The sequence below is a fragment of the Leptolyngbya iicbica LK genome (assembly GCF_004212215.1).
Classification (GTDB): domain Bacteria; phylum Cyanobacteriota; class Cyanobacteriia; order Phormidesmidales; family Phormidesmidaceae; genus Halomicronema; species Halomicronema iicbica.
On record NZ_QVFV01000003.1, the window covers coordinates 115,343 to 173,013 of the forward strand.

Sequence of the window (57,671 nt, forward strand, 5' to 3'; positions counted from 1 at the left end):
AAAGCGGGTCACTCGGGTCACCGAACGGTTCGTGCGGCCTCGGCTGACTCACCTGGCGGCTAGTTCCCGCGCCTGGCAAATCAACGGCGCTTGCATTAGCTGGTTAACCGTTCTGCTGATGCTGCCGATTCCCATGACCAACCCTATCCCCACCCTCGGGATTTTGCTGATCGCGATCGCCACCCTCGAAGCCGATGGCCTGATGCTCTGCCTGGGTTATGTGACGACGGGCTTAATTACGGGACTGTTTGGCATCTTGGGATACGGTTTGCTGCGATCTTCCGACGTGATCATGCAATGGTTGCAGTGATGCGTCAGGAGCCTCTGCCAGTCGGTGCAACGGAGTCCATATGAACGGACGCTCTAAGTGGCCCATTCGCTGCTCAACTAACGCTGTAAGTACTCCACAGGTTTCTAAATGAATCAACAAAAGACGGCAAGGCCTCACTAGAGGACGCGGGTTTTGGCCGTTTTGCTTGAAAGCTGGTGACAGGACTCGAACCTGCGACCGGCTGATTACAAATCAGCTGCACGAGTTCTGAAGCCCTTTCCCTGAAAGGAATTGGGGCTCTCTAAAGAATGATGTACTAAATTCTGTGCTATTTTTCCGCTTAGTCTTGCCTGCTTTTGCGTAGCTATGAGAGCAGATGAGTAGCGCTCAGCGGGTCGATCATGCTCGTATGGTAAGCGCTTTTCTTCCCTTTATGGCGCGGCTTAAATCTCTTACGGCACGATGAGCAATTCATCCCAGCGAGTGGTGTAGCGAGGAGACCGCATCTCTGCTTTTGTCCGCCAGGATTGCTCGAAGCCTTGTGCAGCACATCGCACCGTGCCAGCCCCAAACTGGCTGTTAAGAGCGTCCATTACCTCCATTAATTTGCGGCCTTTTTCGCAGCTTTTGTGATTAATGAATAAGTCCTGCTGGATTTCATGGGCTGGGGTAAGTTCAGTCAGCCACACCCCAGCCTTTTGGTAATGATCACCTACTCGGTAGAGGGGACCGAGCGCCTTTAGGGCTGCTTTGGTCAGGGTGATGGTGTGGTTCGTTGGGGCCGAAAGGCCCACCGTTCCGCTATTTCGGTAGTAGGGCAGATCAGCATTAAAGCGATTGGTGGCGATAAAGACGGCGAGGAGTGAGGCCGAGAGGTTATCCCGGCGCAGTTTATGGGCGGCTCTTGCGGTATGAGTTGCGATCGCTTCTCTTAGATCTTCTAGGTCAGTGACTGGATGCCCAAAGGAGCGAGAGACGCAGCATGATTTTCGTGGTTGGGGGATAAGCTCTAGCGGGAGGCAGCTGGTACCACGAAGCTCTTTTACAATGCGGACACCAACGATGCCCATCTGTCTTTTGATCCAGGCAAGGTCAGCCTGCTTAAGCTTTAGCGCAGTAGTAATGCCATAGGCTGTAAGCTTTTTGGTTGACTGCCTGCCGATGCCCCAGACCTCTCCCACCGGGAGGTTTTCTAAGACTTGGTCGGGGTCGCGCAGGATATAAGTCCCCTCCCCTCTCTTAGCGATTCGGTTTGCAATTTTGGCTAAGGTTTTTGTCGGTGCAAGCCCGATTGAGACAGGTATTCCAGTCCAGCGCTTCACCGTCGTTCGCATTATCGAGAGAGCATGGTCGGACACCTCCCCTGTGAGCCCGACAAACGCCTCGTCGATTGAGTACACCTCAACCTCAGGGGTAAAGTTTTGGAGTGTCTGCATGACACGGTTTGAGAGGTCACCGTAGAGGGCGTAGTTCGATGAGAAGATCTGGATCTGATGCTTCTCTATGAGGTCTCTCATCTGAAAAGCAGGGGTGCCCATTTTGATGCCCAAAGCCTTTGCCTCATTGGACCGGGCGACTGCGCACCCGTCGTTGCTACTAAGCACGATCACCGGGCGACCTTCAAGCTTTGGGTTAAATACCCGTTCACAAGAGACGTAAAAATTGTTGCTATCGACTAAGGCTATTAAGCGGCTCATCACGTCAGGAAATGAATGGCTTTTGTGACCACACCCCAGACGTCAAAGGACATGGCGGGATCTATGTGAATGGGTAGATATGCTGGGTTTTCTGGAAGGAGCGACACCTTTCCATGACTTATGTCGAGGCGCTTTATAGTGAGGTCACCGTTGACCACTGCGATGACGATATGGCCAGTGGTTGGGGTAATCGCACGATCGACGATTAGGAGGTCATTGGGGTAGATCCCCGCACCGACCATAGAGTCGCCACTGACGCGAACGAAGAAGGTTGCGGCGGGGTGATGAACAAGATAGCGATTGAGGTCGAGAGGGCCTTCGACATAATCCTCACCCGGAGACGGGAAACCAGCAGGAACAGTGATAATGAACAAGAAAGGTGCGTCCAAACAGGGCAGTGGTAGTTGCAGCCTGTTATCCGTAGAACTCGCCTGTGCACCTAGTGGACATTCCATATAGTACAAGCGTTCTTACTTGATTCATCGCTTTAATTTAGATGTGGGCAAACCTTTACGTCGGGATGAAGATTGAATTTGATGGTCAAGAGTGGATGGTGACTGAGGTCGACTTCATCTTTGAAAAAGTCACGGTGAGGCCAGTCAATGAGGAGCCTCCACGGATCGACTATTACGGGGTTTCAAAGATTGTGCCGTTTAACGAGCTTCCTTTCGCGAAGTGATGGGCAGGATGCAAAGAAGGGGGCCTTTTACAGCTCTCTTCTATTTCTCCCACTGCTTTAATTTCAGCAATTTGGCACCCAAATTCCCTAGGGAACACGTTTTTGTTGTAAAGCTGTTTGTGCGGTACCCACTTCTCTACAAGCAGACTTGTTGAGGTATGGCCGAACGGCACAACGTTACTCCTTTTCACTCGCCTGGCACCCTCCCCTCATTGGATACAGTTGCCTTTGAGGCTTCTCCCTCGGGTGAAGTGCTTATTGAGTACGCGGCGGCGGACCTTTCGCAAGCTGGGTATTCAATTCGTCTCAAAGATCTTCCAGACGGGGAACGTCCTCGGGAGAGACTCTTTGCGCTTGGTCCCAAGTCACTCTCTACTGCTGAACTTCTTGCTGTCGTCCTTGGCCCCGGACAAGGCTCTCCAGGACTTTCCTCAGTTGGCCTTGCCCAGCATGTTCTTTCAGTATTACGGGACAGTAATGCCGACGCATTGGTGAAGCTGCAACATATTGAGTCTGGAGAACTCCTCGATATCCAGGGGATTGGGCCAGCAAAGGCAGCAACGCTCATTGCTGCGCTTGAGCTTGGAAAGCGTGTTTTTCAACGGCGGCCTTTACCGGGAACGGTACTTGATGATCCTCGGGTGGCGGCAGACGCCCTGGCACCGCAACTTATGTGGGAGACGCAAGAGCATTTTGCCGTGGTGTGTCTCAACATTAAGCATCAGCTACTGTCTACGAAGGTGCTCACCAAGGGCACGTCGAGCGAGACACTTGCTCATCCAAAGGATGTGTTTGTTGCTGCACTTCGCGGGAACGCAGCGCGTATTATCGTGGCCCACAACCATCCTTCGGGATCTCTTTCGCCAAGCAGAGATGACATCACGCTGACGCGGCAGCTTCTTCAGGCCGCAAACATTATGGGCATTCCACTTCTTGATCACCTCATTCTTGGTGGGGGCGATTTTCGAAGCCTAAGGCAGACCACCATGCTTTGGCAGGAGGAGCCTCAGGATGAGGCGATGCAAAAAAGCCCTACAGTTAATCGTGACGAGTAGCGTAGTCCCCTACCCTGCTCGTTACTTACGCGTGTTGTCTTTCTCGAATGCGGCTGCCACTGACTCTAACTCCCGCTGCAGTTCCTTTGGCGAAGGAAGACCTTTTGCCGCCACCGCTTCAGGAAGAGAGTCGGTGAGCTGATAGGTGGAGACACCAATTGGTTGGGAGAATCCTTGGAGGGCATACTGGACGACTGCTTCATTATGAGAGCGGCAAAGGACGATGCCTATTGTGGGTTGGTCATCGGGGTGGCGGCACCTGTCGTTAATCACATTGATGTAGAAGTTTAATTGGCCTGTGTACTCAGGGCGAAACTCAGTGGTTTTAAGCTCAATCACCACGTAGCATCGCAGGCGCACATGATAGAAGAGCAGATCGATAAAGAACTCACTATCACCTACCTCAAGTCGGTATTGACGCCCCATAAAGGAGAAGCCAACACCAAGTTCAAGGAGGAATTTTTGGATGTGGGTGACCAGGGCATCTTCTAGTTCTCGTTCATGCGCTTTCTCTTTGAGTTCGAGAAATTCGAGGTTGTACTCGGATTTTAGGAGCCCCTGCGCAAGGTCAGATTGGGCGGGGGGAAGCGTTTCTTTGAAGTTGGTGATTGCGCCACCCTGGCGCTCATAGAGGTTACTTTCGATCTGAAAGGCTAGCACGTTTCTGCTCCAGCCATGCTCGATAGTCTTTTGCATGTACCATTGGCGCTGCTCTGGTGACTTGACCTTATCGATGATGGTGCAGGTGTGTTTCCAGGGGATTTGTGCATTAAGCTGGTGCACAATTGCAGTTTCCGGAAATTCTCGCGCAAATGCTTGCATATACTTAAGATTTCTCGCTGAGAAGCCTCTTATCTCTGGAAATTCGAGTTTGAGATCACGGGCTAAACGATCAATGACTTTTGTGCCCCATCCCTCCTCATGCTGCCGCTTGAGGATGTCATTACCTATCTGCCAGTAGAGCAGGATAAGCTCACGGTTAACCGAGAGCGCCGCTTTGAGTTGAGATTCGCGGATCCGGGATTTGAGATCAGTCAAAAACTGAGCGTAATTGGCTGGTTGCAGCTGCTCGGCCAAGGGCGGTCCTTAGAGAAAAAAAGTCTTAGGTAAGAAAGAGCGGTAGCAGCTAAGGGGCTGAAATTCAACAGGTTGCGCGGCACCGGGCGGCTCTCAACTTCCCTACGCCCCGATTTCTTCGAGTAATGACTCCATAAGTGATTGAATTTTTGAAAGTTTCTTTGTCTGCTGGGCGTTTAGCTCGGTTTTTTTCTGGGCTTTCTTTAAGCGTTTGAACGCCTCCCCTACCCCGTGAATGGGTGAAGTCTCTGAGGTGTGTTGAGGTGTTTTACGCGCGGTGCTTTCTTGTACCCGTTCTTGCACAAGCCGCAGCGAGAGCTTATCGGTCAATGTCTCTTTGAGGAGTCTCTTTCTGGTGACCTCATCTTTTATTTTCCCAAGCGCTAACGCTGCATGAAACGAGAGCTTTCCTTCCATGTGGGCAGTCTTTAACTCCTGAGGGAGCTTTAGGGCTTTTAAGTATTTCGCGCGAAAGGTTTCTACGGCGATGCCGAAGTGGTCGAGAATCGCTTCGATTTTATGGAATTCGTCACTGGGGGAAGCGCTTCCCCCGCTTCGTTTTCGGTGGTGCCCTTCAGATTGAATGAGCCAGATCGCCTTCTCCTGGGGAATGTGGTGCTCTAGTTCAATGAGTTCAAGGATGCCTTCAATTTCTTCTAACTTACTTAGGTCTTCGCGGAGGAGATTTTCTGCCAGGGCAAAGCGGAGCGCTTCTTCATCGGTGTAGTCATCGATTAAGCAGCGTACTTCAGTGAGTCCTGCTATGGAGGCGGCGCGGTAGCGGCGCTCACCAGCGATAAGCTCATACGTGTCTTCTCCTAAAGGCCGGACATTAATAGCGCCCTTAAAGCCTTGCACCTTAAAGGAGTCGGCCAATTCTTGTAACTTTCCTTGGTCAAAGAAGCGGCGCGGTTGGTGGCGTGTCTTAATGTGCTGCAGCGGTATCCATTTGGCGTCACCACTGCCCTGCCCTTCTTGTGGCTCGTTTTCTGCGTCGATCGCAGGCGCACTAAGCAGGAGATCAAAGGCACCTCTATCTTTAGGCTGAGGTTTTGCGTTTCGTGCTCCCATTACATTCGCTCCAGATTAGTCGCAAGCTGCCGTAGGTTCTCCACTGCAGGGTGCTTCTGATAGAAGATGCCAAGTGGTTGCCGTGCACGCCAGGCATTATCGAAGTCAGTGGCATTGGGGATTGCGGGGTGAACGGTGTAGCTTCCAAAGAGCTTTTTGATTTCGTCTAGCGTGAGGCGATCGTGGACACGCCGTGCGTCATACATCATTGGCACCGCACCTGCGATCCGGAGTCTGGGGTTTGCCCGTTGGAGCACTACGCTGATGGTTTCTCGTAAGTCGTCAGCCCCCTCTAATCCTTTCTCATTGGTCTTAATCGGAATAAGCACGTGGTTTGCAGCGATGAGGCTCATGAGACTTAGGAGCCCTAGATTTGGTGGGCAGTCGATCAAGATAAAGTCATACGAGTTTCGCAGCGTCGTGAGCGCATCGCGGAGGCGGTATTCACGTCCTTCAACCGCAGCAAGTTTGCCGTCAATGGTGACTAAGTTTCGGTTTGCAGGAGCCAGCGCCAGTTTGTGGATATCGGTATGAATTGGGAGGTCATCACCGAAGGCGATCGCATCAAAAGTAGTTTTATCAAGCTGTTTTGGATCTATGTCGAAGTACTTTGTAAGCGAGGCCTGCGAATCCATATCGACTAGGAGCACACGGTGCCCTTTTTCAGCGAGGTGATAGCCCGTATTGACGACAAGAGTCGTTTTGCCAACACCGCCTGACTGATTCACAAAGGCAATGATGCGTGACATGGGCATTAGATATTTAGGCACTTTGTTGCTGGTGTCAGCGCTGACACCAGCTTTTTCGAGACTACTCTTTTAGTCGAAAAGGAAGAAGTTTCATCAATAACTTTGCTCCCTTTGGGTCGAGAGTACCCTGTGTTTTTCTTTTCTGCCACTGGAATCAACGGTTAATTTCTTTCGCACTTCTTTTCTTTGTAATCAACGAAGAAACTGGTGCGTGGTGTCAGCGCTGACACCACTTTTATTTGGCTCATTCTTTCTGACTAGAGGCGCGTAAAGTTTCTCGATTGAATTTTTGCTGAGGAATTCATCCGTTGATAAGAGGGGCTTTGGGGAGTTCGTACTATTACCCGCAAATCACCTTCTCTTGTGTCTACTAAGTGAGCCTCTTATTGAGGGATTGATGATGAGTCACACTGCCAAAAAGAGTGTGGTGTAAGCGCTGACACCACATGAAATGACACGCTTTCATTTGCTTTAAGATGAGTGAATATCTTCGTACTATTACCCGCATTCTGAAGTCTGATTTAGGTTGAAACTCGACAAGTTGTGGTTAGAAGGTGACCTGGTTTTACAGCTCTTGGTGTAAGCGCTGACACCACGTAAAAAACATTACTGACTCCCTGCTACGAAGTGCCCTTTTGCGAATAGAAAAGACTCTCACTAACGACTTCTGTGTGACAGCAAGCTCTTCTTTTCACTTCGTACTATCACCCGCAGAGCGGCGGGATTCCCTTTGAGAATAAGGAGACTTGATGGGTGATTTTTTGGGCAGGAGCCACTCTAAATCAATAGTGGTGTCAGCGCTGACACCACTAAACGGCAAACACCACTTCTTCACGTATTGCGATCTATTTTGTCTTTTCCTCGGGTGTGTTGTGAGCTTGCGGAAATAATCGAGGGGGAGGGGAAAAGGAAGTTAAATGAAGGATTCATCGAGTGACTTATGTAGTCCCTAGTTGGTTGGTGTCAGCGCTGACACCAGGACAAAACGTTTACTCGATTGCGCCATTCATTCTTTGTACTATCACCCGCAGCGCGGCACTATTTCCTGAGATGGAGAGTGTTTTCTGTAATGCCTGGGCCGAGGATTCTGTAGCGAAAAATTAAGTGGTGTCAGCGCTGACACCACTTCAATCAAGAGTTGTCTACCCGGAGAACTAATTCTTGAGGAAAGCGTTGAGGTAGGCTATTTGATTGGCCTATGAGCATACGAACCCCGCCTCCTAATGACGCGCAGCTTGACCTCTTCTCAGCGGTCTTCACTGACATCTCTACCCGTGATGCGCAAGACACTATGGAGGTGCCTTTTCTTAGTCTCTCAAAGAAGCCACGCCTTACCCCAATACTCTATAAGTCAGAGGCAGCAGAGATTACCGTCACTGGTGGAGCGCCGTATGGAATAGCCACTATCTGGGATTGGGATCTGATGATGTGGCTTTTATCCCAAGTCAGAGAAGCCTTAGACCGGGGGGATGATGCCTCACGCAAGATTCGTTTTCACCCTCATGCGTTCCTTAAGGCGGCCCGTCGGGGGCTCGGAGGGGTTCAGTATAAGCGCCTTGATGAGGCGATTAAACGGCTAAAGAACACGACAGTGGTGACCTCGATTCGGGCGAAGAAGGGGAAGACGGTCATGTTTAGCTGGCTTGAGTACGGTGAGCTTGAGCGGGATGAGAAGGGGAGGATTCAGTACGCCACCGTGGTGATACCAGAGTGGCTCTTTGATGCGGTCAGTGACAATCGGTTTGTATTGTCGATGCACCGAGATTATTTCCTGCTTACTGGTGGCATTGAGCGGTGGCTCTACCGGTTTGTGCGAAAGCAAGCAGGGAGTAATCGAAGCGGGTGGGGGTGGTATTTTCGGACGCTCTATGAGCGATCGGGGAGCACCCAACGATTTTCTGATTTTGCGATCGCGCTTCGAGGTATTGCTGAGAAAAAACGGCTTTTAGAGTACGAACTGACTATTCAGCAGAAGTCAGGGAAAGAGTTTCTCCATGCCAAGCGGATGATGGGGCAGGGGAAACCGAACGTTGAAGTGATGCCAGAGGAGACGCGATCGCAGTTTCTCCATCTACGCACTACGACCTACGAAAAAGCAAAGCAGGTTGCTTCTGGTTTTGACATCTATGCCCTTGAGGCTGATTGGCGGGAGGCCACAAGAAAGAATGGGGTGACGCTTAAAGATCCCGATAGTGCCTTTCTTGCGTGGTGCCGGAAGGTCAAGCAGCGGCAGGTGGCCTAGGGCCTGTGGATAACTCGAAATCACGCACGTACTATTACCCGCATCTTCTTCGGTCTATTACCCGCAGCAGTTTGTACTATTACCCGCAGGTGGTTTGGTCTATCACCCGCAGAGAGGGTCTTATTCGGTAGCAGTTTTAGGGGGTTAGCGGTCCTAAACTCTCTCTTAAACCTTATTAAACGATCTTCTTAACGGGGCGGCCCTTGTGGATAACTCCGGAGGGAAGTGGCCCTATGAATCAACGGATCTTTTTTGAGTTTTTGAGAAGTAAGAGGGAGATTTAGATTACCGATGGAGGAGGTGATTGCGTGGGAAGAGGGCGGAAGGGCTCATTTCGCCTTAGATTGAATGTTCTTTGGCGGTTAGCACAGAGGGGTAGGGGAAGCCACTTTTTTGCCATAGCGGCCATTCTGGGGCTTCTGATGCGATTCTTAGCAGTTGTGGGGGGAGCGTGTCTCAAGGGGAGTGGCTGGAATTGCTCGGTATTGGTTCGCAATATTTGTACTATTACCCGCACGCGATTTGGTCTATTACCCGCAGGCGGAAAGGGCCTAAACCCTCAAAAATTCTTATGTTTAGCTATTGACTTTGGAGAGAGTAACTCTGGAATCACTCAGGCCACGGTTTTCTATGCTCTCATTTGGTCTATTACCCGCAATTGGTGGGGAGGCATCCTCGCAAGACAGGCAGCGCTATGAGTCTTTTAGGTGGTGCTTTTTGTAGGACTCTAAGACTTCGTGCATAAGCGTCTGCGTGGGGACCTTTAGCTTTTGCGCACGCTGCTCAAACCACTGGTAGAGGTCAGGATCAAACGTCATCGATTTAAGTTCTTTCGCTCTTCGCTTCGGGGTGATGACATCAGCATCTGCCCAGAAGGCTCGATCTGTACGCGGCGCATCGTCGTCGTACTGAATGTCTTCATCAGACATCGCTCTAAGACTCTTCAGTCGCTTTTGAGGTTCTTTCGCCATGATGAAGGGTGTCGATGAAGGTGCATGACTGAAACAACGAGAATCGTTTCATCTTCGAGGATGGTGTAGATGATGCCGTAGGGAAACCTCCTTAGTCGGCAGCGGCGAATCTCATCTTCTAGTACTTTCCACGCTCTTGGATTAGCGAGGATCCGCTGAACGGTTTCATCTACTTCATCAAGAAATTCAACACCAAGTTCAGGTCGGTTTGACTCGTAGAACTGCGATGCCTCCTCAACCTCAAGGAGCGCGGGGGTAAGAAAGCGGTATTTCTTCACTGAGAGAGCTTTTCCCTAAGCTCAGTCAGTGCGATTTCGCCGTCAACCGCGTCGATGTCTCCAGCGTGGAAGGCTTTTAATCGGTCTTTTGATTCTTCCAGCCAGGCGCGATCAATTTCCTCCTGTGCCGCCGGGTCAAGGCTTTCAAGAAGGGCATCAATGAGCTGGGCTCTCTCAAACGGTGAGAGCTTTAGGGCTTCTTCTTTGAGGAGAATGCTATCCATACCGCTATGGTACTCCGTACCTTGATAGTGAAGCTACTCTTTTGACCTTCTCAGAATGCTTGGTCTCTCAGAGGCTGGAAGTCTTATCTGCGGAGATGAGCATTGATTCCTGGCAGTTACGTACTGTTCCTTGGATGGGGTAAGGAGTGTGACGCGAGGAAGTCCTGCCCGTTTTCTACGTCTATTTACCTGGCACAGAAGCTTTCGTTTTTGCGCCACCACCCCAGGGAAGTTGTAGAAGGGGAGGGTCTGAATCCGTCGTTCAACTTCTTCATGGGGACGTAGCTCTTTGCGTCTTATCAGTCGTTTTACACGACGCCAGACTCGGCGAGTCACCTGGATGTGTACTGTCTTCCCGCGAAGGCCTACTGAGTAGGCGCCAAGGTGGAGCGGAGTATCGCGGATGTCGTAGCTCCTCAGTTTCTCGAAAGTCTCGTGGTGACCCTCGGTGACGAGCAGGACGAAGGTGTGGTGCCAGCGAAGGTATTGCGCGATCGCTTGGCCTTGTCTTCTACGTCTTGTCCGCGTTGTTCGGCACGAGGTGATTGAGTAAGTGCGGCGAAGCTTCTCATCGATCGCGAGTAAGTCTTTGCCTTCAGGAATTTCTCGCACCGCGTAGCGGTAGTAGCCGTAGCGAACGTAGTCAAAGGCGATTCGTCGCAGGAAGTCACCAAACGATCGCGGGATAGGGGAGACCATGGGAGAACTCCTATTTGTTTTTCCTCAGAGTCAAAAAGGGACTGGTTGATAGGCTCAACCAGTCGAAAGCCGTTTTTCGATCCATCAGCACCGAGCTTTGACAGGAGCCGCACGCAGAACGCTCATCCTGCGGGCTACGCAGAAAGCGTTGGCGCGAGCTGTCTCCGTGCTCACGTTGCCGCCGGAACCACTCTCCAATAAGCTGCAACGTTCGTTGTCGTTTTAGAGGGTTACTTAAACCCTAAAACTTCGACTGTTATATGAAGAACCGGTTCGCGGCCTCGGATGCTGTCTTTCGTTGGTTGTTAGTGAGCTGTCTTATCGTTTGGTTTCGTCATCGAAACTCCTCCACGCTTACTAGATGTTGTTAGTGTTCAAAGACTGTGCTGATTTACGAATGCCCCGTGTTTCAGAGGCATTCGTAAACCCATGACAATGAAGGGATGACTACGTCATCGGTGTGAATTCCGTCGGAGCTTTCCTTGTCGGTTTGAGATGTACCGGTTACCAGCCGGTACCCGAATATGGATTGGACTGCCCAGCCCGCTCCACACGGCTTCTTCGAGTAGAAGCCCTTGTAGTTGCTCCACGCTCCCAGACCACCGCGTTTTGATCACCTCGTCATTACCCGACAAGGCACCGGCTTACCACGTCCGGCGGCGATGGTCCTTCCCCGATTAGTCGTCACGGTTGGAATTGAAAGTCTTGTCGCTAGGTGATTGCTATCACCAGGAGCTGCAGGCCGAGGGGTATCCCCTTTTCAATTTTCAGATTTCAGAAGGCAGAGAGCAGGAGCTCCTTCTTACTGACTTGCAGTCTTTTCGCACTCAGGCACAACTCTTTCACTCCTTACCAGCAAGCGGTTTCCCGCCGTTCATCGTTGAGCTTTTCGCGTTGGCTGTATTGCAGCCATACCCGAGGATGTCATACCCCGGTCGCCACGGTTACCCGTGTGCGAACTCCCGACGCTGGCAGAGGTTACACGCCATGGATGGCTCTTTAGGCTATGTCCCCTCTGACGGATTTTCACCGTTTCCGTGATGACGGCCAGGTCTCTTACTTTCAAAGAGACTTTTGGTCTGTCTCGGTCGCCCACTCTCTAGTGCGCTTTCGAGGTTACTGCTATGGGATAGAAGTAAGGGATTACTCTTTATCGGCTTATTTTCTAGGAAAATCGGCCAAAATAAAGGATTACGTCTTACAGCCTCCCTCGTGCTGGACAAACGACTCTCATCGTATCCAGCGCTACGGATAACAGCACAATGCGTTCATGGTAATTTGAACGCGCCCCTTAGCCAGGATGGTAAGTCGCTGGTTTACCGGGGTGTGCCGTCACACCAATTACGTAGCGGTCACCTTCGCCATGTTGGACGATTGGGGTGACACAGCCTTATGGAGGGAAGGGTAATCTCAAGCTTTAAGTTGGTTGAAGTAAGAATCTGTGTTGGTTGTTGAAGTTACGGGAATTTCAATCGGTAGGGGAAATTTCTGTGCGTCAGGCAGCCGCGATCGGTGAGGTTGAAAAGGGCGGGAATACCCGTGATGGAAAAAGACAGCTCACAGGTATTCCCTGTGAAACCATTAGTAACTAACCGAGCAAAGCGTAGCAGGGAGAGTTACTGCTGCCAATAAGGAAATTTGTTTCGCTCTAGAAGCTTCGCCACAATTAACTGCTTGTAGATTCTCTAAGAAGCACCACAAAGAGTAGCTATAGAGATTTTTTTGAAGGTGATTTTTTTAGGTAGTTGAGGGAGGATAAAGAGTCTTTTGCATGAGTCTTCTCACCACAAAAAACTATACCCCGGGCGCGTGCAAAAGCAGAGGCGGCACCGGGGCTTACACTAATAAGATACAGCGACAGAATTAGGTGTTCAAGAAATTTTTATACTCACCTGAAATCCTTAGTTCTTTAGAAAAGACCCTGTCGACTCCTCGTCTCTCTACTTATAGAGGTGTTGTCGGTGGCGATGACGGTAAGGCGTTAGCGCTTTATGGTTGGAATACGGCAGTTTCGGCAGCACTTTATGTGCCGCTACAGGGGTTAGAGGTATCGCTTCGAAACACAGTAGCGGAGCAACTTACCGTGTTCAAAGGGGCAAATTGGTTTAATCAATTACCGCTCCGATCCGTAGAACACCAACAGATAGCTGCTGCCCAGGCTGAACTTGCTAATCGAGGTCGTCCTTGTACGGCCTCTCGGCTCATTGCGGAGTTGTCCTTTGGGTTTTGGGTGGCACTGCTAGGAAAGTCGTACACACATTCACTCTGGATTCCCGCACTTAGAAAAGGTTTTGAGGCAAAGCTTGATAGACGACGCCTCTACGAGAAGCTTGACCATCTGCGGCGGCTTCGTAATCGCATTGCCCATCATGAGCCGATATTTCGAAGAGACTTACACGCTGACCATGCGAGTATTCTCACAGTCGTGGGGTGGATATGTTGCGATACGAGACGGTGGCTTGAGCACCAGAGTGAGGTACTCGCTCTCCTTTCTGAGAAGCCTTGTTAGGAGCAGCTACTTGGTAGCCTTTTTGTAGAAGGGAACACCCGCCAGTTCTTCTTTCCGTTTTGCATAATCTACTTGTCGAAAGTGCGCGTCCTTTTTTTCGTGGAAGGTGGCGAGATTGTCGATGCGAAGGAGTTCTTTAAGTGTTGGGATGTCATGAGCAGTGAGCAGATTTATATCAGCCATCTCAAGCGTCCGAAGAATTTCAAGAGAGACTGACTCTTCATCTCCTTCCGTCCAGTCGTCGATAAACGTCTGCCACGTGTCGGTATCAAGGATCTCTTCTGCCCACGCCTTGATGGAGGCGACGTCAATTTCTCCCTTCTCCCACTTGGTGAGTTGCTGATGAATTGTTGTTCTCGATTTACTCTGTTTCATCTTGCCTTATGGAGAACTATTTCTGTTTTATGAGACTGCGTTTGCTATTGGCGGTATGGCTCAACACCGCACTGGTACAACCCGTGTTCTTTGATGAGAGATAGAGCTCGTTCTGAGACTATCAGTAGGTGGTCCTTAGAGATTCCAAAGTCGTCGACTCCCGTCTTTCCCTTAACTTTGAGCCAGGTAAATTCTGAGATATGCCTTCCCGCAGGATAGAACTGGTTGAAGGTTTCAGATTTGGTGACCTTCGCAGGAGCGAACGAACAGCCTGAAAACTTCATTGCTTCGATCGCCTCTCTAAGCTCTCTGGTGACGCAGTAGCATGGAAAAACCTCAATGAGAGCGCTCTCCATCCATGTATTGAACTCAATGTGTAGCGTCTCACTCTCAACTAAAGGAGGGTGTACCGAAGTATCGAGGTCTACATCGTCGGCGAGAGAGCCTGGGCATTCAGGGTCTAGAGAAAAGTACTTCATGGTTGTTACCTTATGGGTGGGTTAAACAGATGCCCAAACAGGTCGTCAATTTGAGCCGCTTGCTGGATAAGGTCCTCCCGTGTGGGAGTTGGGTGACTCTTATAGAACCTCTTCCATATCTTTTGAATTTCACTAAGGTGCAGACTGTTATTAAGCTCCTTTGGAATGCCTCGTAGGTTCTGAAGTGAATGCATCTCTAGCTCGTCGATAAGGCCGGGATAGTTCTTTAGGACATTTCGCTCGATGGCATGATGTACCACTACCTTCCCCTCAAGATGAGGGAAAGCCTTAAAGAAGGTCTTCCGGTGGTCAAGCCTGAAAGCTACGCCAAGAGTTTCGTTGGTAAAGTCCTTGACTCCCTTTAGAGTCCGTCGAAATGAGAGGTGCTCGGCTTTACGGATGGTTTGGCTTGCCGATACCGCAAGGTTTGAAATGCCGTTCCAGATCCGTCCGGCTTTTTTGATGCCGCTTTTGACGAGCCCACCAAGGGAAATAAGTCCAAGGGCTGTATCGACTGACTCGCCTGTCTTGAAGAATTCGGACTCTTTATCAACCCGGTTGATGAGCCCCAGCTTGTCGAGAGCCCAGCCGCCAATCCCTAAGGTGGCAGCATTGATGAGGAGGTATCCTGCTTCATCAGCTTGGTTATTGAATTCATCGAGCCAAGAGGGCTTAGGCTCCTCTGGTCGGGCCGATAGTTGGTAATGCGGACTCGCATCTAGTCCTGTATTGAAGCGTTCAGCGACAGGGGAGGGATGCCTTACTCCGTTCACTCTGACATCGGTCACGTTGTAGTTCCTTCGTTACCCAAGTGCGATCGCGACTTCTGGCACGTTGTCGCTATCGCATGAATCGTGTTGAAGGTTTCAAGAGTTTCCTGATCAGTGAAGGATTTGTCGGCGAAAAGGTTAAGGGTCTGATTTTTCGCGAGTCTTTCTTGCTAGTCAGGGGTAGCAGGGACTGCAATCGCTGCCTTGTCTAAAATCTCGAAGCGAAGAGCAGTGACGGTAGAATTGTTGCGAATTGTCACTGACTGACCAAGATCACTTGTTCAGAGAGGTGGATGCTATATCTGTAAGTAGTACATCCTGGAGATTTTCACATGTCAGCAAAGCAGCCGTCCTCTCAAAGTATTAGATTTGAAAATTCACAAGTTTCCAATCTTCAGTTAGGTGGAGTCGCCGGACGTGACCTCAATGTCACTCAGTATCAGGAAGTTGGTAACGATCATTCCGGTGACGAGGTGACTTCAGAGCAGGTTCTCACTTCTCTAAAGGAGATCGGCGAAATAATTGGCAGCTCTACTCTTTCAGAAGAATTGAAGAGCAAAGCCATTAGAAATATTGAAACGGCGCAAGACGAAGTGAGTTCTCAGAAACCTGACAAGGAATTTGCTGTCAAGAATTTGCAAAAAATGACTCAGGTTTTGCAGAGTGCTGAGGGAACCGTGGAGGCTGGCACTAGTCTATGGGAAAAAGTAGTTCCACTTCTAAAAAACGCATTGCCATGGTTTGGAGTGGCGGCAGCAAGAATCTTTCTTTAGGCTCCGTCATAGATTTTCTGCTGCTTAAAAGCCTAGCCAATACGAACTTTATTCTGTCAGTCCACAATCCCTTGTCTTGAGACTCAGCGGTGAACGCCCGTGGCACATTTACCTGACTTGCCAGAAGATGCTGATGAGAACGTCTCTGTCGATCAAAGTTTTACAGTCGAAAAAAGCGATATTTCTCATTCGATATTACCTGGCCAAGCCGGTAAGGATTTCAATCAAGTTGCTGGCAATAAAGTAGAGAGGGATTTAAATCAATTCATTTACAATCTTGGAACTCTGGAGACTAGTAGTTCTAATTGGCAACAGCTGCGAGTTTCCCTGGAAAAAGCAAGTATTGAAAAAGCGCAGTTCGAAGAAAGTCTGAACCACGCACGCGAGTTGATCCGCAGAGCCAGAGCCAGACTTAACGAACTCTTGGAGATTGTAGACACAAGAAAGGACAAGAAGGAGATCCTTCAATTAGTCCATGAAATACAAGATTTTCTCTCGGAGGAAGAAACTCTCGAAGACATCATCAGGGATGGAGTCTATGATGCAGAAGCAGCTAGCTGGCTGTTCAGTAATCTAGAACGACTGAAGATATCTGCGACGGCAGCTATATTTTCGAGCAAAGTGCTCCCAGCTTTTAGAAGTGAGCAGGAAAGCCAACTTTCACTAGAAGTTCTTCAAGCCCGGTTCATGAAGACTATAGAAACCTATATAGGGTGGATATCCATCCATATAGATGCAGGAACTGACGCTCTAGAGATAGATCGGCCATTAAGGTCACAAATTCATTTGGACTTCGTAAATCAAGCTTATATTGATGCTTTCACATATGTGCTGTGTAATGAAGTAAATCCAAACAAAGTTCAGTTATCATTAGAGGCTGCAAAGAGCATTCACAGCTACTTTAACCAATTTTTGATGTGCAGGAATTTTGAGAGAGACATCTAGGCTAGAGTTAGTTTTGCTGAACTTCCTGGACTTGAGTTTGCTCAGTAAAGAAAGGAATTTTTTCGATCAAGATCTGACGAAACGGATAAATGAGAAAAATCACCAATCCAATAATAAAACACAAGAGCAATCTTCTCCAGTTGAGAATTATCAAGATCCTTGAGAGGAAGTTTCTCTTCCAGCACTTACAGTGAATTCGCTTTACAGTCCACACTGTATCGCAAGGAACCCTTCGGATTAACATTCCAGTTAACAGTGGCACTTCAAAACATGCTGTTGACGAGTTTTTGCCTCCTTGATCAATTCTTGACTCAAGGTTTTTTACGAAATTTTTTAATCTCTTACTCCGTGTAGGCTGTGTATATCCTTGTGGGATTGGGTTGTCCCATTTGTCTCGATCCATACTCTTAAGGTCAGTCAATAAGGGTGTATGACTGTTTTTTCGGATATTGAACGAAACATCCGGAAATTTAACGATTGGATTAACAAAAATAGGGTATTGAAAATGGACTGAGTTCTGCCTCAGTCCACTAAGTTAGTCTGCAGGTGCTCGGACTAGAAACGCTTGCTCCTCCTGGTTATTCTTCTCACCCGTTCTTGGCGAGTGGGCTGAGTGTAGCCTGGCGGGATTGGATTTTCGTCTCTAGGTCGAATCACGCTACGTAACCATCGAAAAAAACCGGCAATTCGTCTCATTGATTCCTCTTTCCAGCTTGGTTTATAGGTCAGAGGTAGACACCCTGCCAGGTCAAGATATCAGTTCACGTGTACTATACAACTTCAAAGAGTCTCTTGGTTGTTTTTCTGAAATCGTTACATCTTCATCAAGCTGCCTGGCGGTCGAATGAATTGTCTCGATAGCGCATCTGCTATGGAATCTGCGCAAATAGCACTTTTGTTCTGACGTGTAGATTGCTCTAGATCACGTCACATTTTTATGGCGGTGCCCCCGCAACGCGGGGTCGGGCTCTTTTAAGGGCGTCGCTCCGCTTTGGTCCCACCAAGAGCGGGACGCCTTACGGCCCCTTACGGATCCGCGAGAATGACTTCAGGCTTGTGAGCCCTTCGGCTGCTTGCCACTGGCCTATTTTTCTTAAGGGGGCCATGCCCCCATCGGAGTCAAGGGACTCCACCATGAAATTTGGCTCCCCCCACTGCTACGCAGCGGGTACCCCCCAAATTTCATGGCGGAGCCTCCCCTGTGACACCGATTCCCCCGCCAACGCTCCCCTTGGGAGCGCTCGCCAGGAAAGCGAGCGCTCCGCATTCCAGTTTTTTTAACTGGAGGCAAAAAACGAAAGTCGCCTTCGCGCTCACCGGATTAAGGGCGGCTTCCTACAAGGGAAAATGAGCGATGACAAATCTAGCGACCCAATTAAACGGGCAAGGAGACGAAGTTCCTGCAATCTATGTGGCGGATTTAGCGGACTACAACGGGGGGATTTTGCGCGGCAAGTGGATCGAGATTGACGAAGACACCACTGTTGAAGAACTCGAAGAGGAGATCGCCGAAATGCTCGCGGTGAAGGGGCATGAGGAATACGCGATTCATGACTACAGCAATTTCCCTGGAACCGGTGAGCTTGGAGAGTATCCGAACCTAGGCACGGTAATTGAGGTGGCAGAGGCCGTTCATGAGCACGGGTATTCCTTGGTATCAGCGTTTCTTAGCTACTTCATGATCGATGAGTTGCCACGCCTTGAGGAGCGATTCCTAGGGATTCACGACAGCGTTGAAGATTACGCTCGGGAATATATTGACGACGGGGTTGATCTTGGGCCGTCGGTGGGGCTTCTCGCAAGCTACTTCGACTATGCCGCGTATGGACGAGATTTAGAGATTAACGGCGATATTGTGGCCCTCGACCTACTGAACAGTGGCGGTCAAGTCGCTATCTTTCGCCCTGACTAATTCACCGAAATTTTGACGCCTCAGACCGAGGCAATTTCAGACATAAAAAAGGCCGCCCCCCACGCTACCAACGACAAGGGGCGGCCCTTCCTACAAGGAATACGATGAGCAATACCGCAGAAAAGAAACTTGTTCAACAACTACCACTTCAATTCAGGAATGGAGCAGGGGAGACGCCGCAGGAACCGGTCACCCTGTTTCGGATACGAGAGACAGTGGTGAGGTATCGGACGCTGGCGAAGGTAAAAGAGCCGATCAAGACTGCCGAGGATATCGCCGCCCTGTTTCGCAAGCTTGCCCCAAATAACGTCCAAGAGCATGTGTGCTTATTCTGCCTTGATGGCAGTCACGCCGTCGTGAACTGCTCACGGGTATTTACCGGCACTGCGAATACCGCCACGTTACACCCACGCGAGATCTTCCAAATCGCGCATATCACTGGTGCGGTAGCCATCATCATTGCTCACAACCACCCTTCCGGAAATCTTATTGAGAGTTCCCAGGACAGAGCAATCACGAGGCGACTCAAAGAAGCTGGCGAGATTATGGGGATCCCGTTGCTTGATCACGTGATTGTGAGTGACCACAGCTTTCAGTCTGCTGCTGCGAAAGGGTGGCTGTAAAGCTTTAGGAATTGCGATCGCACTTTCTAGGTTGCCTATTGAGGTGAGCCTAGGTGGTGCGATCGCGTTCATTTTGCTTTGAAAATGAAGCGTCCTAATCCTGTTTAGGCGGGGCGGGTACGACTATGAGCTCTCCTCTGCCAATCTTTTCAAGCAGTCCGCCAATCCACGGTTTACTGCCCCATAGGCAGCCATATTGCGCGGCGATGCGCTCAATTTCAGCTTTTACCTCGTTATCAAGCCGTAAGTTGTAGGGCTTACTTCCGGGCTTTTTAGGCTTCTTCCCTCGACCTTTTTCGAGGTTTTTTAGTGATGGGTTAGAGTTTCCCATGCCGTACTTTGCTCTCTAATAGTAAAGAGCTTCGGGGATTTTATATCCAAAAACACTTTACTTTACCAGCTAAAAATTTCAATCTATCTCTACATTAAAGAACCCCCTGACTGACAATGAGGTCAGCCAGGGGGCAAAAAACCAGACCGCTTCGGTACCGACTGGAAATCAATAACCGAAACGGCTTTTTGGCAGAGTAATTATGACAACTGAATATGAAAAACCAACCCTAAAAGAGGAAGACTTAGGCCATTTTCGCGGTACTTCGCAGTATTACCGCTATCCGGTGCCCTGGGTGCCGTTTCTCTACACTGACGGCGTTCAGTACGTCGTGAGTAAGGGGGATGCTTATTGGATTCTTGACCTCATCGGGTCGTGGCAGGGTGAAAAGGAGGTGAAAGGGGATTCGATGCTCCAGCAGATTCAGTTCTGGACACTTACGGTAAATGAGGATAGGACGGCTGAGATGAAATGTGAGCGCGATTCAGGCGATGTTGCCGTGGTGCAAAAGATTAAGCTCACCGATTTTCCGCTTCCAAGGATTCGGTTTTATCTATGCCATATGTTTTGCTACTGGGAGTTTTCAGGGGAAGGGCCTCGCAGGAATGAAAATTACGGGGTGCTGACTCTCCCGAGTGAGAGATAAGCGAACGCGCTTAGGTAGTTTCGGAGGTCACCAGATCGCTGGTGGCCTCCTTGTAGATGGCGATTATCAGATTTGCGATCGCGTCCTCCCTTATCTTCTCTCCTTTAGTTGTGTTCTAACAGCGTTTCTCTGACTGCATCTTTCAAGATGATCCACCAGCTCATCTATATATATGAGCTTTTTTGCCATCTATTTATCCAGTGCTCCCCCCTGGTTACTCAGTTGGGTACCCACTGGTACTTCCCAGTGCACCACTGGACATTTACCCACCTTTACTCAATTTACGGGCTGGGTCGGGACCCAGCGAAGAGGACTACACCTAGGCACTAAAGTGCAAAGTGGTACTTAACTTAGCGGCTGGGGTTTACGTCACCTTGCTTCATCTGTTGGATGGGTTGGATTTATTACTTCAGGAAAGGCCTCAAAAAATGAGGGGAACTCTGCGAGAAATTCTTGAGACGACTCACTTCTGAGGAACGCATGTAGGGTTTGCGCCTTCTCCCATTCATCATGAAGACCTTCAAAGTAGGTGTGGACAAGGCCACCAGGGGTATTTTGACAGAGTAGCTGTGGAAGTTCTTTCGATATCTTTTGATTCACCGAAGGGATGAGATAGCTTTTCTCGTTCGGGTTGCGTGGATCAACTATGTAGGCTCTCATCCGTAGCGCATTGGTGGTGATGCGGACTTGAAACTGCTCTGGAACAAACTGTCGCTCACCCTCTTGATGAAGGTACTTCATTAGCTGCAAGAGGCTGTAGATGGTGTCCTCGGTCTTCCGTTTCGCTTTTCTGATGTTGGTCCCTAGCTCCTGGGCGAGAAGTTCAAGACGTTCATCGGCTGTCGTGTCTAATACCAGGAACCTAAGGCTGACTCCATTGCAGAGGGCTTCGAAGAACTTCGTTTTTGGTGCGTCTAGGGACTCATCCAGTGTGTTGCCAAAGAACCAGACTTCATTTTCGGCACTACCAAGAACTCGAAACACCGTCTGATGCGAAGATTGTGGCACCATAAATGCGTCAGTAAATCCGTGATCCTGCACAGCTAGAGGATGTCTTGTATTTCTCGGCTTATCCTGATCAGGTAACTTTGAAACCCATTCAACGTAGGTGCAGTTGAGAAATAGTCGGCAAATTAGTTCCATTGTGGGTACCTCAACGCACAATGAACTCGAATCTAGAAACTTCTTGAGGCCGTCGTTGGAGTTGGGAAGTGTAGATGGATCAAAGCCTGAAATATTTTCAGCTTTTTTCTTGAGTGCAGCCATCTTGATTTGGTAACCACCTCGAACAGATACGTCTGGGTGACATATAATTGGATCCGCTGTGAACGCATTTCGTAGCTGGAGATAGGCGTTGCGGGTTAGATAGAATCGCGCTTTCGACTTACGCCGATTAGTGGGCGTCACATCACTTTTGTTATTTTTCTTTACTTTCCTTTCGGGCATTTCCAAGTTGGGTCTAAGTTGACCCTTGTGTTTTCTAGGCTAACTGCCTCGGAACCTAGATTTTGTAGGGAATTCAAGAACTCTTCAAAAATTATTTACTCAATGTAAAAGCATTGTATAGAGAGTGTATGCAAGTTGGCGGTCCGCGTGGTCTGAGCAGTTCTACCTACTAGAAATTACGTAGAAAGATCGGTTATGGTTCGTTCTTAAGCGGAGTAAGTCATCCCCGACAGCGGGAGGGTGACGCTCCGAGAAGAGGTCTTGCTAACAGCGAGGCAAGTAGTTGTTTCTGTCGGTCCACTTGATTCACTGCGTAGTAAGAAAGGAGGGTTACTGCTATGACTATTCGCAATCAGTCTAGTTATCAGCCGATGCCTTCCGTCGTGTGGGAGAGTGTATGTTGGTGTTCTGCTTTAGAGACTAAGCAGCACGCCATGGGGGCTGCGCAGCGATGGGCTGGAGACAATCTAACTTGAAATGAGAGAGGGGGCCACGTGTGTGCCCCCTCTCTGCGTTAGTAGGGCTTTGGTAGATAGGAAACACGCGGTGACCCTCTATTCAAAGGGTTGCCCATTGAAACACTTGAAGCTGAGCAGGGCTTGATTCGTAAAGCCTTATTGATGCTCAGCACCTGTCCACTTATCTCCAGGTCGCATCATGAAAATACCTAAAAGCGAGGGACCGCCCAGGCGCGGTTCACGGAGTCGTTTATCTCAATTCCCGAGGAAAGGCACTAATACCGCCGTCAAAACCTCCATCCGTATCCTCAGAAGAGCTTGGCGTTTATGCCAATTCTCACTGTTGGTTGCATTCGGCATTGGATGCTTTCGGGCAGGATTTGAAGCGCACAGCAATGATTTCACCCGCCCCGTATTCGAACTCGTCTTTGGAATCGAAGACAGCCCCAAGTCAACCATCTTGAGGCTGCTCTTTAGCGACCGCGAGGGGGAATCTGACGAAGACAAAGAATCACCGAAGAAGGGAGGGCGATGACATGAAACTGCCACCAAAGAAGGTTCCGAATCCCTTTGCAATTGAGAAAGTCGGACCGGTTTACCCATATTTAGACCCTGGTAAATACGATATCTCGGAGGTACGTCAGGCACGCTGTGGAGCACAACGGTTCTACAACGTCACAGAGCATTGGACGAAGCAGACATACTCGATTTTGGCCTATGACTGTAAGGAGATGTGTGCTGAAGAGCGTGAGCAGCTTAGACGGCAGATTGAGGCGCTCAAGCGTCTCTCACATCTCAATCTTCCCAAACTCATCGCAGTTCAGGAGCACCGGGGTAACTTTTACCTGGTGATGGAGCGCATCCTCGGGGAGCCCTTGTCAGCAGTGCAGCAGGCTCGCAGGATTCAAGTGGAGGAAGCCGTGCAAATTATCAAGGAAGCAGCGAAAGCGGTTAGCTACATGCACCTTGAAGGCAATCTCGGTCATGGCAACCTAAATCCTTGCAATATTTTTCTTATCCACAAAGGAGGAAGACTGCGCGTTAAGGTGGTGGGTCTTGATCACAGTCGTCTTGACGCTACTGCAGTCAAGTTCGCTTCGTCAGTGACGGGGAAACTTGGCTTTCTACCTAAGAGGCAGATTTGCGAACCTGACTTTCAATTTGCCTCAGATATTTTTGGGCTTGGGGTAACCGCGCTCAGCATGTTGGGCCAGATTCCACCTGATGATATCTACACGCACATTGATCTTGGTTCGGGAAAGGTTCGTTTCCCGAAATCGCTGAATTCCCATTGGGAGATTCGACGATGGATCAGGAAAACCGTTTCCCTAAGCCAACCCTATTCCTCAGTAGGCGATGCCATTAAAGGGCTTGAGAGAAATAGAGACCTCAAGGTGAACATCTGGAAGTACCGATTCATCTACGGGACAGTCATTTTTGCTATGGCGGGGGGGATGTTTTGGTGGGCGAAGTCTCACCAAGCGAGTTGGATTGCAGAGCTTGAAGAGAAAAACGAAGCTTTGGCGGCCCATGCTGAGGCTGTCTATGAAGCTGCACTTGAGCGGAAGAAGGAGCAAGAAGAGCAGGCTCGCATTAATGCCGATTATCAAAAGTTGATTCGGACCGGAAGTTGTGTTGGCTGCGATTTTGCTGGCCTTGACTTAAGAGGATTGGACTTCTCTGGGTATAACCTGCGAGGGGCTGACCTAAGTGGCTCATGGCTTACCGGTACCAGTTTTGAAGGGGCTGACCTCACCGGGGCAAACCTGAGCGAGGCGAGATTGGATAATGCCAATCTCAGACGCGCCAATTTGACTGATGCCGACCTTTCATCTGCAGACCTCAGAGGGGCGAGTGCGGTGCAAGCGTGCTTTGTGTCTGCGGATCTATCGGGCACGGACTTCCGCGCGGCGGATCTGGAGAATGCCTCGTTTGAGCGAGCCAATCCTGGGGATGCAAAGTTTGGCTGGAGCTCGGTTCGTAGGGGTGCAATCGATGCCACTGGTGAAGTGTGGTACGGCAAACATACAGCCCCTCCAGCATGTGACTAGGTAAGCACTTTTTGAACGTTCAATGCTTTTAGACCCGGAGCATCATCCTCCGGGTCCTATTCCACATATCGAATTTGTCGAGTTTGGTCTATCGATGATGGTCGAATCAATCGATCACTACGCATCTAACACAGGAAGTGGGAGCGCGGCGAAGACTCTTACGCTTTCGCTCAAACTGCTCTCGCCATATGCCGATCGCCTTCAGCAGGCAGCAGAGTTGGCTGATATTTCAAATACCAAAATGGCGCAGAGGCTAGTGGTGCATGGGCTAGAGCATCCTGACCAAGAAGCGCTCCTGCAAAATATTGATTCTCTGACAGCAGAAATTATTGATTTGCGCCATGAGTATCAAAAACTCCAGGTTGAAATAGAAGGGCTAAGAGTCGCCACCTATCTCACGACCGAGTTGCTGCTCGTGTTAATTGGTGATCTAAGCCCAGAAGAAGCCCACCAGGTCATGCAAGAAGTGCTTGCTGAAGGGGATGGGGAGTGATGATTGAAGCCTGGTTTCTATTTGGTTCTGGAAATAATCCTTTCATCGCGTTCTTTCTGGTCGGCATCGCCAGTATGAGAGTCATCGGGGATGGGAGTGGATACATGGCGTATCTGACGAACGCTCCGGAGCATTACTACACCTTGGGAGCTGAAGAAGGTGAGGATGCGATCCTAGATGCGAGGAAAGTTGGCACCTGGCTGGGTCTAGGGGCAAAGCGGCTTGGCATCGAGCGCCAAGCGATCGTCAGAGGAGACGTCACTGCTGAAGCGCTTTTTCACGGCGCTCATCCAGTAACTGGCGAGCTATTACGAAAAGGGGCACACACCACCGTTGAGTATCGCGATCCTCGCACGGGGGAGATGAAGATACGAAAATCGCGGGCAGGCTTCGATATTGTCCTTTCAGGTGACAAAAGCATCGATGTGTTGTTTGCGCTGGGGCCGACCTCGGTAAGGCGCAAAATTATCATTGCCTATGACCGAGCGACAGACGAGATCGTCAAATATCTCAACCGGGAGATTGGCTACACCCGAACTGGTGCTGGCGGCAAGGGGCCAACGGAGAAGATGGACCTGATCTATGGCAAGTTCCTCCATTTCACCAACAGGCTGTCTGAGCCCAAGGTTCACGTCCATCTATTTACCTTTAATACGGGACTACGAGAGGACGGTAGTGGTGGCACGCTCGATTCTGAACGAGTTCTCAAGGGCAACTTCAAATTTGAGATTGGGCAGCGGTTTCGTAACGCCTTAGCACGCCATTTTTGTCAGGAGTTTAGAGAGTACGGCCTTACCCTGGACCCATACCAAATTAAGAATGGCACAGGCTACCGGGTAAGAGGGGTGCCTCAAGCGCTGTGTGATGACTTTAGTACGCGCCACTTTGATATTCAAAAACGGATTGAGGGAAAAGACTTAACCTCAGGTCGGCGACACGCCGAAGTCCTTAAATCACGCCCCGAGAAGCCAAAATTCATCAATCTACGTGACCTGCACCAGGAGTGGGCCAAAGTTGGCCAGAAGCATGAGTTTGATGCCAAGGCATTTTTCGAGGAATCACGTAAACAGCACCAAACGCGAATTAACTACGAAGTGCTGGTTTCAATCATTCAGGACCAGGCATCGGGTGATACGGTATGGGGCGCTACGTTTGCTGCATTGGAAGCGGAAACCCTACCTGAGGTCAACGCAGCTCGGGAAGTCCGAAAGTTAGTTCGTATTGGTGACAATCCCTTCAAGCACGAGGAGCCTGATTCCAAGAAAGTCAGGAGAGACTATTTCGCTGGGAGAGCGGATTCTGGCGCGGTCGAGACAGCACGCGAGCTGAAGGTGAAGCAGTGGTGGCGACAAGGTTGGCAGCGACGATCGCCAGAGGAGCACATTGCAGCATTAAGCGACCAGCTCGCCTCTGCGATCGAGCAATCGAAAAAGCGAAACCAGTGGTTTAAGGTCAAATTCGTTGGCCTCTACCTGACTGGGGCAATCAGCTTTAAGACCTACAGCAAGTACATGCACGGAAAGGGGTTGCCGAGAACGCTCTTGGGGATTGAGTGGCAGTACTGGACTGGCGGGATCAAGCAGAGCCAACGGATCGTGCTTCGGGTTGCGCACGGCTATGAGGCCCCAACGTTTGGGGTTCCAAAGTCACGTCTTGCCATTAATTTCGCGAGAGCGATCAACCAAATTACTGAGACGCAACGGCTGTTGCTGCTGAAGAAGGTTGAACAGCGTAAACAGCATCAACGCAAGCAGAGTATTGCGCGGATACGGAAGCGTCTTGAGCGGGGTCGGTTCTTTACGAGGGAACAGGGTCATGAAAGGTAGAAAGAATCGCAGTCTGCCGGTTGGAGTGCAGGCTGTCTTAACAGTGATGCATTGGTTGTGGAGGGCTTTTCAGATCCTCGATGCAGTGGTGGTTCGCCTGTTGCGGGGGGTAATCAGGACTGTCTACTTACCGTTAGCGATCGCCGTGTGTTCGGTGGGAGCCTATTTGTTTGCCGATAGGCTTGCCCCATACCTGGTGGATCTTACGATCGGCAGTTTTCTTGAAGGGGTCAGTCTCAGCGTTTGGGAGCGAGTTTGCCGCTGGTCACTGGCGATTACCTTCGCTGGGGTGGGGTGGATTGGCTACAAGCGACATCAAGAACTCTCAAAGCTTCGATCGCAGCACGAATTTACCTTTGGCCGATATCGAGAACTCTTTGCCACGCCAGGCAGCCGCATCACCGATTTTCTGTGGGCCTACTTGGTGGCCACCTTACAGGTGAATGTCCCAGTGGGCCTAATGATCTTCATCATCTTTGTCGCGCCGTTTCTGATTACTGAGAACTGGCTATTTCGTTTCTTCCTGGTCTTTTTTCTGATGAGCGGTATGGGGACTTTTCTCAACGCAGGAGCAGCGGTGTTGATGGAGACGTTTCGGCCACGGCGATTGGAAGCAGAGGTACAGGGTGCAGGCCAAATAAAAGATGAGCTTGAAAAGCAGTATCAGCAGTATCTCGCTGAGAAGGAGACGCGCGAAAGAGCTAATGATTCGGAGCTTAGAAACAATGATTGGTAGATTCCGACCGACACCGGGAGAGGCGGCGAGGCGATCGCTGCATCAAAGGCGTGAGATATCAGAAAGCGATCACAGGGTGGGCTCATATGGGAGAGGACCGCTAATCTCTCTGGCTGGGCATCGAGTCGGGCTCGATAGCTTAGACCACACCATGTATATGGCGACTAGTGGATCGGGGAAAAACCTGCTTGCAGGGCCGATGATCCGATCGATGGTGGAAACGTGTACTGATGACCCGACCCGGCGGATGCTGATTGTTGAAGCGAAGGGGCAGATCACTCAGGCTCTTGAGGGAATGGGGGCGAAGTATGACCTAATTACCCTGTCATCGAAACATGGGTACTCACCTGATTTTGCCAAGGATTTTGATACCTACACACGACAGGTGCAGCTTGCCTACAACTTGGTGCCAAGGCTAGACGGCAATAACGCCTTTTTTAGGAATGGTGCGAGGGGACTTCTGGTTGCCGGGGCGGTATCGATTCACCAGATTACTGGTGGGGAGTGGGGAGTTGATGACCTCGTTAATTTCTCGACAGAAGGGCAAAAGATTGTTCAGGCCATTCTGAAACGAACAAAGATTGGGCGGCGATTTCTTAGAATCCTTGACAGCACCCGTGATGCAACGACGCTCTATAAGCTCCGTACTGAGCTGTTTACCCATATGGAGCCATTGATGACGGCTGCTGCTAAGTATCAGGTGTCAGATGCGCTTAGTGTGATCGATTTTTGGGAGGGAAAAACTGAAGCGCCAATTCTAGTTATTAAGGTCAATCCTGAACATCTTGATGCGGAGCGGGCAGCCGTCTCGGCACTGTTACAGCGGTCGTTTGAGCACATTATGTCGCTCACTCCGCCGGTAGACCCGAGAGATCTGCGGAAAGATAAGCTAATCCTGCTCGATGACGCGGGCTTCTACCGCCGTATCCCCAAGTTCCTTGAGGCGACAGAGCTTATCAGAGGCAACGGTGGGCTGCTGATAGCGCTTAACCAGAGTGTGGAGAGTTTGCGCAGTCGGACTTCATATGGAGATGAGGCCGATGGATTGCTCGCGAACTTCCCCAACCTAGTGATGTTGCTCAGTGCCTCACCGATCACGGCGAAGTGGTTTTCGAGCCGGTTCGGGCAGATCGAACGGGTGAGGCTGTCGTTAAGTAGGAGTTTCGGCAAAGAGGGGGTGCAGTGGAGAGCGGATGAGCGCCGGTCGGTTGAGAATCTGGTCTTCGATCGAGAGTTCCTCAATATGACGCCACCTTCTCCAGAGAGTGGGGTGACCTGTTATCTCAAAACCCAAGCCTTTGGGGAAGAACTGAAGAAAGTCATCCCATGGGAGCAGATTATCGAGCGCACTCCTCCGACAGCGTATGTCGATTTTTCACCGTTACCGTCATCACTCCAGGAGCCTGCTGACTGGGATATGGCGCGGCTTGAGTTTCTCTGTCTTGGGAAGCGGCTAGAAGATGAGGTTGAAAGTCAAGTGAGCAGTTCGTTTGGGAGCTCTTTAGATGAGTTTGAAACAGCGCTTCGGCGCATTGTGTTTGACATTGGCTTCGACATGATTGAGCGCCTGGTGGACCCCGAAACGGGGCAAGTGTCAGGCACGAGCGGAAGTAAGTCCTAAGCAGTAGCGAGGCCGCTACAAGATTCAAGCAACCAAAAAGTTCACGAATAAAGAGTTTCCGAAGCTTATCGGGGTGCCGAGGAACGTGATTTTGCCTTATCCATTGGCAAGGAGAAAACAGTGATGCAGAAGAAGCCGCGTAATTACCACTTTGATCCGACCCACCAGTACACAAAGAAAGCCATAGAGGAGCTTACAGGACTTTCAAAAAACGTAGTCTCAGCTGGATTAGAAGCTGCTGGGCTTTCGACGAGTCGACGCAGTTATTTAGGCCAGGAGCTGCTGGAACGATTTGTCCCGGTTCGGCGGTTGATTGAGAACGGCATGACGTATGAGCAAATTCAGGAGATGCAGCGGATGCGTCATGCGGCAAGTCGAGATGAGGAAGGCACATCTGATTCGATGTATGACGAGAATGGCGATTTGGGCGATTTTGACCAGGCCGTTGGTCGTGGGATGGCGCAGATGGTGTATGGCGTTGCAGAAGCGGCTGCTGATGATCTCGTTGAAGTGATGCCGCAGCTTGTGGGATTAGCACTTAGCAAGGTTGCACGTGACGGCAAGCTTGATGCGGCGTTTAAGCGAGGGCTACGGGAGCATTTCGCCAACCGGCGAAAGATTGACCTGGGGTTAGGGGGAGCTGTTGAGGTACCAGCACGATCTTTGGGGGCCAGTGATGGTGAACAAGCTAATCGGGCTCAAGCTTCACCACATTCACCTGAGCATGATGGGAACGCGAGTCAAGAAAGCGTTGAAGTGACTGAGGAGGAAGGGGAAGGGTGACCCCTTGGTGATTGTTTGTATCTCCGAGTGGGTTGCACTGCAATAAAGAGCACAGCGCAGTGCCTTGTAGAGAGGCCTTTGTTGCGAGAGACCACAGTGTGGGTGAGGGGGAAATCAAAGTGGTTTGTACTAGGCAGATAGCTTGCAGGGTGAGTCGATGGAACACAAAACCCAAAAGCGCCGCAGGAAGGCGTATTCAACGGATAGATTTTTACCGGTTTCCGAGGCTACTCCGGTGTTGACAGAGCAGCTTGGGCGAGGCTGGAGTCGAGATTCCATTAAACGGAAGATTGCAGAAGGTGCGCCCTTCCAGTGGATTGCTGGGATTCACTATATCCGTCTGCACGGGCAACTTCGGGCAATTAATGTCGATGCCGTGTTGCGCGAGATCGTAACGTACTCCGGTTAGCCCTGGTGTTGAGAAAAGGGGTTTTTGAAGCGCAAGGGTGGCAGCAAATCCAGTTCTTTGATGTGATCAGGACTCGCGAGTGTTGTCTGATCGCAAGTCGTATTTTCCAAGTAGTGCAATTAGGTCAGGGGCAGAAGTGAGCTTTGCGTGAAGCGGCAGAGCTCAGAAGGAGAGACCGTTTCGACGGTTTCTAGGTTTGGCGTACACAGTTTTAGTTGAGTTGAGGTTTTTTAGTCATGACTGAGATGCGTTGCATTGAAATCGTGCCGCCATCAGTTGGTGCTGGCAAAGTGGGAGTCATTATCCACGGGGAGTTTAGCCGGACTCCACTGTGGTTTGGCGAGGCGACCTATTCTGAAGTGTTTGAGGCTTCGGGAAGGCAGCTTCTTCATCGAGACGATGAAGATGGTGTCTATGAGGCGATGTATGGTCCGATCGATGGCTTTCCGCTTTGGGCGTTGCATGGTGAAGCAGACTGTACCTCTCACATCTACTACTTCGATGATGAGCGGGTACTCCAGGGGGTCGCTTTGGAGCCTGTCAGGGGCATTTCGGTAAAGGTCGGGGATCTCGTGATGGAGCCCTATTACCTTGAGCGGCGAAATGATGGGTATCAGTACCCTATCTTTGACACGTTAGTGGTCAAGGCTCGCAGTTATCTTGACCAGTGTTTGGAAGGAGATCGTCTGCTGCTTAAGTATCGTGGGCTCTACCGGCAAGCGGGGATCTTCTTTGCTGGCGGGGCTGAGAATGCAGACCTGCTCTACAGTTTGGGATGTTTCTCGCAGGAGTGGCTTAGCGTACCTCTTGAAGCGCTGGGGTGGACGAATTATCTGCGGGAGCGAGAGGAGCGACGGTTGGTCGGGGTGGGCTGGGAAGCACAGCCGTTTTGAGGGTTGGTTTCAGGGAGGGTGCCAGAGGTGCTCTCCCTTGGGGACCAGGATTTACGAAGGGTTGCGGTCTTTTCCTTCTGTGTTGTGTTTTCGGCCATGGCGAGAAATTTCAGGCAGCTGTCTTTGCTGCCGGTGTCCCCTCGTCCTTTTGTGAAGTGGGCTGGGGGAAAGGGGCAGTTACTTCCAGAACTTGTGGCGCGGGTGCCACAGCAATTTAACCGTTACTTTGAGCCATTTTTAGGTGGTGCGGCGCTTTTCTTTCATCTTCAGCCGCAGCAGGCGGTGCTATCGGATAGCAATCCAGATCTGATCAACCTCTATCGGGTGATTCGAGACCAGGTTGAGGAGTTGATTGAAGACTTGGGTCGGCACGTCTATGACCGGGAGTATTACTATCGTTTGCGGCAGGTAGATCGAACCCCTGAGTATGGGCAGTGGACGGTGGTACAGCGGGCAAGTCGTTTTATCTATTTGAATAAGACTTGCTACAACGGCCTCTATCGGGTGAATTCCAGAGGTGAGTTTAATGTGCCCTTTGGGCGCTACAAGAATCCGACCATCCTGGATGAGGAGAACTTGAGGGCGTGTCATGCGGCCCTTCAGGGAGTGACCGTAAAGTGTCGCGACTTTCGTGAAACGTGTCGGCAGCTCGGGGAGGGGGATTTTGTATACTTTGACCCACCCTATATGCCAGTGAGTACGACGGCGAGCTTCACTGGCTACACGCGAGAAGGATTTGGGGAGAGGATGCAGGAAAAATTGGCTTCATTATGCCGGGAGCTTGATCGGCGTGGGGTGAGATTTATGGCGTCAAACTCTGATACCCCTTTGATGAGGGAGCTTTATCAGGGGTTCAATGTAGAGGTGGTTTACGCTGCTCGCCCGATTAACAGTCAGGGGCGGAAGCGGGGGAGGGTGCCGGAGGTGGTGGTGAGGAATTAGGGTTCCGCCGCTAATATGCTCGGATAGAAGGCCGGGCCTGCACAGCTTTATGATCTACAAGTACTGTCATTCAACAAAGAGGAGTACCCTGGCAGCCTCAAGGAAGCACCAATCTCATGATTGGCCTCACAATGGGGGTACTTAAACCGCTAGCAGCCTCTGCCACCCAAGCTTTCAAGTTTGTGTCTGCCAGCCAGCCCAAAACCGGATTTGCTTCAGAAATCAAAGCCTCACAACCACTCTTTTCAAAACAGTATCAGTCCTACTGCGTATTTTTCTTGACGCTGAGAACTAGCGTTGCTATAGTCGAGCTATCCAATTTGGATCAGTAGCGACCCTACTGCGTTGTTTTTTTTGAGGTGAAGTTCATAACATGGTTGCGCAAAAACGGAAACTTGGGGTCTATGCCCCAACTGAACGAAATGGTCGGTCCAACATTTATCAGCTTCAGCTGGTTGTTGGGAACGGGCCACAGCAGTTGAGTTACCAGCGCTGGCAAGATGGCAATCCTGCCTACTACTTTGGCAGGGGTAGCTCGGATGACCGTGCCTTTAGCTTCTCGGCTATTAAGTCACAGGTCACTCCAATTCTGGATCCTGATGCTGAGCAAGCACTCAAAAATTGGGAAAAGCGAGTTGGAAAAGATGAGGCCGATCGCATTCGTAATGAATCGATCGCAGCTGGCAAGATGGGCCACAACATGTTGGAGCGTTGGAACCGAGGTCAAACCCCTGGTCCCTTCCCGATGAATATGGGTGGCTACGTCAAGGCCTTAAAGGATGGCATCTTCCCTTATTTGCGGCGTTCAACTCCCCCACTGTCGGTAATTGATCAGGAACGCAACGAAGTAACCCTCTCAGAGGTGTTCGTTGCTGACTTTGAAGAGCAATTCATTGGCCGGTTTGACCTGGTTACTGAGATCGCGGCTTCACCGTTCGATGGTGCAAGAGTGTTGTTAGAGCTTAAGGGTAGCCGCAACGAAAAGTCTTTGGAGCATAAGCTTCCGCACATTGTGCAAGCTACAGCATACCTAACGACTTACAACAAAATCGCTGCTGCTTTCCCTGAGCAAATTGCTCCACTAGATGGGATCGCCATGGCGTACATGTATAGCTCTGGAATCGGCGAAATGATGCCAATTTTAGGGGAGGAGCTCCAGGAGTACATTGAAGAATGGCAGGGATGGCTTACCTGCTTCCAAAGCCTTCGCGGGGCTAAGGATGCTGCCTAATCACTAGGTCGTTTCTTGATCGGGCGTCCTACGTGGGGCGTGGGACGCCTGGCCAATCTCAGGAATGTAAACCTGGCGCTCTATATCAATATTAGATGATTTTTTGGATGAACATGACCGTACTAGAGGGTCCGGGAGATGTTCGATAACACACAAACAAGTGGTGCAAATCGATGACTACCGTTCATTCGCTGCAGGATCTTGGGCATCTACGCAGCGGCTATCAGTATCGCTCTGCTAAAGACCTAGAGTCTGGCGAGCCTTATCAAGCAGTACAGTTAGGTGTGCTCGCAGCGAATGGCGAGCTTGATTGGTCTAGTTTAGAACCTATGCGGTTTGAAGGCGACCCCAAGCAGTATCTCCTCCGAACAGGGGACGTCCTGTTTCCCTTACGTGGAGGTCGAACCGCAGCGGTGGCGATTAAGAATCCACCTGAAGATGCTTTCGTTGTTGGGCATTGGGCAATTCTGACGCCAGATTCTGCAAAAGCTGATGGTACTTATCTCGCCTGGTACTGGAATCATCCTGCAATATGCAAGCGGCGCGAATATGAGATGAGCAAGGGAAGCAACATTCAATTCATCTCAATGCGTGACTGTCGAAGCTTCAAGGTGCAGTTACCCCCACTTGAACGTCAACGGCAAGTCGCTAGAGTTGCCGAACTTTGGCAACAAGAACAGAAGCTCACCGGTCGGCTTGAAGAATTGAAGGACAAACTGATTAACGCGGCGACGATGCAGGCCGCAATTGAGGAATAGGAGGGAGGATGACGATGGCACAGATGACGCAGCAGGACATTAATGGTGTGGTTTGGAGGGCGTGCGACACCTTCCGAGGCACGATCGACCCGGCCCAGTACAAAGACTACATCCTGGTGATGCTCTTCCTGAAGTATCTGACCGATCTCAGGAATGACAAGCGGGAGGAATATCGCAAGAAATACAAAGGAGACGAAACCCGTGTGGAACGGGCGATGAGCCGGGAGCGGTTTGTGCTGCCTGAAAAGGCTGACTTTGACTATCTCTATGACAACCGCGAAAGCAAGCGCGGCGAAAAGTCGATCGGGGAGCTAATTGATGAAGCCTTAGCCGCGATTGAAGATGCCAACAAGGAAAAACTGGACGGCGTGTTTCGGAACATTAGCTTCAACAGCGAGGCTAATTTTGGCGAGACTAAGGAACGGAATACTCGATTGCAGCATCTGCTGGAGGACTTCCACGACCTAGATTTACGTCCATCCCAAATTGGCAACCGAGATGTGATCGGGGATGCCTACGAATATCTGATTGGTCAGTTTGCAGCGGATAGCGGCAAGAAAGGCGGGGAGTTCTACACGCCACCGGAGGTGTCTACGCTGCTGGCTCGGATTGTGGCTCCGAAATCTGGAGACCGCATCTATGACCCGTGTTGTGGGTCAGGCTCTCTGCTGATTCGGGCAGCCAAAGAGGTGCCGGATGGCAACGTAGCGCTGTTTGGTCAGGAGATGAATGCTGGAACCTGGGCGCTCTGCCGGATGAACATGTTTCTGCACGGGTTCGATGGGGCAGAGATTGAGCGCGGGGATACGATTCGGAATCCTAAGCGAATCAAGGATGATGCTCTGGAGAAGTTCAATGTGGTTGTTGCTAATCCACCATTCTCGCTCGATAAGTGGGGCGCGGATAAAGCTGCTAATGATCCGTGGCAGCGGTTTCTACGCGGAGTGCCGCCAAAGGGAAGAGGGGACTTTGCTTTCATCCTACACATGATTGCTTCAATGACAGCTACGGATGGTCGGATCGGGGTAGTCGTGCCGCATGGTGTGCTATTTCGTGGTGGCTCGGAAGGTAAGATACGTCGAAAATTGATTGAGGAGAACTTGCTGGAAGGTGTGGTTGGCCTACCTGCCAACTTATTTTTTGGAACAGGGATACCAGCAGTATTATTGTTTTTTAATCGCGCAAAGAAAGATAAAAAAGTCTTCTTTATTGATGCTGGTCAAGAGTTTGAGGAAGGAAAAAACCAAAATCGATTGCGCGGCCAGGATATCGAGAAAATTATCGAGACCTGGAATGCCCGAAAGAGTGTTGAAAAATACAGCCTTTTGGTCTCTCCAGAAGAAATCGAAGAGAATGACTTCAACCTCAATATATCACTCTACGTTGATACGTTTGAGGAGGAAGAAGAAATCGATATTGGAGCGGTTCAAGGAGAAATTGTTCAATTAGAAGTCACACTTGAAAATACGCGCAAAGAACTGGCTTTAGCTCTAGAAGGCTTAGGAATCAGATGATCGAAGAGTGGGAACTGATGCAGATACGCGATTGGGGAACGGTGGATGCTGGGCGTCAGCGTTCATTTAAGATCACAGCAGGAACGATGCGCCCCTATCTACGTGTTGCCAATGTTTTTGATGGATTTATTGATACATCCGATGTATTGCAGATGCCTTTTTCGAATAAAGAGTTTGAGAAATATAAGCTGATTCCTGGAGACATATTACTCAATGAAGGACAGAGTTTAGAGCTCATTGGTCGATCTTCTATTTATCAGGGAGATCCTCCAGACTGTGCTTTCCAGAACACGCTTGTGCGATTTAGACCAGGCCCCAAATGTGACGTGGAGTTTGCCCATTTGCTGTTTCAGCATCTGCAATACACTGGCAAGCTATCTGCAGTCGCTAAACAGACTACATCCATTGCACATTTAGGAGTTAATCGATTCGCTGACTTATGGATTAAGGTTCCTAATATTGAGGAGCAACGAAGGATTTCTAACATTCTCATTAAATGGAATAGAGCGATCGCCCTCACCGAAAAACTTATCGCAGTCAAGCGCCGCCTCAAACAAGGGCTGATGCAACAGCTTCTCACAGGTAAGCGGCGATTCCTAGGGTTTGAAAATGATGGATCAAAACAGGAAATTCAGATAGGAGAAGTGCCCTCTGATTGGAAGGCTGTGAAGATCGGCAAAGTTGCACATGAAATATCTGAACGTGCTGCGCCAGAAGGAACACCAGTTTTATCATGTACAAAATATGACGGACTCGTTTCTTCATTAGAGTATTTCGGAAGGCAGGTATTCGGAAATAACCTGGACAACTACAAAGTTGTAAAGCGTAAGCAATTTGCCTACGCAACAAATCATATTGAGGAAGGCTCAATCGGCCTACTGCGTGACTTTGATGTTGGGCTGGTAAGCCCTATGTATACCGTTTTCGGGTTGACCACCGAAATGGTCGATCCAGAGTTCCTATTCGCGGTTCTGAAAACCGAGACGTACCGCCGCCTATTTGAGGCGCTCACCTCTGCTTCCGTGAACCGTAGAGGCAGCTTACGGTGGCCTGTTTTCTCAAAGATTGTTGTAGCTATCCCATCGTTACCGGAGCAGCAAAAGATCATGTCAGTTCTTAAGGCTGTTGACCGAGAAGTCGAGCTTCTGGAGGAGCAACTTCGGCTGCTGAAACTTCAGAAGCGCGGACTCATGCAGAAACTCCTGACCGGCGATATCCGAATTCCCATACTTGATGATGCAGCATGATTTCTTCCCCCTCCTTCATTCCCGAAACTACTCCTCCATTCACCGAGGATGACGTTTCCAAAATCCCTGCTGTAGCCCTGCTGATGAAGCTTGGCTATCAATACCTGCTGCCTAAAGAAACCCTAGAGTTGCGAGGAGGACGGCGCTCCAGCGTCATTCTGTTTGGTGTACTAGAGCAGCAGCTACGGAAAATGAACCGGATTCAGTTCCGGGGGGAGGATGTTCCGTTTACTGAAGGCAACATTGCCGAAGCGATCCGCGTGCTGCGGGATATGGATGATGATGGACTGGTTCGTACAAACGAGAAACTCTGGGACCTGTTGAGGCTAGGGAAAGCCTTGCCTCAGACCATCCAGGGCGATACCAAGAGCTTTACCCTGCACTATATCGACTGGGAGCGCCCGGAAAATAACGTCTACCACGTCACCGATGAGTTTGTCGTGGAGGCCAGCGGCACCACCGATACCCGCCGCCCCGACATCGTGCTGTTTGTGAACGGCATTCCCTTCAGCGTGATTGAGTGTAAGCGCCCTGGTTTACCCGCTGGACAAGACCCGATTGAAGAGGCTATCAGCCAACAGCTTCGCAACCAGCGCGATTCAGAGATTCCCCGGCTGTTTCACTATGCCCAACTGCTGCTCGCCCTGGCCATGAATGAGGCTAGCTACGGGGCCACCGGCACTCCGATGAAATTCTGGTCAATCTGGAAAGAACGGGAACTTGATGAAGCCACCCTGGAGCGGACTGTTAATCAGCCCTTGGGGGCTGAGTTTCTGTCCCACTTCTTCACGTCCGATCAGCATCGCTTCAAGGGGACCACGCCAGAGCAAGCGCGGGAATGGTTTGAAACACTTCAAGCGGTGGGACGCTCTGTGACCGCCCAAGATCTTGCTCTCTATGCCCTCTGCCGCCCGAAACGGTTATTGGAGCTGGCTGACAGCTTCACCGTCTTTGATGCGGGTGAGCGGAAGATTGCCCGGTACCAGCAATACTTCTGTGTCAAACGCATCATGGAACGTATCCACAAGTTTGACTCGAATGGCTCTCGTAAAGGGGGAGTGGTTTGGCATACCCAGGGCAGTGGTAAGTCAATCACGATGGTGCTCTTGGCCGAGGCAATCGCCCGTGATCCGGTGATTAAAGATCCGAAGATTGTTCTGGTGACTGACCGGGTTGATTTGGACGATCAGATTTACCGCACCTTCGATCACTGTGGTTTGGAGCTGGTGCAGGCCAAAACCGGCAGACAATTGCGAGACCTATTAGAAGACCCTAAAGCTCGAATTATCACCACTCTGATCAATAAATTCCTGGCCAGCCGGGACGATCACAACGACGACCCTAATGTATTTGTGCTGATTGATGAAAGCCACCGGACTCAGTTCGGTACTTTGCATGTGGCCATGCGTCGGGCACTACCGAAAGCTTGTCTGATTGGCTTTACCGGGACGCCTATTCTCAAGAAAGAGAAGAATACCGTAGCCCAGTTCGGGGGACTGATTGACACCTACACCATTGGTGAGGCGGTTCCAGATGGTGCGGTGGTGCCCTTGCTCTATGAAGGTCGCCATGTGCCCCAGGACGTTGACCGCAAGCAGATTGACCTGTGGTTTAAGCGGTACACGGCTGGGCTGACCGACCAGCAACGAGCGGATCTGAAGAAGAAGTTCTCTACGGCAGAACAGCTCAACCAGACTGAGCAAAAGATTCGCGCGATCGCCTGGGATATCAGCTACCACTATTCAACGGAGTGGCAGGGGACAGGCTTCAAGGCTCAGCTAGTGACGCCATCCAAAGCGGCTGCATTGCTCTATAAACGCTTCTTAGATGAGTTTGGCTTGGTATCCAGCGAAGTGCTGATTTCCCCGCCGGATACCCGCGAGGGTAATACCGAAGTCAGTGAACTGCGAGACAGCACCCAACGGCCCAAAATCCAGGAGTTCTGGGAAAAATTGATGGAGCGGCATGGCGCTGAGGATAAGTACCAGAAAGACCTGATCAACCGCTTTAAGCACGGCGATGAACCGGAAATCATCATCGTGGTGGACAAGCTGCTGACTGGGTTCGATGCACCCCGGAATACGGTTCTCTACCTGACTCGCTCCTTGAAAGATCACCGGTTGCTTCAGGCGATCGCCCGTGTGAATCGGTTGTTCGATGGTAAAGACTTTGGCTATATCATCGACTACTACGGTGTCTTAAAGCGCCTGGGAGAAGCCCTCGACCTCTATGGCTCAATGGAGGAGGAGTTTGAAGAAGGAACCTTGGACGGCATTCTAACGGATGTTTCCGAAGAGTGGCGGAAACTAGAGCAGCGGCATAGCGATGTTTGGGAGGTGTTCCAGGGAGTTCCAAACAAGCAGGATATGAATGCCTTGCTAACTCCACTGGCTGATGAGGAGTTACGTTCTAAGTTCTACGAGCGCCTGTCTCTGTTTGCCCGTACCCTCAAGATCGCACTGGCCAGCCTGGAGTTCTATGACCATACGTCAGATAAGAAGATTAAGCGATACAAGGCAGACCTGAAGTTCTTTGCGAATCTGAGAGCTGCCGCCGCACGCCTGTATGCAGAGCGGGTTGACTTTAAGCAGTACCAGGAATCGATTCAGAAACTCCTAGATACCCATGTTGGAACGGATGAGATTGAGACTGTAGTTGAGCCGGTCAATATCTTCGATAAGGAAGCCTTCCAAGCCGAAGTGGATGCTCAGGACTCCTCTGTCACGAAAGCGGAGATGATTGCCAACCGTACCAAACGTTCGATCACCGAGCGCTTAGAAGAAGACCCAGCCTTCTATATTCCGTTTTCTAAGATGCTCGATGACATCATCAAGAGCATCCGAGAGCAGCGCTTCGATGATGCCGATTCCTTGCTGAGAAGTGTCGAGGATATTCGGGATAAGGTTCGCGATCGTACAGGTGATGAGGTGCCGGAGCGTTTACGCGATCATGACGTAGCGAAAGCCTACTATGGCGTGGTGCAGGAGAACCTGGCTGGCATTAGTTCAATCTATCTACATCCAGATATTACGGAATTAGCCAGTGACTCTCATCAGGTTAAAGAATCTAGCGGTCAATATAAAACGCCTAGATCAGCAAAAGAGCCGTTGCAAGAGCTCAGCGCTGATATTGCTCTAAGCATTGAATCTATTGTGAATGAGCATCGTATGGTGAATTGGATTCAGAACGTGGATACCCAGAATCGGATGAAAACCGCGATCGAGGATATGCTCTTTGACCTCCAGGACGAGTACGATTTTGAACTCGACTTCGACACCATCGATATCATCCTGGAAAAATGCATTGATATAGCGCGGGTGCGGGTGCCATGAGTGAAGTAACGGTAGAGCAATACTCAATTCAGGGAAGAGGGAAACAGCTCAGCTACGATGTGCATCGGAGCGATCGCACGACGCTGGAAATCAGTGTGCATCCAGACGGAAGAGTAGCCGTCACGGCCCCTCATGATACTGCCCTCGAAAAAATTGAGGCGAAAGTCAGAAAACGGTTTCCCTGGATAGAGCGGAACCTCCGAGAGGTTGAGCAGCTCCCCCAGCCCCAGGCCCCTCGACAGTGGGTTTCTGGTGAAACACATCGCTACCTGGGGCGGCAATATCGCTTAAAGGTGGTGATCGGAGATAGGCCCTCCGTAAAGCTCAAGGGAGCCTTCTTTCATGTCCTGGTGCCTGATAAGGCAGATGTGGATGCCATTCGTGAGGTGGTAGAAGCATGGTACCGAGACCATGCACGACCAATATTTGAGCAGCACCTAAGTCGATGTTTACGAGCAAGTAAGCCATTTCTGGGGATTGAGCAGGTGGATCTGGTTGTTCGGAAGATGAAGAGCCGGTGGGGGAGCTGTACTCCCACGGGGCGCATCGTTCTGAATCTTGATTTGATCAAAGCCCCGGTACAGTGCATTGACTACATCATCATGCACGAGCTTTGTCATCTGGCAGTTATGGATCACAGTGAAAAGTTCTGGAGCTTGTTATCAAAGTGTATGCCGGATTGGGAAAAGAGACGTTTGCTTCTGTCAAAAGTTGAGATATGAACCAAGTTTGTGAGGTGAAAATATATGTGGTCTGATAACGAATCCGATGTTGATCTCTTAGGTTTTGACTACCTCACGAGTGCAATCACTTCGATTGTTGGTAATGAGTCTCTACTACCTGCCACGATAGGTGTTTATGGCGATTGGGGTAGTGGTAAATCCAGCCTACTTAAAAGAACTCAGGTTGAGCTAGAGAAAGACGATGATGTCTTAGTTCTCTCGTTTACGGGATGGTTGTTTGAAGGATATGAAGACGCCAAAACGGCTCTTATGGGGACTATTCTGGACGAGATCGTAGCGAAGCGGACCCTTGATAAAAAAGCTAAGCATCTCGTAGTTGGCTTGCTGAGGCGAATCAATTTTATGCAGGTGCTCGGGTCAGTCACTAAGCTAGGGGCTAAAGCTGGGCTAGCCTACGCGACTGGTGGTTTAGCTGGATCAGGGATTAGTGGCACGCTCGATGCAGTGCAGGTGGCAGGGGAACTAGCAGACAAGGCGAAGGATCTCGATATAGATGGACTCGATTTCGATAAATTCCTGAAAGAAGATCCCAATCAGAATTTACGGCGAGGAATCCGCGAATTCCGAAAAGACTTTGGTATCTTGCTAAAGGAAACAAAGATTAAGACATTAGTTGTCATCATTGACGACCTTGACCGTTGTAATCCAGATACCATTATCGAAACGCTGGAAGCGATAAAACTATTCCTTTTTGTTCCAAACACAGCTTTCATTCTTGGTGCTGATGAACGCCTCGTAAAATATGCTGTTCGGCGGCGATTTCCTGAATTGCCAGGTGAGCGAGCGGAAGTTGGACGCGATTATCTAGAAAAATTAATTCAGTTTGATATTCGCATTCCTTCTCTAGGTCGATCAGAACTTGAAACTTACATCAACCTCCTCTTCTTTGAAAAGACAAATAGCAGAGGTTCAGAAGCGTTTCAAAAAGCCCAGAGTTGTATTGCTGATAGTACTAACAACTCGCTCTTAGACGTTCGATTCAACTATGGGATAGCTCAACAAATCCTTGATGGGCAGATACCAGGAGAACTGGCAGAGGACCTAATTATTGCGCAACGGATAGCACCAGTATTGGTGGTTGGCTTGAACGGCAACCCACGCCAGTGTAAGCGGTTCCTGAACAAGCTAATGATGCGTGTCGAGATGGCTAAAGCTAAGAAGGTTGATTTAAAGCAGCGTGTGCTTGCCAAGTTGATGCTTCTAGAATACTTCAGTCCTCAGTTTTTTAAGCAGATTGCTGAGCTGCAAGCATTACAGCACGGACGTCCTAAAGAAATATCCCTGGCTGAGCTGAGGGTAAATCCTCCAAAGATTACTGAGGCTGATGACGATGAGTTGCCTGAGGAGGGTAACGATTCCAACGGATCAGAGTCGAAAGGGAAGAAACGATTTTCGCAAAAAGCAAAAGTATCCAGTGATAGTCCAGCAGGAAAAGTAGAGCCGTCTATTTCGGCCTGGATTTCCGATACCTGGATGAAGGCGTGGCTTGAAAGTAAACCCACATTGGCGAATGAGGATCTTCAACCTTACTTCTTCTTTTCTCGTGACACACTCCAAGGTGTACTCAATACTGCTTTACAACGAATGACACCGCAGGCACAGGAGATGTTAAGCAGTCTATTTCAGAGCAGCGAGGCTGCCCGGAATAATGCTTTGAAGAAGGCAGGAGAATTGAGTCCAGGAGATGCTGCTGCTGTGTTCCAAGCCCTTTCTGAAAGGGCACGAGAAGAAGAAGATTTAGGGGATGAGTCTTCGGCATTTAACCGAATCTGTGATTGGGTAAGTTATCGAAATGAACTGTTCAATCAATTTGTAGCCTTTGTCAGGGGATATCCAGAAGCCTCTTTACCAGCAGCTATCGTTCTGCGCCTTGAAAAGCTTGGGAAAGAGCAAGAAACTCTGGAGCCAGTGAAGGAACTATTTCAACAGTGGGCTGATAGTACTGGTTCATCTCAAGTAAAGGTAGCTGCTGCAAGTAGATTAAAGAGCCTCTAATTCACAGGAGTAGGGTGTGGGAACGTCAAAATCCTATGATGGACCGAAAGATAGGACACCTCTTCTACCGCCCTGGGCGTTTCCAGATACCGGTAATGGAGCGGAGCCGTCACCCGAATCGCCAGACAGTTCCTTACCCAACCAACCCGCAGAGGAGCAACCTTCGGAAAAACCACCGGTTGATCAGCCTTCCCCTTCCACAGAGCCGCCTCAGGCAATACCAGGTAACAGCTGGCGTTCAGCGAAAATAAGTTTGGGGAAAACGGTAACTGGTGGCAGGAGCAGGGCTTCTCTTGCAGGATCTGGGCGCAAATATGTTGGCGCTCTAGGCGGTGCGAGACGGGCCTCCAATACATCTCGTGCTGGTAGAGCTTCCACCGCTCGCCTGGGGCAGTTTTTATCGAGCGTCGGCTCACGAGGACTCAACGAAACGCTCCAAAGCTTTGGGTTGTCATCTTTTATTGGAAAAGATTCTGAGTCAATTTTTACCGCGATTTCTAACGCCCTTGCTCCAGCTGGTGCTTCCAGAGAAGAAGCGATCGCCCGTAGGGCTGTTAATGAGGCTCTTGAGGTTCTATACGAGCAAGTTCTTCTTGCTGATGGGGATCTCACTAAACTTGACCAGATGGGAACTCAGGAGATTGCCCAAGCCCTCCAGGCATCAGTGAGTAGCTACATCTATCAGCGTTGGTTAGCTGAGCTGGAAGTCGTACTTGAGAAGAAAGCCATCTCTGCGAACCAAGCAGTTCGCTATGAGCGGGATATGCGGGTGTATATCCAGGAATGCGTAGAACTGGATATGCAAGGTATTGACGTATTGAATATGGATTGGAACGGTCAAGCAGGTCAGCAGTTTATCGACAAAATATTTACGGAAGCATATAGGATTCTGGAGGACAGCCAATGAGGTGGCATCTGATAGTAAGAATAGGATCTGCGGACTTTTATACTCCAACCGTAGCCTCAAATGAACCACGAGTAATAGTTTCGATTGATAACCCTGGTGACACCTTTGCGATTGGAAACAATCTCCTCAAAGAAGTTGAAAGTCGAGCGTCGTTGAATCCGTCATCTTTAGCGGTTGACTTGGTAAACTTTGCAATTGCTATCTATACGGCGGATCTTAAGATCGCCCGGTCTCTAAGCGAAGATCGTTGGACCCGCGACTTAGTAGTTCACCTGCCGGTAGTGAACTTAGATGCATGGACAGGAAGTCGGGAACTAGCACAAGAAATGCTGAGTTTCCTGACTGGTGATCGCTGGGATATTCGCTTCAGGCAACATGAGTGTTATGAGAAGTGGTATGTAGCTAGCTCGGATGCTCCTACAGTAGATGTTGTTAGCCTTCTCTCTGGTGGACTTGATTCGCTTGTTGGAGCAATTGATCTCCTAGAGGAAGGGAGGAATGTAGCTTTTATAAGTCACTATGGTGCTGGAATGACAAAGTCATTTCAGGATGATGTCCTGAGAGCACTAGAGAAAGAATACGGTAGTCTCATTACCCCTTACAGTTTCTATGTGCAACCACCCAAAAAGCGAACTGGTTCGGGTGAGCCTTCTATGCGATCGCGCTCAATCCTATTCCTTTCATTGGGTACGTTTGTGGCTAGTTTATTCTCAGAAAAGATACCTCTTGTGGTCGCAGAGAACGGGTTAATTTCACTGAATGTACCTCTCACGAGTGCTCGAATCGGAAGTCTTAGTACACGAACAACCCATCCTCATTTCATTGCCCTCTACCGGAAGCTACTTGACTCTATTGGTCTAGACAATCCCGTTGAGTTACCGTACCGATTTCAGACCAAAGGAGAAATGTTTGAACAGGTTCGTAATCCTGAGGTTTTGAAAAGACTGGTGCCAGTTACAATGTCTTGCTCTCATCCTGAAAGCGGACGCTATCTCGGGAAAAAACCAGGTAACCACTGTGGCTACTGCGTTCCCTGCATTATCCGTCGAGCTTCACTAGCGGCTGTTGGACTAGACAACGATAACTGCAATATCGACATCCTTACCGAAGCACCAGCGTATGATACGGATCGGGGCAGGGATTTTCGTGCTTTTCAGATGGTAATTGAACGCCACAAAGCATCTGGCTCAAAAGTCTCTCTATTTGACGTCCTGGAATCGGGGCCTTTACCGCCAGATGATATCAAAGAGTATGTTGCAATGTATTCGCGAGGTATAGATGAAGTAGGTCAATTTCTTGAGCCGACACTTTCTTGACGATCTTGATAGTGATTTTATGAAAGTAGATTTTTAAGATTATTCCTTACAATTAGAGCGGCTGAAGTTTCGTCAGTAGACCATATAGAAGCCAACTTCTCTATTACTTTTCCAATGTCCTTAGGGGACATGATCGATTTTCCAGTCTTAATAAAAGGTCCGTCTGATTCTGTTAGAATTTTATCCTGTGGTATGCGTTCAATTAATTTTATCTTCTGAGGAGAAGTGAGCATTTTGATGTTGACCGAAAAGTAACACCCTGTTTCGACTGCAAGCGATGCTTCTTTAGTGGAGCCTGTAAACCAATGCAGAACCGCTCTGCCTTTGTGGGGTGGCAAATGAGTTCCGATTAGTTCAATGACTTCACGGGCTGCTCGACGGCTATGTATGGTTAATATTTTCCCTCCCGATTGAGCACAAAGACGTAAGATTTTTTGAAATATCTTTCGCTGAATGTCTAGCGAGTCTGAATACCCTGATGCACCATCGAGACCAACTTCTCCTATGTATCTAGTTTCAGATAAATACTGCTCAAAGAGATTTAGTTCGTTCCCATATGCATGGGCTAGTTGAGGGTGTAGTCCCAAAGCAACCCTGACATGCTGACAGTCTTGAGCAAATAGCTGGTTTTGCCTCCATACTCTTGGAGCATTTGTGACGGTAAGAGTCTTAATACCAAGCTCTTCACATTCCCTTAGAAGTTCTAAATGATTCGGGAATAAGTCGAGATGGCAATGAAAATCGACTAGCTTCCTATGTTCCAAAATCAGTATTCCTATTTACTATCTGTATTGTCTTCAATCTTTTCAGTTGCCGTACTCAACTCCATCTCCAACTGTTCCACCGTGGGTAGGTTTTTCTGAATATCGGGCGGGAGCTGTGATTGAACTTGGTAAGTCGAAACGCCAATCGGTTGCTGGCTACCCTGTAGGGCATACTCTACGATGGTGCGGTCCTTCGACTTACAGAGAATGATGCCGATGGTGGGCTCATCGCGATCGCTCCGCATTTGGTTGTCCACTGCTGCTACATAGAAGCTCATTTGCCCAGAATATTGGGGCTCGAATTCCCCCATCTTGAGGTCGACCACCACGTAACAGTGGAGATGAACGTGATAGAAAAGGAGATCAAGCCGAAATTCCTTATCGCTGACGACGATAGGGTATTGACTTCCCAAGAACGCAAAGCCAAGCCCCAACTCCATCAAGAAGTTCCGGATATGGTCGATCAGCCCTCGCTCGAGTTCTCGCTCATTGGCCCCTTCACTGATGGTGAGAAAGTCGAAGTGATATGGATCCTTCACTAACTGTTTGGCTAGGTCAGACTGAGGCTGGGGCAACGTGCGATCGAAGTTGGTGGCAGCACCTCCCTGGCGTCGATAAAGGTCGCTCTCAATCTGAATGACCAAGACATTGCGGCTCCAGCCGTTTTTGACGGTTTTTTGTGCGTACCAGAGCCTTGCCTCAGGGGCCTTTACCTTCTCCAGCAGAGCGATGTTGTGATACCAGGGAATTTGTGCAAGCACCCCTTGCACAATTGCCTCATCAGGATAAGCCTCAGCAAAGGTCCGCATATATTTGAGATTTCTTGAGGAGACCCCTTTGACCTCAGGGAACTCCCGCTTCAGGTCTTTGGCCAGCCGGTCAATGACCTTGCTCCCCCAGCCCCGTTCCTCCTGCCGAGCTAGGATTTCCTGTCCAATCTGCCAGTAGAGGAGGACCAGCTCCTGATTAACCGCCAGGGCAGCCTTAATCTGAGCAGTCCGGATCCGCTGCTTGAGACCATTGAGGAATTCAGCGTAGTTGTCGTCGGGAAAAAGCGAGGTCTGTTTCGGCATAGGAAAGACTATACCAGCGACGGGACAGGCGTTCTAACGATCGACATCCCCACTATATCTGAAGGGGCGGAAAAGGCTGGGATAGGCTGATAAGAACGTGATGGTCACTTCTTGAGCTGTGCCACTTTTTCCCGATACATCGCCGCTTCTCGTGCTTCTTTGGTGAGTTTTTCTGAGAGGTCTTGCGATCGCGATCGCTCTCGATCCAGGTCTTTCTCTACCCGAGATAATTGCGCCTCAGCGGTCGCAGCCCGAGCGGTTTCCTGGACTACTCGCTCCGAAAGGGTATGCACCTGCTTTTCTAATTCAGCCCACCGAGATTTTGCCCCTTCGAGTTCTCCTCGAATCTGCTCTAGAACCTGGGAATGAGAATAGGCCTCTTGGGTGAGCTGGTCTCGTTCACTGCGGATGGTGGAGAGTTCTGACTCCAGGGTGGCGTTTTTAGCCTGTAGGGATTCCAGTTCTTGGAGTGCCTCTTTGACTTCTTCTTCAGACTCCTTGGTCTGTTCTGCCGCCAGTCGCTTAATGGCGCGGATTTCCTTTTGCGCCCAATCAGAAGCAGCTTTCCAGACCGCTCTGACCATCTGACTCCCAACTTCTCGAATTGGGGCAGGGATCTCCTCATCGCTTACGTTGTTTGATTTTTCGCGCTCTTCCTTCCGCCATTCCCTGAGGTGATTGGAAATGGTGGAGAAGGAGCCGCGATTTCCTAGCGCGGTTCGAATGGTGCTGACGGTGATTTTCCGGTCTTCAGCCTTGAACTGCTGGGCCAGCGTAAAGACTTCCTCCTTAGTGATGTACATGGCGGCTCCTCTGTCTGATTCCGTGAGAGGATACGCAGCCTCGCGTGGGGAGTCAATCAAAATTACGTAAATACAGGTGTAGTACAGGCGTAATCTCGTAATTTACAGGTTTATTGAGAGTAGGCCCACGCCGATGGAGGGCCGCTAGGCAGCTGCTATTGGTCAGAGGAGCGCTCCCAGGCTCGGCTGTCAGCAATGAAATTTGCCCTTTCCGGGACACCCTTTCCATTACATAATGCCTCTTTATGTCATAGAAGAAATACGCCGAAATCCAGGCATATCAAGCTTTTGGCGGATCGCCCGTGAGTAACTTAATTCTCCCTAAGAGCAGCGCTCCGATGCTTCGAGGCGCAGAGTTTGTGCTGCCGCCGATTCTCCATCGCGCTGGCAAGCGAGCCACCTATCGTTACGTCGAGTTCTTCACCGCTGAGATTCGGAACCTGAATACGCGGCTCGCCTACTATCGAGCCCTAACTCAGTTCTTCGGCTGGCTGGAGGACTGCTATCCAGACCTCGGGATCCACCAGGTTAATTCCATCATCATTGCGCACTACATCGAGATCCATCCGGGTTCGGCGCTGACGCGGAATCAGCACTTGTCGGCGATTAAATCACTGTTTCGGTGGCTGCAGGCTGATGGTGTGATTGTCGAAGACCCGGCGGTAGAGGTGCGAGGCGTGAAGCATCGGGCGAAGCAAGGCAAGACGCCTGTGCTGAGTGATGAAGAGATGGTGCAGCTTTTGAGCAGTATCGACACATCTAATGTGATGGGGCTGAGGGATCGCGCGCTGATCGCCACCATGTTCTTTAGCTTTGCCCGGATCGGGGCGGTGCTGGGGATGAATGTGGGTGACTATTTCCCGAAGGGAAAGCGGTACTGGTTTCGGCTACATGAGAAAGGCGGCAAGTACCATGAGCTGCCTACCCACCATACGGCTGAAGAGTATCTGGATCAGTACCTTGACGCTGCGAGGCTGCGAGATATGAAGGACAATCCCCTCTTCCAGACAGCACCGGGGCGGAGTCGCAAGCTCTCGGGGAAGCGGCTGCAGCGGCAGGAGGCGTGGGCGATGGTGAAGCGGCGAGCGTTAGCAGCGGGGGTGAGTACGGAGGCATGCAACCATACGTTTCGGGCGTCGGGGATTACCAACTTTTTGCGGAATGGGGGGAGCCGAGATAATGCACAGAAGATTGCGGCCCATGAGGATATTCGAACGACGGCGTTGTATGACCGGCGGGATGATGAGGTGAGTTTGGATGAGATTGAGAAAATAAGAATCTAGACGTAGTTAACTTGAGGCTCGACGAAATTTTCGGCGGCTTAATATAGAAACAGCAAAATTCATCTACTTCTCTTTTACGTGTCGAATGAAATGCTTTGCTATCCCTATTTGCTGAATAAAGATCTTCCCTTTTTTGTGATCGGCACCATCTTTTTAGTAATGGCTCATCGCTCGTCTAATCCAAAGTCATGGTGGAGTAATGGCAAATGGCAACTTCTCTTTGCAGCTATTGCTTCTTATCTTGGGGCTTTAATGTTTGGGTTATATCATTTCGAGATAAATGATGAAGGCATTCGAGTGAACGCCCCTCCTTTTTTTTCTGATTTTGCTGGCTGGAAAGAGATTGCCTACGTGGTTTATTTAAACCTTGAAAAAGAGGATGCAAAGATATCTGCTCTCTCAAATAGGCTAGGACCTGTTAGAAAGCGACCCGTTTTATTATTTCTAGATCACAATGAATGGAAGCTAGCTGCAATCCCGATATCGGCATTGAACCAATTACACAGACAGAGTCTCATCGATGCGCTAAATCGTTTTAACTCTAACTCCGAGGTTTTCTTTAGTCCAAAGGAATGGCAGACCTACATCATCAACAAATCTAAGTCGAATTGGGGGGATCAAATAGGGAAGCTAAAAGCTACTTTTGAAGACTCTCAGGACTAAAGTCTTTCAGGAGCCCTTTTGATGATGAAGGACGGCCCCCTCTTCCAGACGGCACCGGGGCGGAGTCGCAAGCTCTCGGGAAAGCGGCTGCAGCGGCAGGAGGCGTGGGCGATGGTGAAGCGGCGAGCGTTAGCAGCGGGGGTGAGTACGGAGGCGTGCAACCACACGTTTCGGGCGTCGGGGATTACCAACTTTTTGCGGAATGGGGGGAGTCGGGATAATGCGCAGAAGATTGCGGCGCATGAGGATATTCGGACGACGGCGCTGTATGACCGGCGGGATGATGAGGTGAGTCTGGATGAGATAGAGAGAATTCGTCTGTAAAGCTGCTAAGAAGATAAGTTTTCTGCTTCTTATTGACGTTCAGTATGTAATCCTTACATATCATATCCGAAGAGACTGTAACGCAAAGTGTGTATAGCTCGAGAGTAAGAGCGTTACCCATTTCTTTATTGCATTGCTATTAAGTCTTGAGCGGCTTCGAGCCTCCCCGGAAACATAATAGCGAGCTTGTTCATCAAGCTATCCCAGCCCTGTCTCTTCGTCCACTTCTTCGTGAAGTTTCTGATATTAAGGTAAAGGATCTTTATCGCTGCGGCGTCGTTTGGAAACACCTTGCGATTTGAAGTGTTCTTGCGCAGCTGCGCATTGAGACTTTCGATTGTATTGGTGGTGTAGATAGTCTTTCTGAGGCCAGCTGGATATTTGTAGAAAGTCGACAGTCGCTGCCAATTACGCTCCCACGAGGCGACTGAGAGCGGGTACTGCTCTCCCCATTGCTCTTTAAATTCGAGTAGCGCTAGTTCAGCCGCATTGAGCGTTGGTGAGGTGTAGATGGGCCTCATGGCGGCGCATATCTTCTTTCTGTCTTTGTAGGAAACAAACTTGGTAGCATTACGAATCTGGTGAACGACACACAGCTGCACGTCTGTTTTGGGGTAGACGGCTTCTACCGCCTCTGGCAGCCCTTTAAGGCCGTCTCCGCACAAAATGACGATATCTTTTAGTCCTCGTGCTTCTAAGTCTCCAAAGACTTTGAGCCAGAACTTAGCACCCTCTGTTTCCTCAACCCACAGGCCAAGCACTTCTTGTTTGCCGGTGCAGGAGACGCCGAGCACCACGTAAATGCACTTTTTTACCACAGCTCCAGCGTTGTTGCCGCTACGAATCGAGACCCGCAGACCGTCGACGTAGACTACTGGATAGGCTCCCTCGAGGGGACGGCTCTGCCATTCTACAATCTCGGCCTGTACTGCCTCAGTCGCACGTGTGATGAATTGGGGCGACACTTCAATACCGTACATTTCTCCAAGGTGCTCTTCTATCTCACGAGTTGTCATACCTCGCGCATAGAGCGAGATAATCTTGTCGGTGAAATTGCCGACCGACTTCTCCCGTTTGGGGATTATCTGGGGGGAAAATGTGCTTTGACGATCGCGGGGTGTGGTGATCTCTACCTCGCCAAAGTCTCCTCGGATCCGTTTCTTACCCTTACCATTTCGGCTGTTTGGTTCTGCCGACTCCTCCTTAGACTCCTGTTCGAGATGCTCCGACATCTCCGCCTCAAGCAGCGCCTGGTAGAGCTTCTGGACTAGGCCGGATACTGGATCGCCGTTCTTGTAGAGTTCTTTGGTACCCCCCGATTCCTGTACCTGCTTTAGGATCATGTCCGTCAGCTCGTCTGCTGCTCCGCCCTTGTTGTTGCGATTCTTCCTACCTGCCATAAGAGTTCCTCTCTCTTTTAAGAACTCTTACTCTCACAACTTATCCCTAGATCCTAGGGGGATACACACTTTCTGTTACAGTTCCTATCCGAATACAGACTTTATTGATTTATGCTGGCATTAAAACGACTTTTCCAAAGCCCATAGGAGATATTAACAGCTATCAGTAAAGTGATCGCGATATACCAATAGACTAGATTTAAGTCGCTGTAACCACAATCTCCATCTCGAACATCTATCCCAGTGTTCAAGACCTGCAAACGAAAAATCAGAATCAAGACAGCCCAAATTCCAGCGATAGACTTTTCATTAAATGCGATAAGAGAACACATTGCTAGTGGCAGAAGAAATAGGCCTAGCAAGGCCTTTATTTTCTCAAACAACTCTTTGTTTTCTGCGAGAACTATTTGGTTGTCCCCAAAAAGAGAGCACGCATGAGCGCTTGAAGAAAAAGTTACAGATAAGAACATCAACCCGAGAATCGATGTCCAGATGGCAATGTCAGTTTGCTTTCTCACTGCTATTGATGCAAAGTTTTGAAATTACTATCAGATATTCCCAATTGTTGGTATCAGATTGCCTAACGAAAGTGATTCAGCTTGCAGCCTGTAGTTGTCAGCATTTTCTACCGCAAGTTCAGGATGAGTTTTTGCAAGCTCTAAGGCTCGATATTGATACTCATAATCTTTCGTGTTGTGTGCAAGGTGTGAAATTTCGTGAATGAAGACTCCTGTCTGAGAAAATTGTGTACTCAAGTTCCATAATCCTGAGCCAGGAACTGGTAAGACTGATGCCTGAGTAAACTGTTTTCCAATTGTGATTCGAGGTGCTAAAAAATTTCCGACGGCATCACCAGATACTTGTGCGACAGCATTCAAATCAGCATCGTATGTATACGTGAAGCCCCCACTCGATAGTGACCGATATATATTCTGCCATCCGTTTCTAACATGATTTTTTCTCACCTGATAGTCAGGAGAGAGGGGATTGCTATTCTGATCAAACCAGAAATCATAGGAAAATTCCCAAAAACCTCTTATCTTGCTTACAAGATTAAGAGCATAAGCTTCAGCTATTCTTGCGCCCTGGATTATCTGAGCAGGGCCATTGTCAGAATAGATATTGTAAGTAAGTGCAGCTAGTGAAGATACAACAGCTGCTGTGAGTAAAGACTCGCTCACAGAAAAAAGCCCTGATGGATCTAGGTTATTCACAGGATTCGAATTTGCATAGATATATTTATTGAGGCTTAAAGGATTTTGGATAAAACCAAAGAACTCATCTCTGTTGTGAAATCTACCAGTATTAGGAGATAGATATCTTGCTCTCAGATAATCTAGCCCAATAGTCATATCTCTCTGTTCTCCCGCAAACAGATATGAGTTTTCGGTCTCTCCGATTTGCCTGATTACCTGACCAAAAGCATCGTAAATATATTGGTCAGTAGTTGCCCCAGACTCATTGCTCAAAGCTCGGGTACTTCCCAATCCATCTGCATGATAAAAACTCTTCTCCCCTTCCCGATTCTGAGAAATCAAGTCATTCCCATACACATAGGAAACCTTGATAATTCCCCCCGGCGTATACTCCTCCAGCACCTGGGCATAGGGTCGGTTCGCATCAATTAAAAAGCGGGTTTCTTCCCCATTCACCGTCTGGCTGACGCGGATGCCGTTTTCGTTGTACTGGTTCACCACATCGATCTCGCCATCGCCATCGGTATCGGCTCCAATCAGGCGATTGTCGGCATTCCAGGTGTAGGTGATGGTGGTGCCGTCGGTGGTCTTACTCGTCGTGTTGCCGTTGTTGTCGTAGGTGTAGGTAGTGGCGACGCCATCGGTGGTGGCGGTGAGCAGGCGGTCGTTGTCGTCATAGGTATAGAGGGTGGTGCCTGCGCCCGTGTCGGTGCGGCTCAGGCGATTGCCCACGGCATCATAGATGTATTCGATGGTGCGGGTGGGGCCAGTGCCGCCGGGGTCGGTGATGATTTCGGCGGTGAGGCGGTAGAGGTCGTCGTATTCGTAGTCCACCCGGCGACCGTCGTGTTCTTCCACCGCAGTACGGTTGCCCGTGTCATCCAGGGTATAGCGGAAGCTGGCGATTACCCCTTCCGGACCGCTGGTTTCGATGTAGACCAGGCGGTTCAGGTCATCGTATTCGCGAATTTCTACTGTGCCGTTGGGGAACTCAGTGCGCTCCAGGTTGCCCACGGGGTTATAGGTGTAGGTGGTGATGCCCGCTTCCGAATCAGTGACGGTCTTCAGGCGATTTTGGGCATCAAAGCCGTATTCCGTAGTGCCAGAGGGAATCTGGACGCTGGTACGGTTTCCGGCGGCATCGTAGGTGTAGGCGATGGTGGTGCCATCAGGGTCGATGCGGCTGATCAAGCGATTGCGTTCATCGTACTGATAGGTGGTGGTGCCGCGGTCATCGGTGACGGTCTGGCGCAGACCGTTAGCGGTGTAGGTGTGGGTTTCATCGAACTCGGTGCCGGGAAGGTCTTTGGCGATCAGGCGGTTGCGATCGTCGTAGGTGTAGGTCTTGGTATCGCCATTAAAGTCCGTAGTGGAGCGCATATTACCCACGGCATCGTAGGTGCTGGTGGCGCGCTCACCCAGCGGCAGTTCGGTGGCGACGCGGCGACCGAGGCGATCGTATTCGTAGCGGGTGGTGTTACCGTTAGCGTCGGTCTGGGTAATCAGGTTGCCCTGTTCGTCGTAGGTGTATTCGGTGCGCTGATCTAGGGCATCCACCACGGCGGTGAGGCGACCCAGGGCATCGTATTCGTAGCGGGTGGTGAGACCGGCCTGATCGGTGCGAGCGGCGACCCGTCCGGCGTCGTCAAATTCCACTGAGGTGCTAGTACCGTCGGCATAGACCTGACCCACGGGACGCCCCAAGTCATCGTAGAGGAACTGGGTGATCTGGCCCAGGGCATCAGTCTGGGTGAGTTGCCGTCCGGCGGCATCGTAGGCGGTGGTAAAGCGGGGATTGTCGCTTAGGTCATCGGGCGTCTCATCCGGCAGGATGGTTTCAATTACTCGACCCGCAGCGTCATAGATAAACTCGGTGCGGTTGCCCAGTTCGTCGATTTCCGCCACCACACGACCGGCAGCATCGTACGCCGTCTGGGTGCGAGGATTGTCACTGTCGTCATTCGGTGTCGCATCGGGGTAGAGGGTGGCGATCTGACGACCAAGGGCATCGTAGATCATCACCGTGCGGCGACCCAGTTCGTCGATTTCCGCAATTACCTGGCCCTTGGCGTCATATTTCGTCTGGGTGCGGGGATTGTCGCTGTCGTCGTCGGGCGTGCTGTCGGGATAAATCGTGGCGATCAGCTGACCGCGATTGTCGTAGACGTACTTCGTGGAGCGACCGAGGGCGTCGATTTGTTCCACACGATTGCCCACGGCATCGTAAATCGTTTCGGTAACGCCACCCTCGGCATCAATGGTGCGAATCACCCGGCCTTCGTCGTCATACTCCATCTGAGTGACCAGGGTGCGGGTGGAGCCATCGGCCAGAGTCTGGGTGGTGGTTTCGCTGGTGCGGTTGCCGCTGGGGTCGTAGGTAAAGCTGGTGACGGTTCCCGCTGCGTCGGTCTGGCGGGTAATGTTGCCCAACGCATCATATTCAAAGCTCGTGGTGCCGGAGCCATCCTCCATGGCGGTTAGGTTACCGGAGGCATCGTAGCTAAAGCTCAGCAGGCCACTGGCCTGTCCCGCAATCTGGGTGAGATTGCCATTGGCATCGTAGGTATTGGTGATGGTCTGCCCGGTTGGGTCGGTGGTGGTGAGGACGTTGCCGTTATCGTCATAGGTGTAGCGGGTGGTGTTGCCCAGAGCATCGGTTTCCGTCAGCACGTTGCCGTCGGCATCGTAGGTCATGGTGGTGGTGTTGCCCAGCGGATCGGTCTCCGTGAGCATGTTGTTGTCGGCGTCGTAGGTGCGACGGGTGATACCCCCTAGCGCATCCACTTCGCTGACCACATTGCCCCGCTCGTCGTACTCGTAGGTGGTGACGTTACCGAGCTGGTCGCGCACCTGCTGGATGTCGTTGTCAGGGTCGTAGAGTAGTTCAACGGGATTGCCATCGGCGTCGATCATTCGCGTCAGGCGACCTTGGTCGTCGTATTCCGATCGCACCCCACTGCGACCCAGCGGATCGATGATTTCTTCCAGGTAGTGGGCGCGATCGTCGTTGTAATCGAAGCGGGTGGTGTTGCCTTCGCGATCGGTCACGGCCACCAGATCACCCAGGGCGTCGTACTCATAGGTGATGCGGTTGCCTTCGGGGTCAATTGCAGCCGTAATACGACCAGCGGCATCCCGCTCGAAGGTGACCTGCTGGCCGGTAGAGCTGGTGATGTCGCTGTCGGTAAAGGTGAGGGTGTTGTTGTTGCGATCGGTTACGCTCAGCAGATCACCGTCTTCAGCATCAATCTGATAGACGATGCCTTCTTTCGTTGTCAGCGTGTATTGACCATTCCCGATACCCGTATCGGCTGGGTTAAAAGGCAAACCTCCTGCAAAGGTATAGAATTCATCCCCTGATTTAACCAGGTCAAAGTTCGACACAGAGAGTGTGCTCGTCACCCCTGAATCGGAGACGAAAACAGGTTCGTAGACACCCAAGAAACTACCTTTTAGTCCTGGAGCTTTCCTGGGCTGGAAGGTAAATCCTTCACGCTCACCACCGGGCATGGTGAGGTACACACGGGTACCTTCCTTAAACGGCGCATAGTTACCGAATTCCTCGGCTCCGGTCGGAGCCACGCTGGTCCGCAGGTCCGTATCGCGGAATTCCATCCGCCAACCGTAGCCAAAGTCATCTGTGGTGGCTGAGGTGAGGCTATCGTAGGTGCGCGTTACCTGAATGGGGATGCCCGAAACTGGGATGGAGAGGTCAGTGAACGACAGCTGGAAGTTCCCGAGCTTTAGATCGCCAGCGACCTCTACTTGGGCTTCCACAGTAGAGGTTAAGCCTCCCAAATCGGTCGCTGAGAGTCTCAGGAAGTAGCTGTCGTTTTGTAAGACTGACGTGTCAAACGTCCCAAGGAAACTATCAGTGACGACCTCGGTGCCGCTGGCAATTTCAATAAACTCTCCACCTGCTACCGGTGCGAGGGACAGGCTGTAGGAGAGTAAGTTGTCGTCGGTGACCGTGCCCAGAATGTCTTCTGGGGCAGTGAAGATTGTGCCATCAACAAGATTCGAGAAGCTTACGATCGGCGCTTCTGTGTCGGACGGATCAACGCCAAACACTTGGGCAGTGGACGTGCTGGTATTACCGGCTGCGTCAGTGGCAGTGACCAACAGGTTGAGCGCTCCGGTGGCGTCAATGGGTAAGGTGGCAAAGCCCTGAGCGTCCAGCGCAACCGGACTATCGTTGACCAGCAAGGTCAGAGATTCAACGCCAACATTGTCTGTGGCTTGGACTTGGACTGTCGCAGTCTCGCCGATGTCGAACCGATCATCGGTGAGCAGCACCGCGACATTGGGTGCTTCCACATCCGCAGCTACTGAGACGGTATAGTCCTGGGTAGCGGTTGCCCCGAAGGCATCGGTAACGGCGATACTCACCGCAAACTCCTGGCCAATATCTTCGGCGGTGGGAACCCAATTGAGACGGCCAAAGGTATCGAGCGTCATGCCTGCGGGACCATCGACCAGACTAATGCTGATGGCATCATCATTAGGATCGGTTGCCAGTGGAATGTAGCTGTAGTTGCCACCGGCAGTAGCGGTGGTAATGGGAGTTGAGAGAATGATGGGGGCATCGTTCCCCCGAACCAATAAGGGGAAACTCTGGCTGCCAGTGGCACCTAATCCATCTGAAACTACTACCTGAACTGACGTAGAACCCTCCTGCGCTATTTCTGGAGTCCACTGAATTACCCCAGTGGTTGGATCGATGGTCATGCCCTCAGGTGCATCGATGAGGTTAAACGTCAGCTCATCGCCCTCCGGATCAATGGCGTCTACGTCATAGCGGTACGTTTCGCCTGGAACTGCTCGAAAACCGGGTTGGGTGGTAATTGCTGGGGAGCTGTTGGGGAGGGTTGCCAGGACTGCAAGATTGAAGGTTTGTCTTGCTATACCTCCATTTCCGTCATTAGCCAATATCTCAATAGGTTGCAGCCCAGTCTGACTAGATGAAGGAGTCCATTCAATCAGCCCCGTATCAGCGTCAATGGTCATTCCGGTAGGAGCATTGAGCAGACTAAAGGTGACCTCATCACCATTTAGATCGAAGGCTGTGGTCTCGTAGGAATAAGCCTG

At 50.3% G+C, this 57,671-nt stretch carries 49 protein-coding genes and 1 tRNA gene (2 of these 50 running past the window's edge); 30 read left to right on the top strand and 20 right to left on the bottom strand.

Going from position 1 to position 57,671, the window contains the following annotated elements; translation table 11 throughout:
- A protein-coding gene (locus tag DYY88_RS14425; RefSeq protein ID WP_039726847.1) for an exopolysaccharide biosynthesis protein crosses the window boundary here: on the top strand, positions 1–310 show its end. The gene continues 311 nt to the left of window position 1, outside the view; only the last 310 of its 621 coding nucleotides appear in the window; the start codon falls outside the window, past its left edge; the stop codon is at positions 308–310.
- A gap of 174 nt (positions 311–484) precedes the next feature.
- Here the strand turns inward: DYY88_RS14425 and DYY88_RS24210 are convergent.
- The 3 genes from DYY88_RS24210 to DYY88_RS14435 form a co-directional block, all read right to left on the bottom strand.
- Positions 485–601 (bottom strand) — tRNA-Thr (locus tag DYY88_RS24210).
- A 122-nt stretch (positions 602–723) separates the two neighbouring features.
- A complete protein-coding gene (locus DYY88_RS14430) occupies positions 724–1,968 on the bottom strand; it encodes a Y-family DNA polymerase (protein ID WP_039726849.1) in 1,245 nt (414 codons plus the stop codon).
- Positions 1,968–2,342 (bottom strand): LexA family protein, encoded by a 375-nt coding sequence (locus tag DYY88_RS14435; protein WP_201278996.1) that lies wholly within the window; start codon positions 2,340–2,342, stop codon positions 1,968–1,970. The genes DYY88_RS14430 and DYY88_RS14435 overlap by 1 nt, the downstream gene beginning before the upstream one ends.
- 463 nt (positions 2,343–2,805) lie before the next feature.
- On the opposite strand from DYY88_RS14435, the gene radC reads away from it, so the two are divergent.
- Positions 2,806–3,702, top strand: coding sequence for a RadC family protein (gene radC / locus DYY88_RS14440; protein WP_084607058.1), 897 nt, complete (start codon positions 2,806–2,808; stop codon positions 3,700–3,702).
- Between the two features lie 21 nt (positions 3,703–3,723).
- Here radC and DYY88_RS14445 read toward each other — a convergent pair whose 3' ends face one another.
- From DYY88_RS14445 to DYY88_RS14455, 3 genes are all read right to left on the bottom strand, one after another.
- On the bottom strand, positions 3,724–4,779 hold the full coding sequence (locus DYY88_RS14445) for a PDDEXK nuclease domain-containing protein (RefSeq protein ID WP_039726852.1): 1,056 nt from the start codon (positions 4,777–4,779) through the stop codon (positions 3,724–3,726).
- A gap of 102 nt (positions 4,780–4,881) precedes the next feature.
- Positions 4,882–5,850 (bottom strand): ParB/RepB/Spo0J family partition protein, encoded by a 969-nt coding sequence (locus tag DYY88_RS14450; protein ID WP_052288408.1) that lies wholly within the window; start codon positions 5,848–5,850, stop codon positions 4,882–4,884.
- On the bottom strand, positions 5,850–6,599 hold the full coding sequence (locus tag DYY88_RS14455; RefSeq protein ID WP_039729867.1) for a ParA family protein: 750 nt from the start codon (positions 6,597–6,599) through the stop codon (positions 5,850–5,852). The genes DYY88_RS14450 and DYY88_RS14455 overlap by 1 nt, the downstream gene beginning before the upstream one ends.
- A 1,198-nt stretch (positions 6,600–7,797) precedes the next feature.
- Between DYY88_RS14455 and DYY88_RS14460 the strand changes: the two genes are divergently transcribed.
- Complete coding sequence (locus DYY88_RS14460; RefSeq protein ID WP_052288410.1) at positions 7,798–8,841, top strand: replication initiator protein A; 1,044 nt, start codon at positions 7,798–7,800, stop codon at positions 8,839–8,841.
- Between the two features lie 692 nt (positions 8,842–9,533).
- On the opposite strand, the gene DYY88_RS14465 is transcribed toward DYY88_RS14460, so the two are convergent.
- The 3 genes from DYY88_RS14465 to DYY88_RS14475 are packed head-to-tail and all read right to left on the bottom strand — an operon-like array spanning position 9,534 to position 10,314.
- On the bottom strand, positions 9,534–9,770 hold the full coding sequence (locus DYY88_RS14465; protein WP_039726854.1) for a hypothetical protein: 237 nt from the start codon (positions 9,768–9,770) through the stop codon (positions 9,534–9,536).
- Between the two features lie 14 nt (positions 9,771–9,784).
- Positions 9,785–10,090 (bottom strand): type II toxin-antitoxin system RelE/ParE family toxin, encoded by a 306-nt coding sequence (locus DYY88_RS14470; RefSeq protein WP_039726855.1) that lies wholly within the window; start codon positions 10,088–10,090, stop codon positions 9,785–9,787.
- Positions 10,087–10,314: an addiction module protein gene (locus DYY88_RS14475; RefSeq protein WP_039726856.1), complete on the bottom strand. Its 228-nt coding sequence runs from the start codon at positions 10,312–10,314 to the stop codon at positions 10,087–10,089. Before DYY88_RS14475 ends, DYY88_RS14470 begins: the two co-directional genes overlap by 4 nt.
- Positions 10,315–10,698: 384 nt before the next feature.
- Between DYY88_RS14475 and DYY88_RS24215 the strand changes: the two genes are divergently transcribed.
- Positions 10,699–10,863 carry a hypothetical protein gene (locus DYY88_RS24215; RefSeq protein ID WP_163685940.1) on the top strand — a complete coding sequence of 55 codons (165 nt, stop codon included), beginning with the start codon at positions 10,699–10,701 and terminating at the stop codon, positions 10,861–10,863.
- A gap of 2,665 nt (positions 10,864–13,528) precedes the next feature.
- Here the strand turns inward: DYY88_RS24215 and DYY88_RS14480 are convergent.
- The 3 genes from DYY88_RS14480 to DYY88_RS14490 are packed head-to-tail and all read right to left on the bottom strand — an operon-like array spanning position 13,529 to position 15,164.
- Complete coding sequence (locus DYY88_RS14480) at positions 13,529–13,897, bottom strand: hypothetical protein (protein WP_039726857.1); 369 nt, start codon at positions 13,895–13,897, stop codon at positions 13,529–13,531.
- A gap of 44 nt (positions 13,898–13,941) precedes the next feature.
- On the bottom strand, positions 13,942–14,376 hold the full coding sequence (locus DYY88_RS14485; protein ID WP_039726858.1) for a hypothetical protein: 435 nt from the start codon (positions 14,374–14,376) through the stop codon (positions 13,942–13,944).
- 5 nt (positions 14,377–14,381) lie between these two features.
- Entirely contained in the window at positions 14,382–15,164 is a 783-nt protein-coding gene (locus DYY88_RS14490; protein ID WP_039726860.1) for a hypothetical protein, read from the bottom strand.
- A 314-nt stretch (positions 15,165–15,478) separates the two neighbouring features.
- On the opposite strand from DYY88_RS14490, the gene DYY88_RS14495 reads away from it, so the two are divergent.
- The 4 genes from DYY88_RS14495 (at position 15,479) to DYY88_RS14510 (ending at position 19,399) form a co-directional block, all read left to right on the top strand.
- Positions 15,479–15,919 (top strand): hypothetical protein, encoded by a 441-nt coding sequence (locus DYY88_RS14495; RefSeq protein ID WP_039726861.1) that lies wholly within the window; start codon positions 15,479–15,481, stop codon positions 15,917–15,919.
- Between the two features lie 99 nt (positions 15,920–16,018).
- A complete protein-coding gene (locus tag DYY88_RS14500; protein WP_044151209.1) occupies positions 16,019–16,864 on the top strand; it encodes a hypothetical protein in 846 nt (281 codons plus the stop codon).
- Positions 16,865–18,218: 1,354 nt separating this feature from the next.
- Complete coding sequence (locus tag DYY88_RS14505) at positions 18,219–18,776, top strand: antirestriction protein ArdA (RefSeq protein WP_044151210.1); 558 nt, start codon at positions 18,219–18,221, stop codon at positions 18,774–18,776.
- A gap of 104 nt (positions 18,777–18,880) precedes the next feature.
- The gene (locus DYY88_RS14510) at positions 18,881–19,399 is read left to right on the top strand and encodes a JAB domain-containing protein (RefSeq protein ID WP_052456688.1); all 519 of its coding nucleotides are present in this window, start codon (positions 18,881–18,883) and stop codon (positions 19,397–19,399) included.
- Between the two features lie 94 nt (positions 19,400–19,493).
- Here the strand turns inward: DYY88_RS14510 and DYY88_RS14515 are convergent, their stop codons facing one another.
- Positions 19,494–19,730 carry a hypothetical protein gene (locus DYY88_RS14515; RefSeq protein ID WP_052288414.1) on the bottom strand — a complete coding sequence of 79 codons (237 nt, stop codon included), beginning with the start codon at positions 19,728–19,730 and terminating at the stop codon, positions 19,494–19,496.
- 202 nt (positions 19,731–19,932) lie between these two features.
- Here DYY88_RS14515 and DYY88_RS14520 point away from each other — a divergent pair, with 202 nt between their 5' ends.
- Complete coding sequence (locus DYY88_RS14520; RefSeq protein WP_052288415.1) at positions 19,933–20,376, top strand: DUF6876 family protein; 444 nt, start codon at positions 19,933–19,935, stop codon at positions 20,374–20,376.
- A gap of 369 nt (positions 20,377–20,745) precedes the next feature.
- Here DYY88_RS14520 and DYY88_RS14525 read toward each other — a convergent pair whose 3' ends face one another.
- Positions 20,746–21,642 carry a hypothetical protein gene (locus tag DYY88_RS14525; protein ID WP_130199460.1) on the bottom strand — a complete coding sequence of 299 codons (897 nt, stop codon included), beginning with the start codon at positions 21,640–21,642 and terminating at the stop codon, positions 20,746–20,748.
- A gap of 1,174 nt (positions 21,643–22,816) precedes the next feature.
- Here DYY88_RS14525 and DYY88_RS14530 point away from each other — a divergent pair.
- From DYY88_RS14530 to qatC, 18 genes are all read left to right on the top strand, one after another.
- On the top strand, positions 22,817–24,331 hold the full coding sequence (locus DYY88_RS14530) for a pentapeptide repeat-containing protein (protein WP_052288416.1): 1,515 nt from the start codon (positions 22,817–22,819) through the stop codon (positions 24,329–24,331).
- 22 nt (positions 24,332–24,353) lie between these two features.
- Positions 24,354–24,824, top strand: a complete 471-nt coding sequence (locus DYY88_RS14535; RefSeq protein ID WP_039726866.1) for a hypothetical protein — start codon at positions 24,354–24,356, stop codon at positions 24,822–24,824.
- On the top strand, positions 24,824–26,650 hold the full coding sequence (gene mobF / locus DYY88_RS14540; RefSeq protein WP_039726867.1) for a MobF family relaxase: 1,827 nt from the start codon (positions 24,824–24,826) through the stop codon (positions 26,648–26,650). Before DYY88_RS14535 ends, mobF begins: the two co-directional genes overlap by 1 nt.
- Entirely contained in the window at positions 26,640–27,386 is a 747-nt protein-coding gene (locus DYY88_RS14545) for a hypothetical protein (protein WP_039726868.1), read from the top strand. Before mobF ends, DYY88_RS14545 begins: the two co-directional genes overlap by 11 nt.
- 151 nt (positions 27,387–27,537) lie before the next feature.
- Entirely contained in the window at positions 27,538–29,007 is a 1,470-nt protein-coding gene (locus tag DYY88_RS14550; RefSeq protein WP_160299550.1) for a type IV secretory system conjugative DNA transfer family protein, read from the top strand.
- Between the two features lie 123 nt (positions 29,008–29,130).
- Positions 29,131–29,790: a hypothetical protein gene (locus DYY88_RS14555; RefSeq protein ID WP_039726870.1), complete on the top strand. Its 660-nt coding sequence runs from the start codon at positions 29,131–29,133 to the stop codon at positions 29,788–29,790.
- Positions 29,791–29,947: 157 nt separating this feature from the next.
- A complete protein-coding gene (locus DYY88_RS14560) occupies positions 29,948–30,199 on the top strand; it encodes a hypothetical protein (protein ID WP_039726871.1) in 252 nt (83 codons plus the stop codon).
- Between the two features lie 236 nt (positions 30,200–30,435).
- Entirely contained in the window at positions 30,436–31,092 is a 657-nt protein-coding gene (locus DYY88_RS14565) for a hypothetical protein (protein WP_039726873.1), read from the top strand.
- Between the two features lie 96 nt (positions 31,093–31,188).
- Positions 31,189–32,034, top strand: coding sequence for a DNA adenine methylase (locus tag DYY88_RS14570; protein ID WP_039729875.1), 846 nt, complete (start codon positions 31,189–31,191; stop codon positions 32,032–32,034).
- A 373-nt stretch (positions 32,035–32,407) separates the two neighbouring features.
- Positions 32,408–33,265: a PD-(D/E)XK nuclease family protein gene (locus tag DYY88_RS14575; RefSeq protein ID WP_039726875.1), complete on the top strand. Its 858-nt coding sequence runs from the start codon at positions 32,408–32,410 to the stop codon at positions 33,263–33,265.
- A 173-nt stretch (positions 33,266–33,438) separates the two neighbouring features.
- Entirely contained in the window at positions 33,439–34,023 is a 585-nt protein-coding gene (locus tag DYY88_RS14580) for a restriction endonuclease subunit S (protein ID WP_039726876.1), read from the top strand.
- A 14-nt stretch (positions 34,024–34,037) separates the two neighbouring features.
- Positions 34,038–35,537: a type I restriction-modification system subunit M gene (locus DYY88_RS14585; protein ID WP_201278997.1), complete on the top strand. Its 1,500-nt coding sequence runs from the start codon at positions 34,038–34,040 to the stop codon at positions 35,535–35,537.
- Positions 35,534–36,784 (top strand): restriction endonuclease subunit S, encoded by a 1,251-nt coding sequence (locus DYY88_RS14590; protein WP_052288417.1) that lies wholly within the window; start codon positions 35,534–35,536, stop codon positions 36,782–36,784. The genes DYY88_RS14585 and DYY88_RS14590 overlap by 4 nt, the downstream gene beginning before the upstream one ends.
- Positions 36,781–40,116, top strand: coding sequence for a type I restriction endonuclease subunit R (locus DYY88_RS14595; protein ID WP_044151212.1), 3,336 nt, complete (start codon positions 36,781–36,783; stop codon positions 40,114–40,116). The genes DYY88_RS14590 and DYY88_RS14595 overlap by 4 nt, the downstream gene beginning before the upstream one ends.
- The gene (locus tag DYY88_RS14600) at positions 40,113–40,838 is read left to right on the top strand and encodes a M48 family metallopeptidase (protein ID WP_039726878.1); all 726 of its coding nucleotides are present in this window, start codon (positions 40,113–40,115) and stop codon (positions 40,836–40,838) included. Before DYY88_RS14595 ends, DYY88_RS14600 begins: the two co-directional genes overlap by 4 nt.
- A gap of 24 nt (positions 40,839–40,862) precedes the next feature.
- Complete coding sequence (locus DYY88_RS14605) at positions 40,863–42,854, top strand: KAP family P-loop NTPase fold protein (protein ID WP_039726880.1); 1,992 nt, start codon at positions 40,863–40,865, stop codon at positions 42,852–42,854.
- A 16-nt stretch (positions 42,855–42,870) separates the two neighbouring features.
- Positions 42,871–43,761, top strand: a complete 891-nt coding sequence (gene qatB, locus DYY88_RS24900) for a Qat anti-phage system associated protein QatB (RefSeq protein ID WP_302849247.1) — start codon at positions 42,871–42,873, stop codon at positions 43,759–43,761.
- The gene (gene qatC, locus DYY88_RS14615) at positions 43,758–45,077 is read left to right on the top strand and encodes a Qat anti-phage system QueC-like protein QatC (protein WP_052288418.1); all 1,320 of its coding nucleotides are present in this window, start codon (positions 43,758–43,760) and stop codon (positions 45,075–45,077) included. Before qatB ends, qatC begins: the two co-directional genes overlap by 4 nt.
- Before the next feature lie 17 nt (positions 45,078–45,094).
- On the opposite strand, the gene qatD is transcribed toward qatC, so the two are convergent.
- The 3 genes from qatD to DYY88_RS14630 all read right to left on the bottom strand — a co-directional run bounded on the left by qatD (position 45,095) and on the right by DYY88_RS14630 (position 47,717).
- Complete coding sequence (gene qatD, locus DYY88_RS14620; RefSeq protein ID WP_052456689.1) at positions 45,095–45,841, bottom strand: Qat anti-phage system TatD family nuclease QatD; 747 nt, start codon at positions 45,839–45,841, stop codon at positions 45,095–45,097.
- An 11-nt stretch (positions 45,842–45,852) separates the two neighbouring features.
- The gene (locus DYY88_RS14625; RefSeq protein ID WP_039726884.1) at positions 45,853–46,914 is read right to left on the bottom strand and encodes a PDDEXK nuclease domain-containing protein; all 1,062 of its coding nucleotides are present in this window, start codon (positions 46,912–46,914) and stop codon (positions 45,853–45,855) included.
- A gap of 104 nt (positions 46,915–47,018) precedes the next feature.
- Positions 47,019–47,717 carry a DNA-binding protein gene (locus DYY88_RS14630; RefSeq protein WP_039726886.1) on the bottom strand — a complete coding sequence of 233 codons (699 nt, stop codon included), beginning with the start codon at positions 47,715–47,717 and terminating at the stop codon, positions 47,019–47,021.
- 338 nt (positions 47,718–48,055) lie between these two features.
- Here DYY88_RS14630 and DYY88_RS14635 point away from each other — a divergent pair, with 338 nt between their 5' ends.
- The 3 genes from DYY88_RS14635 (at position 48,056) to DYY88_RS14645 (ending at position 49,987) form a co-directional block, all read left to right on the top strand.
- Positions 48,056–49,000 (top strand): tyrosine-type recombinase/integrase, encoded by a 945-nt coding sequence (locus DYY88_RS14635; RefSeq protein ID WP_039726888.1) that lies wholly within the window; start codon positions 48,056–48,058, stop codon positions 48,998–49,000.
- A gap of 135 nt (positions 49,001–49,135) precedes the next feature.
- The gene (locus DYY88_RS14640; RefSeq protein ID WP_152624673.1) at positions 49,136–49,663 is read left to right on the top strand and encodes a hypothetical protein; all 528 of its coding nucleotides are present in this window, start codon (positions 49,136–49,138) and stop codon (positions 49,661–49,663) included.
- Positions 49,664–49,687: 24 nt separating this feature from the next.
- Positions 49,688–49,987 (top strand): tyrosine-type recombinase/integrase, encoded by a 300-nt coding sequence (locus DYY88_RS14645; protein ID WP_201278998.1) that lies wholly within the window; start codon positions 49,688–49,690, stop codon positions 49,985–49,987.
- A gap of 125 nt (positions 49,988–50,112) precedes the next feature.
- Here DYY88_RS14645 and DYY88_RS14650 read toward each other — a convergent pair whose 3' ends face one another.
- The 3 genes from DYY88_RS14650 to DYY88_RS14660 all read right to left on the bottom strand — a co-directional run.
- Complete coding sequence (locus DYY88_RS14650; RefSeq protein ID WP_044151214.1) at positions 50,113–51,387, bottom strand: IS256 family transposase; 1,275 nt, start codon at positions 51,385–51,387, stop codon at positions 50,113–50,115.
- A gap of 101 nt (positions 51,388–51,488) precedes the next feature.
- Positions 51,489–51,905, bottom strand: a complete 417-nt coding sequence (locus tag DYY88_RS14655; protein ID WP_039726893.1) for a hypothetical protein — start codon at positions 51,903–51,905, stop codon at positions 51,489–51,491.
- Between the two features lie 30 nt (positions 51,906–51,935).
- A protein-coding gene (locus DYY88_RS14660) for a putative Ig domain-containing protein (protein ID WP_163685944.1) crosses the window boundary here: on the bottom strand, positions 51,936–57,671 show its 3' portion. 4,797 nt of this gene lie beyond the right edge of the window; the window shows 5,736 of its 10,533 coding nt (coding positions 4,798–10,533); the start codon falls outside the window, past its right edge — the gene reads right to left on this strand; its stop codon occupies positions 51,936–51,938.

Bases quoted from the DNA above. Each gene is read 5' to 3' on its own strand.
- DYY88_RS14645 (WP_201278998.1), top strand. From the start codon at position 49,688: ATGAAGGACGGCCCCCTCTTCCAGACGGCACCGGGGCGGAGTCGCAAG.
- DYY88_RS14555 (WP_039726870.1), top strand. From the start codon at position 29,131: ATGCAGAAGAAGCCGCGTAATTACCACTTTGATCCGACCCACCAGTAC.
- DYY88_RS14455 (WP_039729867.1), bottom strand. From the start codon at position 6,599: ATGTCACGCATCATTGCCTTTGTGAATCAGTCAGGCGGTGTTGGCAAA.
- DYY88_RS14625 (WP_039726884.1), bottom strand. From the start codon at position 46,914: ATGCCGAAACAGACCTCGCTTTTTCCCGACGACAACTACGCTGAATTC.
- DYY88_RS14545 (WP_039726868.1), top strand. From the start codon at position 26,640: ATGAAAGGTAGAAAGAATCGCAGTCTGCCGGTTGGAGTGCAGGCTGTC.
- DYY88_RS14580 (WP_039726876.1), top strand. From the start codon at position 33,439: ATGACTACCGTTCATTCGCTGCAGGATCTTGGGCATCTACGCAGCGGC.
- DYY88_RS14475 (WP_039726856.1), bottom strand. From the start codon at position 10,314: ATGGATAGCATTCTCCTCAAAGAAGAAGCCCTAAAGCTCTCACCGTTT.
- DYY88_RS14450 (WP_052288408.1), bottom strand. From the start codon at position 5,850: ATGGGAGCACGAAACGCAAAACCTCAGCCTAAAGATAGAGGTGCCTTT.
- DYY88_RS14465 (WP_039726854.1), bottom strand. From the start codon at position 9,770: ATGTCTGATGAAGACATTCAGTACGACGACGATGCGCCGCGTACAGAT.
- qatC (WP_052288418.1), top strand. From the start codon at position 43,758: ATGAGGTGGCATCTGATAGTAAGAATAGGATCTGCGGACTTTTATACT.
- DYY88_RS14515 (WP_052288414.1), bottom strand. From the start codon at position 19,730: ATGGGAAACTCTAACCCATCACTAAAAAACCTCGAAAAAGGTCGAGGG.
- DYY88_RS14590 (WP_052288417.1), top strand. From the start codon at position 35,534: ATGATCGAAGAGTGGGAACTGATGCAGATACGCGATTGGGGAACGGTG.
- DYY88_RS14570 (WP_039729875.1), top strand. From the start codon at position 31,189: ATGGCGAGAAATTTCAGGCAGCTGTCTTTGCTGCCGGTGTCCCCTCGT.
- DYY88_RS14530 (WP_052288416.1), top strand. From the start codon at position 22,817: ATGAAACTGCCACCAAAGAAGGTTCCGAATCCCTTTGCAATTGAGAAA.
- DYY88_RS14630 (WP_039726886.1), bottom strand. From the start codon at position 47,717: ATGTACATCACTAAGGAGGAAGTCTTTACGCTGGCCCAGCAGTTCAAG.
- DYY88_RS14650 (WP_044151214.1), bottom strand. From the start codon at position 51,387: ATGGCAGGTAGGAAGAATCGCAACAACAAGGGCGGAGCAGCAGACGAG.
- DYY88_RS14635 (WP_039726888.1), top strand. From the start codon at position 48,056: ATGCTTCGAGGCGCAGAGTTTGTGCTGCCGCCGATTCTCCATCGCGCT.
- DYY88_RS14485 (WP_039726858.1), bottom strand. From the start codon at position 14,376: ATGAAGTACTTTTCTCTAGACCCTGAATGCCCAGGCTCTCTCGCCGAC.
- DYY88_RS14560 (WP_039726871.1), top strand. From the start codon at position 29,948: ATGGAACACAAAACCCAAAAGCGCCGCAGGAAGGCGTATTCAACGGAT.
- DYY88_RS14520 (WP_052288415.1), top strand. From the start codon at position 19,933: ATGACAACTGAATATGAAAAACCAACCCTAAAAGAGGAAGACTTAGGC.
- DYY88_RS14505 (WP_044151210.1), top strand. From the start codon at position 18,219: ATGACAAATCTAGCGACCCAATTAAACGGGCAAGGAGACGAAGTTCCT.
- DYY88_RS14430 (WP_039726849.1), bottom strand. From the start codon at position 1,968: ATGAGCCGCTTAATAGCCTTAGTCGATAGCAACAATTTTTACGTCTCT.
- DYY88_RS14550 (WP_160299550.1), top strand. From the start codon at position 27,538: ATGTATATGGCGACTAGTGGATCGGGGAAAAACCTGCTTGCAGGGCCG.
- DYY88_RS14575 (WP_039726875.1), top strand. From the start codon at position 32,408: ATGGTTGCGCAAAAACGGAAACTTGGGGTCTATGCCCCAACTGAACGA.
- DYY88_RS14510 (WP_052456688.1), top strand. From the start codon at position 18,881: ATGAGCAATACCGCAGAAAAGAAACTTGTTCAACAACTACCACTTCAA.
- DYY88_RS14605 (WP_039726880.1), top strand. From the start codon at position 40,863: ATGTGGTCTGATAACGAATCCGATGTTGATCTCTTAGGTTTTGACTAC.
- DYY88_RS14600 (WP_039726878.1), top strand. From the start codon at position 40,113: ATGAGTGAAGTAACGGTAGAGCAATACTCAATTCAGGGAAGAGGGAAA.
- mobF (WP_039726867.1), top strand. From the start codon at position 24,824: ATGATTGAAGCCTGGTTTCTATTTGGTTCTGGAAATAATCCTTTCATC.
- DYY88_RS14480 (WP_039726857.1), bottom strand. From the start codon at position 13,897: ATGAAACAGAGTAAATCGAGAACAACAATTCATCAGCAACTCACCAAG.
- DYY88_RS14585 (WP_201278997.1), top strand. From the start codon at position 34,038: ATGGCACAGATGACGCAGCAGGACATTAATGGTGTGGTTTGGAGGGCG.
- radC (WP_084607058.1), top strand. From the start codon at position 2,806: ATGGCCGAACGGCACAACGTTACTCCTTTTCACTCGCCTGGCACCCTC.
- DYY88_RS14595 (WP_044151212.1), top strand. From the start codon at position 36,781: ATGATTTCTTCCCCCTCCTTCATTCCCGAAACTACTCCTCCATTCACC.
- DYY88_RS14525 (WP_130199460.1), bottom strand. From the start codon at position 21,642: ATGGCTGCACTCAAGAAAAAAGCTGAAAATATTTCAGGCTTTGATCCA.
- DYY88_RS14495 (WP_039726861.1), top strand. From the start codon at position 15,479: ATGTCAGCAAAGCAGCCGTCCTCTCAAAGTATTAGATTTGAAAATTCA.
- DYY88_RS14565 (WP_039726873.1), top strand. From the start codon at position 30,436: ATGACTGAGATGCGTTGCATTGAAATCGTGCCGCCATCAGTTGGTGCT.
- DYY88_RS14460 (WP_052288410.1), top strand. From the start codon at position 7,798: ATGAGCATACGAACCCCGCCTCCTAATGACGCGCAGCTTGACCTCTTC.
- DYY88_RS14535 (WP_039726866.1), top strand. From the start codon at position 24,354: ATGCTTTTAGACCCGGAGCATCATCCTCCGGGTCCTATTCCACATATC.